Below are 55,625 nucleotides of genomic sequence, written 5' to 3'. Positions count from 1 at the left end.
GCCGCCGAGCCGGGCTCGGCCGCGAGGGCCTCCTGGAACCACGGGTGCTGGTCGGAGCAGTGGTTCGGGACCAGGTCGAGGAGCACCTTCAGGCCACGGGCATGGGCCGCCTCGAGGAACCGCTCGAAGGCCGGCAGGCCGCCGTACACGGGGTCGATGGTGAGGTAGTCGGCGACGTCGTAGCCGCCGTCGCGCTGGGGGGAGGGGTAGCACGGGTTGAACCAGACGCCGTCGACCCCGAGCCCGGCGATGTGGTCGAGCCGCTCGAGGACGCCGTCGAGGTCGCCGATTCCGTCACCGTCGGTGTCGAGGAACGACTTGAGGTAGAGCTGGTAGACGACCGCCGAGCGCCACCACGGCGCTGCCTGCGCGTCGTCGCTCACGCGCGGGCCGCCGTGACCACGGCGGGGAGCACGCCCGGGAGCGCCTGCTCGACCTCGTCGAGCCGCAGCAGCTGGTGGGCCTGCCCGCCGATCATCACGCGCTCGGTCAGTCCGGCCTCGCGCAGGATCTTGAAGTGGTGGCTCGCCGTGGACTTGTTGATCCCGTCGTAGAGCTGGCCGCAGGCCATCGGTGCACCCGAGTCGGCGAGTCGGCGGACCATCTCCAGCCGCACCGGGTCGGCGAGCGCGGCCAGCACCTGCTGCAGCGGCGCCACCGGCTGGACGGCCGGCAGCACGGGACTGTCGGCGGCGTCCTCGAGGGTGTCCGTGGTCGTGCCCATCGCTCCTCCAGCGGCGTACGAGTCGGAAATAGGTTTGATGTTCGTCGAACTACCGCCTAGTGTCGGTGTTCGACGTACATCGAACTTAGCAGATCCGCTGGAGGACATCATGCGCACACCCACGCTTTCCCGCTCGCTGCCGGACACCGCTCCGCAGCAGGGTGCCGGCGGGCGTCGGCCGCTGATCGCGCCGTACCCGCTGCTGATCGCGCTGCTGGCGGTGGCGCTCGGTGTGTCCGGCGCGCCCGCGCCGCTGTACGGCGTCTACCAGCGGGAGTGGCACCTGGCTCCGATCACCACGACCCTGGTGTTCGCGGTCTACGCCTTCGCCGCCCTGGGCGCGGTGCTGGTCGCGGGTCAGGTGTCCGACCGGTATGGCCGCAAGCCGCTGCTGGTCGGGGCAGCGGTCGCGATGGTGGTCGGCCTCGTGGTCTTCATGACCGCCCAGGGCGTGGCGGCGCTCTTCGTCGCCCGTGCGCTCCACGGAGCCGCGGTGGGCGCCACGGTGGTGGCGGGCAGTGCCGCGTTGCTGGACCTGCGGCCGCACGACGGCGCCCGCACCGGTCACCTGACCGGGATCATCTTCAACGTCGGCATGGCCGTGACCATCCTCGGCGCGTCGCTGCTGGCGCAGTTCGGTCCCGACCCGCTCGTGACGCCGTACGCCGTCGTCGGCCTCGTGGTGCTCCTGCTGCTGCTCAACCTGCTGCTCATGGGCGAGACCCACCAGGTGCGGCCGAGCACGCGCATCCGGCTGGCCCGTCCGCGGGTGCCGCGCGCGATCCGCCACGACTTCCGCTTCGCCGTGCTCGGCGTGATGGCGTCGTGGTCCGTGCTCGGGGTCTACCTCTCGCTGTTCCCGGCCTTCGCCGGCCAGTCGACCGGCATCCACAGCCTGGTCTTCGGCGGCGCGGTCGTCGCCGCGATGGCCAGCGCGGCTGCGGTGAGCCAGGCGTTCGGGGCCCGCTTCGACCCTCGCCCGGCCGCGATCGCGGGCGACTTCGGCACCGCGGTCGCCCTGGTGGTCAGCGTGCTCGCGCTCGACAGCCACCGGGCGTGGCTGGTGGCAGCGGCGGCCGTGTTCATGGGGCTGTCGTTCGGTCTCTCCTTCGGCGGCTCGCTGCGCCACCTGGGCCGGGTGGTGCCGGCCGACCACCGCGGCGAGGTGATGTCGGCGTACTACGTGCTCGCCTACAGCGCGATGGCCGTGCCCACGATCCTCGCCGGCTGGGCCGCCACGCAGTGGAGCCTCGCGGCGATCTTCCCGTGGTTCACCGCCGCCGTCGCCCTCGCCTGCCTGACGGCCGGCGTGCTCGGGCTGGCCGCACGACGCCCCGAGCCGCTTCTCGCCTGATCCGGCGCCCGACCCGGCGCAGCGTCCTTGCGGCCGGGTCGAAGATGGGGGCGTGAAGGTCGTCGTGCTCACCGGCGCCGGCATCTCCGCCGAGAGCGGGCTGCCGACGTTCCGCGACTCCGCGGGCCTCTGGGAGGGCCACCGACCCGAGGAGGTGGCCACCCCGGAGGCCTTCGCCGCCGACCCCGACCGGGTGCTCCGGTTCTACGACCTGCGCCGGCAGACGCTCGCCCGGGTGGAGCCGAACGCCGCGCACCACGCGCTCGCCCGGCTCGAGGAAGCACTCGGGCCCGACCTGTTCCTGGTGACCCAGAACGTCGACGACCTCCACGAGCGGGCCGGTTCCCGGCAGGTCCACCACCTGCACGGGCGGCTGTCCTCGGCGTGGTGCCGGGCCTGCGACGCGCGGATGTCGTGGACCGGAACGCTCGCCGACCGACCCCCGTGCCCGGCCTGCGGGCGCCCGGAGCTGCGGCCCGACATCGTGTGGTTCGGCGAGGCGCCGTACGAGGTGGACGCGGTGCACGCCGCCCTGCACGAGTGCGACCTGTTCGCGGCGATCGGCACCTCGGGCACCGTCTACCCGGCGGCCGCCTACGTGCACTACGCCCTGGCCGTCGGGGCGCGCACCGTGGACCTGAACCTCCGGCCGTCCGTGCCCAGTGACTTCGACGAGAGCCGGGTTGGTCCTGCCTCCGACGTGGTGCCGGCCTGGGTCGACGAGCTGCTCGGCGGGCCGTCGACGGGGCACGTGCGGTGATCCGCGTGCTCGCCGGCGTCCTCTGTCTCGGGATGCTGGCCGTCGGCTGCGGCGGAGACCCGCCCCTGCCCAGCCGGCTGCGCGGGCGAGCCGTCGCCGCGATGGCAGAGCGCCAGCTCGAGGCGCAGAACTCCGGGCTCGCACGGGGCACGCTCTCCTGCCCGGACGTCGCGCTGAAGGTGGGCGCGTCGGTGCGCTGCCTGCGCACGACCGAGCTCAGCGAGGGCCGACTCGTGAAGATCGGCGGCACGGTGTCGGTCACGTCGCTCGCCTCGGGCGGACGGCTGCACGTGGCGATGGACCGGCAGGCGCAGGAGTTCGGGCTGCTCGGGGAGCGGCTCGCGGCCGGCGTACGGGAGTGGTACGCGAAGCGCTACGGCGCGGCGCCCACGGGGCTCGCCTGCCCCTACCTGCGGGGCGAGGTGGGCAACCGGGTCGTGTGCCACGGAGCGGGCCGGCGCGACGTCGAGGTGGTCGTCACCGCCGTCGACCCGGCGAGCTACCGGGCCGTGTACGTCATCCGGGCGCACCGTCCACGGCCCACTCCTTGAGGGTCCACGAGTCGAGCAGACCCTCGAGGAAGAACGGATCGGAAGCGACCATCCGTTCGGCGTCCCGGACGTCGTCGGCCCGGAACGTGATCAGTCCGCCCGAGCGGTCCCCGAATGGACCTCCGAGGTAGTCGGCGAGAGCCAGCGTGCGCCAATGCTCCGCATGCGCACGGGCGCTGGATCGAATGCGCGCCGTGTCGGCCCCCATCAGGTAGAAGTAGGCGAATCGAGCGGTCATCCCCGGTGACCGGCGTGAGCGGCGTGGCCCGAGGAGTACAGGTCGAGTCGGAAGAGCATCACGACCACCATTGCTACGCACGCCAGGCCGCACACGGCGGGGAACAGTGCCGCCTCGGAGACCAGGCCGACCCAGAAGCCGACGATGAGCACGATGCCGGCCGCGACCGACGACCCTGCCATCTCCAGGGTCGGACGCCAGTCCATGCGTCGGAACCGCATCCAGAGGACCATCGCGGCTCCGAGGATGCACGAGACGATGAACGCCGAGAGCGCCGGAGATCCGGTCCTGAGATCGGAGAATCCGAGGAGTGCCGCGGCTCCGAAGAACAGCGCGATCAGCAGGCCGCCGCCGAGGCACATCACGGCACACATCTCCATGAAGTGGACGCCGAAGTGTCCGATCGGCTTCGCGATCTTGTCGGGACCCGACCGGCCGTGCGTGGAACCGCTCTCTGACGACCGGGTGTGGTGCAGTACCTGCATGAGATCCTCCAGGGGGGTGACTCGCTGTTGCTCGGCACCTGTGGGTCGCGCTGGAGGTCGGTGATCTGGCCCTGCGTGAAGAGCAGGCCCGAGGGGCTCCTACCCGGTCCACGATCCGCGTGCTCCCCGGGCCCCAGAAGGGTCGAAAGACCCTCGGTTCGGGCCGAACGGCAGGGGCGCCGGAGTCGGCACTCTGGTAGTGGAGAGGTCAGGCCGCGTTAGCGCACCCTTACCTTCGTTGCCCCCCGCGTTGCGGACGTGATGGATTGGGCGCATGACCACGGACGCCGAGCTGCCTCCCGACACCGAGATCGGGCCGCACGAGCACGAGCCGCACGGTGGCGGCACGAATGCACTGCTCAACTGGCTGCGCGCCGCCGTGCTCGGCGCCAACGACGGCATCGTGTCCACCGCCGGCCTGGTCATGGGTGTCGCCGGTGCGACCACCGACCGGCAGGCGATCTTCGTCGCGGGCCTCGCCGGCGTGATCGCGGGTGCGTTGAGCATGGCCGCTGGGGAGTACGTCTCCGTGAGCTCGCAGAAGGACACCGAGAAGGCCCTCCTGGCCAAGGAGATGCGCGAGCTGGAGGAGGAGCCCGAGGAGGAGCTCGCGGAGCTCGCCGGGATCTACCGCGGCAAGGGGCTCTCCGAGGCCACGGCTCGACAGGTCGCCCTCGAGCTCACCGCGCACGACGCCCTTGCCGCGCACGCTGAGGCCGAGCTCGGGCTCGACGCCTACGAGCGCACCAAGCCCTCCCACGCCGCGCTCGCGTCGATGACGGCCTTCACGATCGGCGCCCTGCTCCCGCTGCTCACCATCACTCTGCTGCCGCAGAGCGTGCGGATCTGGGCCACGGTCGTCTCCGTCGTGCTGGCGCTCGCGCTGACCGGGTTCGCCTCGGCCCGCTTCACCAACGCGATCGTGAGCCGCGCGATGGTGCGGACCGTCGGCGGCGGCCTGCTCGCGATGGGCGTGACCTACGCGGTGGGCAGCCTGGTCGGCGCGAACATCTGAGCCCTACTTCGTCGACGGCGCCGCGGTTGCGACAGCGGCCCCGCCGACGGACGTGTACGGCTCGACCTGGTTGCCCGGTTCGCTGAAGTAGACGGGCAGCTCCGGTCCCCACCAGGGCTGCGTCACGACGGCCACGAGCTGCTCGGTCGTGAGCACCGGCTCGTCGCGGGTGACCTGCTCGTCTCGCTCGGTGACGTCGAGGCCGTTCGAGGCGGACGCGACCACGCGCACGCCGTCCGTCCGGAAGAGGTCGGCGACGCGGCGAATGCCCCGCCCGCCGTGGTAGTCCGAGCGGTCGTCGTAGGTGATCAGCTTCGAGCCGTCGGGAAGCGTCGACGGCACGCAGTGCTCCATGAAGGAACTGCACCGGCCGAGCGTCGCCGCGAGGTCACCACCTGGCTTCGCGGCACCCCCGCCGAAGTGCTGCACGTTGACGCCGACCTCGCCGGCGCTCTGGCTTCCGTCGGGTGTGTAGCGGAAGACGGCATACGTGTTCGGACCTTCTCCGTCACCCTGGCCGCGGAAGTCGGCGGCCGTCCCACCAGTCTCTTGACCGACGGCGTACAGCAGGGCCGCGGCGGTCGACCGCCCGGTGATCGGGCTGGTCGTGCCGGTGTCGAGCGAGGAGACGGTCGGCTTGTCCACGGTCAGCGGCTGCGGCGCACGGGTGCGGTGGTCGCCCGCGACGAGGCTGGGCGCGAGGACCGCGACGGCCACGGCCGCGGCCACGCCCACGGCGCCCAGGGCCTGGCGGCGACGGCGGATGCCCAGGCCGCGGCGTCGGGCATCGGCGACGAGCCGGTCGGTGTCCGGGTGCGCGGTGGCGACCGCGTCGGCCATGGCGGAGCGGAGCTGGGTCTCGAGCGTCATCGGTCTTCCTCCAGGACGGGCAGGAGCGTGCGGATCCGGGCCAGGGCCCGGGAGGTGCGCTGGCGACAGGCGGCGTCGCTGATGCCGAGCAGCCGGGCGGCCTCGGGTGAGCCGAGGTCCTCCCAGAAGCGCAGCACCAGCACCGCGCGGTCGTCCGGCGAGAGCCGGCGCAGTGCGGTGAGCAGGTCGAGCCGGACGGCGGGGTCCTCGGGCGGGCCGGACGCGTCGGGCACCACGTCGACCGGGCGCTCGGAGGAGCGCCGCAGCCGGCGGTGGGAGAGGAACGTCCGCACCAGCATCGTCCGCGCATAGGCGACGGGGTCGTGCGCCGAGGCCACCCGACGCCACGAGGCGAACACCTTGGCGTACGTCGCCTGGGTGAGGTCCTCGGCGAGGTGGTGCTCGCCGCAGAGCAGCACGGCCGTGCGGTGCAGTCCTCCCGCGGTGGCGTGCACGAACGCCTCGAACGACTCGATCGGTGCGGAGTCGGCCACCGGACCGCCCACCTCCAAGCTCGGGATGCTCACACCTGGATGACGCTTCGAGGCGTCGGTGACGTGACTGCTCTGGATCGTTCCATCGGTGAGACGGTCGTCTCAATCCCCGAATACCACGCGCGTCGTGCAATAAGTTGCACGACGTGAAGATCGCAGTTGTGAGGGAGACCCGTGAGGGTGAGGCCCGCGTCGCGATGGTCCCGGAGCTGGTCGGCAAGCTGACCGGGCTCGGGTACGACGTGCTGGTCGAGCCGGGCGCCGGGGCGCAGGCGGAGTTCGCCGACGAGGAGTACACCGAGGCCGGTGCGTCGATCTCGGACTCCGCGCTGTCGGAGGCCGACCTGGTCGTCGCGGTCCAGCCGCTCGACACGTCGAAGGTCGGCCGGCTGCGCGAGGGCGCGGCGGTGATCTCGTTCCTCCCGGTGAACTCCGAGCAGGACCTCGTCGTCCGGCTCCGCGACGCCGGCGTCACCTCGTTCGCGATGGAGCTGGTGCCGCGGATCTCCCGGGCCCAGTCGATGGACGCGCTGTCCTCGCAGGCGCTCGTGGCCGGCTACCGCTGCGCGATCGTCGCGGCCGGGCTGCTGCGCCGCTTCTTCCCCCTGAACATGACCGCCGCGGGCACGGTGCAGCCCGCGCAGGTCGTCGTCCTCGGAGCCGGCGTCGCCGGACTCCAGGCGATCGCGACGGCGAAGCGCCTCGGTGCCGTCGTCCAGGCGTACGACGTCCGCGCGGCCGCGGCCGAGGAGATCCGCTCGATGGGCGCCAAGGCGATCGACCTGAAGCTGGAGACCCTCGAGGGCGCCGGCGGCTACGCCCGCGAGATGACCGAGGAGCGGGCGCAGCGGCAGATGGAGGCGCTCGCGCCGTACATCGCCCAGGCCGACGCGCTGATCACCACAGCCGCGGTCCCCGGTCGCCGGGCGCCGCTGCTGGTGACCTCCGCGATGGTCGAGGCGATGAAGCCCGGGTCGGTGGTCGTCGACCTGGCCGCGGAGACCGGCGGCAACGTCGAGGGATCGGTGGCCGGCAAGGTCGTGAAGATCGGGCACGCGCAGGTCTGGGGTGGTGCGAACGTCGCGTCGCAGATGCCCGGCCCCGCGTCGCGGCTCTACGCGCAGAACGTCGTGAACCTGCTGACCCTGATGACTGCGGCCGGTGAGAAGCAGGAGGACGGCAGCGTCTCGCCGGGCAGCTTCGCGCCCGACTTCGACGACGAGATCGTCGCCGGCAGCGCGGTCACCCACGCGGGCCGGATCGTGCACGAGCCGACCCGCGAGGCGATCGAGGGACCGGCCCCGGAGCCGGCCGAGCAGCCGNNTGCCGCGGAGGTCGAGCCTGCCGCGGAGGTCGAGCCTGCCGAGACCCCCGCCGCCACGGCGACGCAGGTGCTCGAACCGGTCGACCCGGCCGAACCCCAGCTCGATCTGCCCTACGACCAGGAGGCCGACCAGTGAGCGACGGAGTGATCTGGCTGACGTTCTTCACGCTGAGCGTGTTCGTCGGCATCGAGGTGATCTCGAAGGTCTCCTCGACCCTGCACACCCCGCTGATGTCGGGCGCGAACGCGATCCACGGCATCATCCTGCTCGGCGCGATCATCGTCACCGGCACGACCACCAACACCGTGGCCGTCATCGTCGGGTTCATCGCCATCGTGCTGGCCAGCGTGAACATGGTCGGCGGGTTCGTGGTCACCGACCGGATGCTGCAGATGTTCACGCAGAAGAAGAAGCCGGCCCCGAAGGCCGACGCCGCGAAGGGTGAGGGCGCCTGATGCCGACCTGGGTCCAGCTCGTCTACCTGCTCTGCGGCGTCTGCTTCATCCTGGCGCTCAAGGGGCTATCCGGTCCGAAGACCGCCCGCAACGGGAACCTGCTCGGCGCCGCGGCCGCGGTCGTCGGGTGCATCCTGCCGTTCCTCTACATCGACCACCTCAAGAACGTCCCGCTGATCCTGCTGGCGATCGTGATCGGCACCGTCGGCGGCGTGTACGGCGCCCGCACGGTGCAGATGACCCAGATGCCGCAGATGGTGGCGCTGTTCAACGGCGTCGGCGGTGGCGCCGCGGCCCTGGTCGCGCTGCTGGAGCTGCACGAGATCCTCGGACTCGCCGATGCCGGTGTCGATCCGGCGAAGTTCGCCCTCGCGGCGACAGCGTTCACCGTGGCCGTGGGCTCGGTGTCGTTCGCGGGCTCGATCATCACGTTCGCGAAGCTGCAGGAGCTGATGACCGGGCGGCCGGTGATCTTCCCCGGCCTGCCGATCCTTTTCGGGGGCTCGCTGCTGGCCGCGGTCGTGCTGGCGGTCCTGCTGGTCAGCGACGTCGCCCTGTGGATCGCGATCGTGCTCGCCCTGGTCGGCCTGCTGATCGGCGTGCTGCTGGTGCTGCCGGTGGGCGGGGCCGACGTACCGATCGTGATCTCGCTGCTCAACGCGTTCACCGGCCTCACCGTGGCTGCCGGCGGCTACGTGCTGTCGAACACCCTGCTGCTGATCGCCGGCACGCTGGTCGGTGCCTCCGGTACCTTCCTCACCCTGCTGATGGCCCGCGGCATGGGCCGCTCGGTCACCAACGTGCTCTTCGGTGCGCTCAAGGGCGGCTCGACGCTCGGTGGCGGCGAGGCCTCCGACCGGCCGGTGAAGTCGTCGAGCCCCGAGGACGTCGCGATCATGCTCAACTACGCCGAGCGGGTGATCATCGTCCCGGGCTACGGCCTCGCCGTGGCCCAGGCACAGCACTCCCTGCGCGAGCTCGTCGACCTGCTCGGTGAGCGCGGCGTGGACGTCGACTACGCGATCCATCCGGTGGCCGGCCGCATGCCCGGTCACATGAACGTGCTGCTCGCGGAGGCCCAGGTGCCCTACGAGCAGCTCAAGGAGATGGACGACATCAACGGCGAGTTCAAGGACGCCGACGTGGCGCTGGTCGTGGGCGCGAACGACGTCGTGAACCCGGCCGCGAAGACCACGCCCGGCGCCCCGATCTACGGCATGCCGATCCTCAACGCCGACGAGGCCAAGCAGGTCGTGTTCATGAAGCGCTCGATGCGCCCCGGCTTCGCCGGCATCGAGAACGAGCTGCTCTTCGAGCCCAACACCACGCTGCTCTTCGGCGACGCGAAGGACACGATGGGCAAGCTGCTCAACGCGGTGAAGGCGCTGTAGCTCCCTCGGCGCCGCAGAGGCGTACCGTGGAAGCCATGGCACGCACCGACGACTTCCGGATCGCACCGGGCGACGGGTTGAGGTACTACGCGCCGGAGTCCGATCGTGACCGGCACGACCGTGAGGGCGGGTACGTCATCCTCATGCTGCTCGTCGTGCTGGTCCTGCTCGCGATGGCGACCGGCCAGGTCACCGTCTTCTCGTACTGATGCCCGACCGGCGCAACCGGCTCCCGGGTGGCACCCGCGCCGCCTCGCAGCGCGCCGTGCAGAAGGTGTTCGAGAACGAGCATGCGCTCGGCTGAGCCGACGGTCCTACTGCGCCAGCCCGTAGAGCCGGTCGCCGGCGTCGCCGAGGCCCGGCACGATGTACCCCTTCTCGTTCAGGCGCTCGTCGAGCGCGGCGGTCACGACGGTGATCGGGATGTCCAGGCCGGCGACGCCCTCCTCGAGGTTCTTCACGCCCTCCGGAGCCGCGAGCAGGCAGACCGCCGTGATGTGGTCGGCTCCCCGGCTGGTCAGGAAGCCCAGGGCCGACGCCAGGGTGCCGCCGGTCGCGAGCATCGGGTCGAGCACGTAGCACTGCCGCCCGGACAGGTCGTAGGGCAGCCGCTCGGCGTACGTCGAGGCCTCGAGCGTCTCCTCGTTGCGCACCATGCCCAGGAAGCCGACCTCGGCGGTCGGCATCAGCCGCATCATCCCTTCGAGCATGCCGAGCCCGGCCCGCAGGATCGGGACGACCAGCGGCCGCGGCCGGCTCAGCGAGACACCCTCGGCCTCGGCGACCGGCGTCTGCACGGTCGTGGTCTCGACCCGCACGTCGCGCGTCGCCTCGTAAGCCAGCAGGGTCACGAGCTCCTCGGTGAGCCGGCGGAACTCCGGCGACGCCGTGCGCTCGTCGCGCAGCGCGGTGAGCTTGTGGGACACGAGCGGGTGGTCGACGACGAGCAGACGCATGGGGACAGGCTAGGGCCTGGGGGCGATCTGCCGACCAGGGGCCGGAAGGCACTTGGTCGGGCGACGCGGGTCTGCCACCATCAAGCTGTGGCAGAGGGTGGTGCGTGGTGACGGACATGACCGACGCCGAGGTCAACGCGGTTGACTTCGCGGTCGTCGCCTACCGCGACGAGGGCGACTGGAACGTCGCCCGGCTGCCGAGTCGCGCGCTCGACGACGTCGACACGATCGCCCGCGAGCTGCGCCGCTACCCGGGCGAGAGCGGCGCGCTCGCGATGATCTCGGTCGACGAGGACTTCGTGATCCTGGTGCGCGTGCAGGGCTCGCTGGTCCGGGTGCTGCTGTCCGACGCGACCGCTGCGCCCGACTGGACCCTCGCCCGCTCGGCCGTGGTCCACCTCGGCGTGCACGTCGGCGTCGACGACGACCAGGCGCCTGCCGGGGACCTCGGGATCGTCGCGGACATGGGGGTCAGCGCCGCCGACATGGGTGCCCTGCTGGACGACTTCGACCTCTACCCCGAAGAGGTGCTCAGCGAGATCGCTCGCGGGATCGGGTTCGGCGAGAAGTTCGACGAGCTCGTCGACCTGGCCGACTGACGTGCCGCTGACACCCTGGACGGCGCCGATGCGTCGCGCCCTCGGCCTCGCCGCCACGGCCCCCGGCACCGGTGACGTGCCGATCGGGGCCGTCGTGCTCGACCCGGACGGCCAGGTCATCGGCGAGGGCGTCAACGTGCGCGAGCGGGACGGCGACCCGAGCGGCCACGCGGAGATGGTCGCCCTGCGAGCGGCGGCCGACCACCTGGGTCAGTGGCGACTGACCGGCTGCACCCTGGTGGTCACCCTCGAGCCCTGCACGATGTGTGCCGGCGCGGCCGTGCTGGCCAGGGTCGACCGCGTCGTGTTCGGCGCGTACGACGAGAAGGCCGGTGCGGTCGGCAGCCTCTGGGACGTCGTACGGGACCGGCGGCTGAACCACCGCCCCGAGGTCGTCGCCGGCGTCCTGGCCGAGGACTCCGCCGCCCTGCTCGACGCGTTCTTCGCCCAGCAGCGGCAGGCCGGGTCGGGATAGTCCGGCACGTTCGGACGGTTCGATCCGGACAATTCGGCGTCCGAACGTCACGGACTATCCCCCTATCCGTCCACCCGGCCCGGCGCGTACGCCGCCAGCACCCGCAGCGCGCAGAGGGTGATCCAGCGGTGCGGGGTGCCGGGCAGCGGGTTCGGCAGGTGGGTCTCGCCCGGGTAGGCGCGGTTGACCGGCCAGCGTCCGTCGGGAGCCCGCCGGCTGAGCAGCACGTCGATCGCGTCGGACATCCGGTCGTCGTACGTGACGCCGGCGTCGGCGAGCGAGTCGAGGCAGCGCAGCAGGTCGTAGTACCACCGCGTCGGGTGGTGCAGCCGCACGAACTCGGGCCGGATCACGGCGCCCGTGTGCTCGCTGCGGAAGAGCCGGTGCCGCAGCAGGAATTCCACGCTCGACTCACGGGCAGCCAGGAGCTCGTCGAGGCGGTAGCGGTGTCCGGCGCGCTCGTAGCCGGTGATCCCCTCGACCACGGACAGCGTCGTGTGCATCGACGAGTGCCGGACCGGCACGCGATTGGCGCGGCAGTTGAAGCCGCCGTCCGCCACCCTTCCGGCGAGCAGGAAGTCCACCAGGCTGGCGAGCTCGTCCTCCGGCGCGCCGAAGTACGTCGCGTAGTTCAGCGCCATGCCGTTCACGCACGCGTCGCTGCCGCGGACGGTCACGGTCGGGTCGAGCCCACCGTCCTCGCGCTTCTCCGTGCGCAGGATCCGGCGCACCGTCTCGCCGGCGACGGCGTTGGCGGGGTCGAGCCCGAGGTTGCGGAGCTCGAGGAGCGTGTAGTGGCTCGAGGTCCACTTCGGCCGGTAGAAGCCGCGGCCCCAGTGCCCGTCGGCATGGTGCGCGGCGAGCAGCGTGGCACCGTCACCCTCGGTGGCGATCCGCGCCTGCAGGGCGTCTCCGTCCCCCTGGAGCAGGTCGCGGGTCGCCTGGAACTGCACGGCCACGTCGCCGTCCAGCAGCCAGTCGAGAACGGCGGTCGCGGCCATGCCTCATGGTGACAGGGCTTCGGCCTCCGCGTCGGTGAACAACCGGGAGCGGATCAGGAAGCGTACGCCGTGCGGCGCCTCGAGCGAGAAGCCCGCGCCCCGGCCCGCGACCACGTCGATGGTGAGGTGGGTGTGCGACCAGTAGCCGAACTGCGCGAGGGACATCCACACCGGTACGGGCCGCTCCAGGCCGATGTCGAGGTCTCCGAGGTGGACGTCGGCGTCACCGGTGAGGAACTCCCCGTCGGGGTAGCACATCGGCGCACTGCCGTCGCAGCAGCCGCCGGACTGGTGGAACATCAGCGGGCCGTGCGCCTCGGTGAGGCGGCGGAGGAGCTCCGCCGCCTCACCGGTGACGTCGACCCGGCGTACGTCGTCGGTCATGTCGGCTCAGAAGAAGCCGAGCGCGTCCGGCGAGTAGGACACCAGCAGGTTCTTGGTCTGCTGGTAGTGCTCGAGCATCATCTTGTGGGTCTCGCGGCCGATCCCGGACTGCTTGTAGCCGCCGAAGGCCGCGTGCGCCGGGTAGGCGTGGTAGGAGTTCGTCCAGACCCGGCCGGCCTGGATCTCGCGGCCGACGCGGAAGGCCTGCGACCCGTCGCGCGACCACACGCCGGCGCCGAGGCCGTACAGGGTGTCGTTGGCGATCTTCACCGCGTCCGCCTCGTCGTGGAACGAGGTCAGCGAGACCACGGGGCCGAAGATCTCCTCCTGGAAGATCCGCATCGAGTTGTTGCCCTCGAAGACGGTCGGGGCCACGTAGTAGCCCTCGGCGAGGTCGCCGCCGAGCACGTTGCGCTCGCCGCCGGTGAGCAGCTTGGCACCCTCGTCCTTGCCGATCTGGATGTAGCTCAGGATCTTCTCGAGCTGGTCGTTGGACGCCTGGGCGCCGAGCATCGTGGCGTCGTCGAGGGGGTTGCCCTGGATGATCTTGCCGACCCGGTCGAGCACGTCGCCGACGAAGTCGGAGTAGATCGACTCCTGCACCAGTGCCCGCGACGGGCAGGTGCAGACCTCGCCCTGGTTCAGCGCGAACAGCGTGAAGCCCTCGAGGGCCTTGTCGTAGAAGGAGTCGCGCTCGGAGGCGACGCTGTCGAAGAAGATGTTCGGCGACTTGCCGCCCAGCTCCAGCGTCACCGGGATGATGTTCTGGCTGGCGTACTGCATGATCAGCCGGCCCGTCGTGGTCTCGCCGGTGAAGGCGACCTTCGCGACCCGGGGGCTCGAGGCCAGCGGCTTGCCGGCCTCGACACCGAAGCCGTTGACGATGTTCAGCACGCCGCCCGGCAGCAGGTCACCGATCAGCTCGACGACCTTGAGGATCGACCACGGCGTCTGCTCCGCCGGCTTGAGCACGACACAGTTACCGGCCGCGATCGCTGGGGCGAGCTTCCAGACCGCCATCAGGATCGGGAAGTTCCACGGGATGATCTGCCCGACCACGCCCAGCGGCTCGTGGAAGTGGTAGGCCATCGTGTCGTGGTCGATTTCGGCGATGCTGCCCTCCTGGGCACGCAGGGCGCCGGCGAAGTAGCGGAAGTGGTCCACGGCCAGCGGCAGGTCGGCGGCCTTGGTCTCGCGGATCGGCTTGCCGTTGTCCCAGGTCTCTGCGACCGCCAGCGCCTCGAGGTTCTCCTCGAGCCGGTCGGCGATCTTGAGCAGGATGTTCGACCGCTCCGTGGTCGAGGTGCGCGCCCAGGCGGGGAACGCGGCGTGGGCTGCGTCGAGCGCGGCCTCGATGTCGCCCTCGGTGCCGCGGGCGATCTCGGTGAAGGGCTTGCCGTTCACGGGCGAGATGTTCTCGAAGTACTCGCCCTTGACGGGCGGGACCCACTCGCCACCGATGAAGTGGTCGTAGCGGGACTTCACGCTCACGAGTGAGTCGGCGGAACCGGGGGGTGAGTAGAGGGCCATGTCGGTACTCCCAAGGGTCTGGTGTGATCGGGCTCACACCGTAGGAAGCGCGAGGTTGCATCGACGTTGCGGGCTGAATTGCCCTCGCTTCGCTCGGGCGTGCTGCGCCGCCCTCCAGGCTGTTGGCCCTCACTTCGCTCGGGCGTGCTGCGCCGCCTCCTGGGGTTCGTCTTCCCTCCTCACGCGGCTCGCTGGCGCTCGCCGACGTTCGTCAGTCCAGACGAACCCGGCGGCGCAGTGCTGTTGGCCCTCGCTTCGCTCGGGCGTGCTGCGCCGCCTCCTGGGGTTCGTCTTCCCTCCTCGCTGGCTCGCTGCGCTCGCTTTGCTCGTCAGTCCAGACGAACCCGGCGGCGCAGCGCTGGATTGCAGCGCTCAGGCGAGGTCGTGGTCGAGGCGGGCGAGCTGGCCGTCGACCAGGGCGAGCATGGGGGAGGAGGCGCCGAGTGCGTCGCGCTGGGCGAGCCACATGTCGTAGTCGTCGGCTCCCCAGCTCGAGCGGGTCCAGGTCGACATGAGGTCGGCCTGGCGGCTGCGACGGACCGCCTCGCGCAGGCTCATGTGCAGCTGCTCCCGCAGGCGTACGACGCCCGGGGCGGTCGAGCGCGGCAGGATCGGGCCGCGGTAACCGCGCATCGCCGTACGCAGGTCGCCGGCCGCGAGCTGGGCCTCGAGGGCCAGCCAGTCGCCGGTGATCGACCCGCAGAGCCGGTAGGGCCGCGAGGCCAGCACGTCGTCGCCGAGCAGGCTGCGCAGCCGGTTGAGCTCGGCCCGCAGCGTCGAGGAGGCGCCGTCGTCCTCGTAGACGAGCACCGCCAGCTCGTCGCCGGAGAGCCCGCGCGGGGCGGACGCCAGCAGCAGCAGGATCTCGCTGTGCCGGGGGGAGAGCCGGAGCTGGTGGTGACGGCCGCGGCCGTCGCTGATCGAGAGCAGCGAGTCGTTGCGGCCGAGCGACTCGATCACGAGGTGGAGCGAGCCGGGCGTGGTCTCCGCGGGCTCGTTGCGGGAGAGCTTCTCGCGGGCCAGCTCGGACTCGGCCATCCGCGCGGCGGCGCGCACCATCGCGAGCGTCTGCGGTACGGCGATGTCGTCGTTGCCGGTGATGTCGAGGACGCCCAGGAGGCTGGTCGACCCGGGGTCGTGGATCGGGGTGGCCGCACAGCTCCACTGCTGGACGGAGTGCCGGAAGTGCTCGGCCCGGCGTACCTGTGTCGGCTGGTCCAGGCGCAGGGCGAGGCCGGGGGCGTTCGTGCCGGCCAGGCGCTCGTCCCAGTTGCTGCCCTCGACGAACCCGATCTTCTCGGCGCGCCGCAGCGTCGCCGGAGTACCGCACACCCAGAGCAGCTGACCCTCGGCGTCGGAGACCGCCATGATCGCGTCGCAGTCTCGGGCCGCCTGGCCGAGCACGTCGTCGAGGAGGGGGAACACCCGGGCCAGCGGGTGGGCCGAGCGGTAGCCGTGCAGGGCGTCCTCGGACAGGGTGATCGGCGCCTCGACGTCCTCCGCGGACACGCCGGCAGCGGCGGACAGGTGCCAGGAGTCGGCCACCTCCGCGCGCATCGAGGCGTTGTCGCCACCGCGTGTCATGAAGTCAGTAGACAGGGTCATGGGGTTGCAAACCAGAGGTCGAAGGTCCGTTGACCGAGGGTCCTTGTGGCAACGTTGCAACCACGTTGCACGCGCCCTGAAGCCGGTGGCGTGGCCGATTTCTGCCCCGCGCGCCGCCTCCGGTACCCTCGTCGGCGGTGGCGTGTCCGAGCGGCCTAAGGAGCACGCCTCGAAAGCGTGTGTGGGTGCAAGCCCACCGTGGGTTCAAATCCCACCGCCACCGCCACGTGATGTCGCAGGACGTCGCCGAGGCCCGGACCGTCCACGGTCCGGGCCTCGCTCGTTCCCGGGCACGGGTCAGGGCTGGTGCGCGCGTCCAGGCTGCCGTTGGTGCCGACCGAAGGGTGGGGGGTCAGCCGTCGAGGCCCGACGTGCCGCTCGGGTCGGCGCTGTCGTCCACGCCGGTGACGTGCTCGCCGGTGTCGGTGTCGGTCCCGTTGCCACCGTCGACGGTGTCGTCACCGGACTGGCCGTCCAGGACGTCGTTCCCGTCGTCACCGGCGAGGTCGTCGTTGCCGTCGCCGCCGAGCAGGTGGTCGTCTCCCGTCCCGCCGACCAGGTCGTCGTCGCCGGTGCCGCCGACCAGGTCGTCGTCACCCGCCCCGCCGACCAGCGTGTCGTTGCCGCTGCGGCCCTGGAGGGTGTCGTTCCCGCCACCGCCGACGATCTTGTCCTGGCCCGTGGACCCGCAGACCAGGTCGGCGCCGCCCAGGGCCTTGACGACGTGCCCCGGGTCGCGGACCACGATCACGTCGCGGTGGGAGGTCCCGTAGACGACGTGCGGCGAGCCCGCCGTCACGACGCGCGTGGCGGACTGCCCGGCACACGTGGCGCCGGCCGCGGTCGCCGGCGCGAGGCCGCTGAGCGCTATCACGGTGCTGGAGGCGGCGGTGAGGCCGAGGATCAGGGTCGGTGCGCGCACGGGCGGGCCTTTCTTGGGCGGGGAAGGGTGATACCCGTGAGGGTATGTCGCAATTGTCGGCTTCGGCAACGGCGGCCGTCGCATGGGGACCTTGGTCCTGCGGCCCACCCCAACGGGCTAGCCCAGTCCGCGAGCTCACTCGGCACGCCGCCCACGGCGACATAACGTGGGGGCATGACACCGGTTTCGGCATCGACGGAGACGACGCAGGACGCTTCCGGCACCCCCCTGCCGGCCGACCTGGTGCCGGTGATCACGCGTCACCTCGAGGAGGTCGGGGAGTACCGCCTCGTGGTCGACCCCCGCCAGGCGCAGCAGCTGGTGGACCTGCGCTGGGCAGCGCTCGGTGCGGCGCGCGCGCTGGGCCGCAAGGTCCACGTCGTCACCAGCCGCGCGGTCGAGACGCGCGAGGCGCCGATCGCGGTCGTGGTCAGGTTCGACGAGCACAGCCGCCCTGCCATCCCCGAGCAGCGCCAGAGCTAGACGGTCGCGCTCAGCCCACGTGGGCGGTGCGGCGGCCGGAGCGCACGTCGGCGACGAGGTCCGCGCGGGACAGGTTCCAGGGTCCGCAGTCGCACGAGCCTGGGAGGAACGCTTCCGCCTGCGGGTCGTCGAGCAGCTCGGCGTACACCTGCCCGTGCGTCGACCCGTGGTGAGCCACGTCCGCCCGGTCCTTGCGGCCGTGGGCGTGCGGTCCCGTGACGCTGCGGAAGACCAGGCCGGCGGGCGGCGCGCTCGTGGCGCGGGTCGGAGGTCCTGATGCTCATCGTTCCTCCTCCTCGTCGGCGTACCCGCCGTCGTAGAGCAGGTCCTCGGCGTCGACCTCCCACGGCCGCGGATCCAGTACGCCGGCCCGCTGGGTGCGCAGGCTCAGATCCTCGACTTCGACAACCACCCCGTCTGCCTCGGACCACGCCTCGACGAGAGCCTCCGCCTCGGCCTCGCTCTCGCACAGCTCACGCTGCGCGACGATGCCGTCCCGCAGGGCGCGGACCTCGAGGGTCGGGGCGGCGTGGTCTGCCTGGGCCTCGGACATCTGCCTCACCTGACTTCGTCTCGCGGCTGGATCATCTCCACTCTGGAACGGCCGAGCGGCGTTCGACCAGAGACTTCCGGCCCCCTCTCCGGACGGGGTGGTCGGTGGGGGTCGTCGGTACTAGTACCAAGGTCCGATGGTCGACGGCCCGTTCCCGCGGGGACGCTGGGGGCACCCGATGAAAGGACTCCCGATGTTGAAGTACCTCCTCGCCAGCGCGGCCCTCGTGGTCGCGGGCGTGCCCGCAGCGATCGGGCTCACCAGCAACGCCTCCTTCAGCCGCGACGTACCGGTGCGCGTCCCTGACCAGGCACAGACCGCAGCAGCCACGCCGAACGACGACGGCACCGCCGACCGCGGCCGCCAGGCCGTCGAGGCCGGTGACGACCGAGGCGGGGACGCACCTCGCGCCGCGCGCACCGAGAGTGCCGACGACCGCGGCAGTGACGACCCGGCCGAGGCGAACGACGACGACGGAGGCGTGGTGCCGCGCGAGGACGAGACCGAGGCGGCCGACGACCGGGACGGTCACGACGGGTCCGGCACCAGTGGCGACTCGAGCACCGGCTCCGACGACGGCACCTCGGACCAGGGCCCCTCGGACAGCAGCGGCACCTCGGACGGAGGGGACGACGGCGGTCACGGCGACGACAGTGGCTCCTCGGGCAGCGGCTCCGACGACGGTTCCGGCCACAACTAGCCCGCCGCGCACGAGAATGACCGGGTGAACGACGTGCCCCCCGCCACGAGCGCCGACCCCCGCGGCGCCGTGGACCAACGCTCCGCCTCGGCATCGTCCGAGGCGGAGCGGTGGGTCGTCGTCTCGCAGGAGCGTGCCCGCGACCTGCCGGAGGTCCGCCGCCCGGAGCGGCTCGTGGCGGTCATCGCCGTCGGAGCCGTGCTCGTGCTGGCACTCTCCGTGCTGGTCGGCGTGGTCGCCGCACGCAAGCTGGCCGAGCGCCAGGCCGTCAACGACGCGGCGAACACCGCAGACCTGCTGGCCGAGGCCGTCGTGCAACCGGTGCTCACGGACGCGATCGCCAGCGGCGACCCGGCGGCGGTGGCGGCGGTCGGCAGCGCCCTCGCCGACTACCTGGAGAACTCCAGCCTGGTGCGCGTCAAGGTGTGGACCAAGGACGGTCGGATCGTCTACTCCGACGAGCCCCGCCTCCTCGGGCAGCGCTACCAGCTCAGCGAGGACGCCCAGGACGTCTTCGCCCATCCCGCGACCCGAGCGGAGGTCTCCGACCTGAACAAGCCGGAGAACCAGTACGAGCGCGGGCAGGGCCGGCTCCTCGAGGCCTACCGCCCGATCTGGACGCCGTCCGGCACGCCGCTGCTCTTCGAGACCTACGCGCCGTACACCGAGGTCGACGGGCGAGCCGGTCAGCTCTGGCGGGGGTTCGCCGGGGTGACGGTGAGCACCCTGCTGCTGTTCGCCGCGCTCCTGATCCCGCTGGTGTGGCAGCTGCTCACCGGTCTCCGGTCGGCCCAGCGGCAGCGTGAGGCGCTCCTCGAGCGGGCGATCGAGGCCTCCGACGACGAGCGCCGGCGGATCGCCGGCACCCTGCACGACGGCGTCGTCCAGGAGCTCGCGGCCACGTCCTTCGCCGTCACGGCGGCAGCCGGTCGAGCGCAGGCGTCGGGCGACCCCGACCTGGCTCGTGACCTGACCGCCTCCGCCGCCACGCTGCGCGACAGCATGGGTGGCCTGCGCACGCTGCTCGTGGACCTCTACCCGCCGACGCTGGAGACCGCCGGCATCCAGGCGGCGCTGCGGGACCTGGGTGGGCGGCTGCGGGCGCGAGGCATCGAGGTCACTCTCGACCTGCCCGAGACCGATCCGGGACTGGGCCCCGAGCTCGATCGGCTGGTGTTCCGGGTCGCCCACGAGTGCCTGGAGAACGTACGCCGGCACGCGTCGGCCACACGCGCCACGATTCGCATGACCCGGATGGACGATGCCGTCGTGCTCGAGGTGACCGACGACGGCGTCGGGTTCGACGTCGAGGCGGTGCTCGCCCACCCGCCCGTCGGGCATCTCGGAGTCAGGCTGCTGGCTGACGCCGCGAGCCGCTCGGGCGCCGAGCTGGCGGTCTCGTCGTCGCCGGGGCACGGGTGTCGATGGCGGCTGACGGTGCCGGCGCCATGACCGCCGACCGGATCGGCGTACTCATCGTCGACGACCATCCGCTGGTCCGCGCCGGGATCGCGGGGCTGCTCGGCTCCACCGACGACCTTCGCGTCGTCGGGGAGGCCGCCGACGGCGAGGGGGCCCTCGCACGCGTCGCCGACCTGGAGCCCGACGTCGTCCTCATGGACATCTCGATGCCGGGCATGGACGGCATCGAGGCGACCAGGCGGCTCCTGGCTCACGGCCACGGGGCGGCCGTGGTGATGCTCACCTCGTTCTCCGACCGGGCGCGCGTCGATGACGCGCTCGCCGCAGGTGCGGTCGGTTACCTCCTCAAGGACAGCGAGCCGGACCAGGTGCTCGCCGCGGTGCGATCGGCGGCGGCCGGCCACGCCCCGCTCGACGCGCGGGTCGCCCGCGCTCTTCTGCCGACCCGTGCGGACGAGCCCGGCGCTGCCCTGAGCGTTCGTGAGCGCGAGGTCCTCCGGCTGGTCGCCGACGGCCTCGCGAACAAGCAGATCGCCACCCGGCTGGGGATCGCGGAGCGCACCGTGAAGGTGCACCTGGGCAACGTGTTCCGGGCGATCGGCGTGAGCGACCGCACCAGCGCCGCGCTCTGGGCCCGCGACCACCTCCCGCACACCTCGTGACGCCGTCGCCGGACGCGGCGCCTACGGCTCGAGCGCCGGTCGGCCCGCCGTGCGGTAACGGCGGCTGAGGCTTCCGGCGTAGATGCGCCGGCGGAACCCGAGCAGCACGGCGATGACGGCCACCTCGAGGACGAGCAGCACGAGCAGGCCCGTGAAGGGGAGCGTGAACACCCCGACCAGAGCGGCGGCCGCGACCAGGGCGATGCTGCCGAGCACGAGGAGCCCGCGCCGCTTCTGGGCGCTCACGCAGGCGCGCTGGTGCCGAGCGAGGCGGTTGGACAGGACGACGGCCTCGCCCATCGTCCGGTGGGAGACGAGTGACGTCGCGCGCCGAGCGGCGACGGCGTCGACCCGGTCTCGGTGGGATCGCCAGAGCTGGTCGGCGTCGCCCTGGGCCAGGTCGACCTCGCGCCCGCCCTCGGGCGCGTTCAGCATCAGCTGCTCCTGCCGCAGATCGCCGCGGCGGTAGAGACGCCCGTGCGCGCGCGGCGGCACCGGCGTGTGGTCCCACTGCCGCAGCGTCTCCACCACGGAGCCGTCGTGGAGGGCGGTCCGGAGACGTACCTCCGGCATGCCCCACCACCAGCTCACGGTGACCAAGGCGGTCGCGTCGGGTGACCGCAGCACGACGGGCGGCACGCTCAGGTGGGCGCAGAACTCGTCCCGGCGGCTGCGGGGGTACAGCGCTGCGGCCCGCCAGATCTCACCGGGGACCGGCCGACCCAGCCGTCCCAGCCGGACGAAGCCGAGCGCCTCGAACGACGCCACGACGTCCGGGAACTCGACGGTGGCGCTCGCCGAGTCCGACGCGTCCACGAAGGCGTCGTGTCCAGGGGTCATCGTGGAATCGTAGGAGTCGCGCCGCCGGCGGAGCGCGATTCTCGCGGGCCGTCGCCGGACCCGGCATGATCGGCCCGTGACCGAGCGACCCTGGCTGACCCGCAACCTCAAGGTCGTCTCGGCGGTCTCGTTCATGCAGGACGCCGCCTCCGAGCTGCTCTACCCGCTGATGCCGATCCTGCTGACCACCGTCCTGGGTGCGCCGGCCGCCGTCGTCGGGGTGGTCGAGGGGATCGCCGAGGGCGTCGCCGCGATCACCAAGGTGCTGGCCGGGCGGTTCTCCGACCGGTTCCGCAAGAAGCCCCTGGTGGCCCTCGGCTACGGCCTCGCCGCCGTCGGCAAGGTCCTCGTGGCCGCGGCAGGCGTCTGGCAGGTCGTGCTCGCCGGCCGGGCGGTCGACCGGCTCGGCAAGGGCATCCGTGGAGCGCCGCGGGACGCGCTGCTCGTGCAGGACATCCCCGTGCCGGCCCGCGGCCGCGCCTTCGGGTTCCACCGCGCCGCCGACACGGCGGGCGCGGTGGTCGGACCGCTGATCGCGCTCGCCGGCTACGAGCTGCTCCACCACCACCTGCGCCCACTGCTGTGGGTCGCGGTCGTGCCGGCGGCGCTGAGCGTGCTGCTGGTCTTCCTGCTGCGCGAAGAGCGCACTGCCCCCGCGCGATCCGACCAGGCGGCCCGGCCGGCGCCCGCAGCCGCGCCGCTGGGCGCGGCGTACTGGCGGGTGGTCGCGGTGCTGGGCCTCTTCTCCCTGGTCAACTTCCCCGACGCGCTGCTCCTGCTGCGGCTGCACGAGATCGGGTTCGGGGTGGTCGCCGTGATCCTGGCGTACGTCGGCTACAACCTCGTCTACACCGCGCTGAGCTTCCCCGCCGGCGTGGTCGCCGACCGGCTCACGCCGCGCTCGGTCGTCGCGATCGGCCTGCTGGTCTTCGCGGTCGCCTACGTCGGGCTCGGGCTCACCGAGGACCACCTGGCCGCCTGGCTCCTCATCGGCGGCTACGGCGCCTACACCGGGCTCACCGATGGCGTCGGCAAGGCGTGGGTCTCCGGTCTCCTCCCGGCGGGCAGCCAGGGCACGGGTCAGGGCATCTTCCAGGGCGTCCTCGGCGGCGGCGTGCTCGTCGCCGGGCTCTGGGCCGGGCTCGCCTGGCAGGTCGGGGGCCAGGGTTCGGGCCACGTGCCGCTGATCGTGTCCGGCGCGGTGGCGGGAGCGATCGGGCTGGTGCTGCTGGTGGCGCCGCGGCGGGTCGCGCCGGTCGGCGTACCGGCCTAGCGCCGGACCGTCACCCGGGTCGCGACCCGGTCGACCTGGGACGCGTCGCCCCTCGACACCGCCGCCATCGTGACGGTGCGCGTGTCACCGACCGTCGCTCGTCGTGTGGGCGTCAGGGTCACCTTGAGCGCGAAGACCTCGCCGGGCCGCACGGTGGGCGTGACGTAGGTTCCGCCCACGACGGCGCGCGTGACGTCGACGCCGTCGACCAGGTAGTGCACCCGCAGCACCCGGTTGCTCGCCACGGCCGCCAACCTGAAGCTGTCGGCACGTTCGCCGTCGTTCTGGACCTTCCAGAACGCCGTCGCCGAGTCGTGGCGGCGTACTCGCTGCCGCACCGTCTGGTGCGTGGCCGGGCCGTAGACGTCCCCGCCGCGCCACCACGTCGCGCCACCCTTCCGGATCCGTGCATCGGGCTGGCGGGCGCTGCGGACGACGTAGTGCCGGACGACCGTCGTGACGTTGCCGTTCCCGTCCGCGGCCTGCACCTGCCAGGAGTGCGAGCCGGTGGCACTCGTGTCGATGCGGCCCCCGATGAGACCCGTCACCGTGCAGGACTGCAGGTTGGAACCGCCGCGGTCGGCGCACCGGTACGCCGGCGGGGTGACCGTGTCGCCGAGGACGTAGACCGCGCCGTCCTCGGTGCCCGGGCTGACCGTGGGGGCGATCCGGTCCGGCAGCGCCGTGATCAGCGCAGCGCGGTAGGTCATGTACTTCTGCAGGCCCGGCCCGGAGGGGGCAGGCGCCGTGAGCTCCCAGACGGTGTCGCCGGCGGTGTCGACCTCGCTGGCCATCGCGTGCAGGTCGGCGGCCCAGCCGATCAGGGTGTCGCCGTTCGGCATCCTCCTGGCGGAGCCGGCGAAGAAGGCGTACCGGCTCGTGTCCGAGGGGTAGGTCCACACGAGGGTCGCCGTGTCGGCCACCGTGTCCAGGGCGTACTCCGTGACCCGGGTGAAACCGCGGGGCACGGTCGGACCGGTCCGGTTCAGGGGGTCGACGCAGAGGTTGGGGGCTCCAAAGGCCGCCGAGGTCCCGTTGTCGAAGAGCAGGATGTGGCCGTTCGAGAGCTCGGTGGCCGCGTGCTGGGCGCACGGACCTCCCAGGCTGTCGTTCGGGAAGGTGAACGTGCTGTCGCGTCCGCCGAGCTTCCAGATCACGTCACCCGGGTGGAAGCCGTCGTGGTCCGTGGTCGCGATCCGGAACACCGCGCTCAGGTGTCGGAAGGACGCGATCAGGTCACCGTTCCCGACGCTCACCACCGAGTTGATGTGGGCGTAGTCGAAGTACGGCGTGGGGTCCTGGACCGTCGGGGCCGGGGGTGTCGAGGTGGTCTCGGCGGCGTAGGGACCCGAGGTCCACTGGAAGGTCACGGTGCCGTCCGGGTCCTGCTTCTGGATGGTCGCGTCGGTGAGGTGCGTGGTGGGGTCCTTCTCGTAGCCGACGAGCACCGTGCTGCCGTCGGCCAGGCGGAGGCCGTCGTGGGGGTCGGTGTTGGTCAGCGGTGCGGCCACGAACCGGCGCTGGGAGTCGGCGAGCTGGTCGTCGAGCGTGACGAGGTCCTCTCCCGTGTGGCCGGCTGCGGTCGTGGCGCGGAACACCGTGATCTCGCCGTTCGGCTGCTGCTTGAGGTCGTAGTCGGCCATGCCGGCCCGGACGGCGTAGACCGGCACCCCGTTGCGGTCGACGATCGCGTTGAACGACGGCTGGGAGACGCCGAAGTTGAAGGCGTTCGGCGTCAGCGCGATCAGCCCGGGCTGCACCTGGTCAGGCACGTTCACCGTGGCCGTGAGTGCCGGGAAGTCGGCCGGCAGGTACATCACCGAGTACGCCGTCCGGCCGCCGGCGTCCTCGAAGATCACCGACACCTCGTCCCCGGCGGCGAGCCCGCCCAGCGTGGTGGGTCCGGTCTCCGGGTGGCCGTCGACGAGGACCATGCCCGCGGGGTCGGAGGTGCTCGCCGAGACGGTCAGGGAGCCGGCGGTCGCAGCGGTGGTCGTGGCGGCGTACCGGGTGATCTGCGGGTCGAAGGCCGGATACATCGTCACCTCCGTGCCGCTGACGGTGAGCGACCGGGACGGTGCCGGTGATGCCACGGCGCCGGGCACGAACCGGCTCAGGCTGCCGAGCAACAGGACCACCAGCACCAGAGCCAGCCGACGCATGTTCCCTCCCCAGGGAAGCGGGCCGCCCCGCGGCCGCGCCTCTTCCAGCCTATGGCGCAGGTCACGTCGCCGAGGGGGGAACAGCCGAACCTCCTGCACGGCATGATGGCCCGATGACCTGGTTCGACTCTGCGGCCGACGCCGGCAAGCGGCTGGCCGACGCGGGCTACCTCGCCGACCAGGCGACCGCCACCACGACGTTCCTGGCCGGGGCGCTGGAGAAGCCGTTGCTGGTCGAGGGTCCGGCGGGCGTCGGCAAGACCGAGCTGGCCAAGGCGATCGCGCGGGCGACCGGCGCCGAGCTGGTGCGGCTGCAGTGCTACGAGGGCCTCGACGAGGCCCGCGCGCTGTACGAGTGGAACTACAAGAAGCAGCTGCTCTTCATCCAGGCTGCAGAGGTGACATCCAAGGAGTCGGAGGAGCGAGCGGAACCACAGCGGGACTGGGCCACGGACATTTTCACCGAGGAGTTCCTGCTCACCCGGCCGCTGCTGACCGCGATCCGGCGCGCCGAGCCGACCGTGCTGCTGATCGACGAGGTCGACAAGACCGACGTCGAGGTCGAGGGCCTGCTGCTCGAGGTGCTCAGCGACTTCCAGGTGACCATCCCCGAGCTGGGCACGATGGCCGCCGTACGCCGCCCGCTCGTGGTCCTCACCTCGAACGCGACCCGCGAGCTCTCCGAGGCCGTGCGCCGGCGCTGCCTCTACCTGCACATCGACTACCCCGACGCCGACCGCGAGCACGCGATCGTGACCTCGCAGGTGCCCGATATCGAGGACACGCTCGTCCGGCAGATCGTGGAGACGGTGGCCCGGCTCCGCGCGCTCGAGCTGCGCAAGTCGCCGTCGATCGCGGAGTCCGTGGACTGGGCGCGCACGCTGGTCTCCCTGGGCACCGGCACGCTCGACGCGGCAACGATCGACGCCACCCTGGGCGTGGTGCTCAAGCACAGCAGTGACCTCGACCGCGCGGTCCGCGAGCTCCGGTTGCGCCAGGGCTGAGCGATGAGCCTGCTGGACCGGCACCTCGCGTTCGTCGAGGCCCTGCGCTCGGCAGGCCTGCCGGTCTCCCTGTCCGAGGGGCTCGACGCGGTGCACGCGATCACGGGGCTCGGGCTCGCCGACCGCGAGACGCTGCGGGCGGCGTACGCCGCAACGCTGGTCAAGCGCCAGCCGCACCGCACCGGCTTCGACCAGGTCTTCGACCTGTACTTCCCTGCGCTGATCGGCGACGGCGCGTCCTCGGACCAGCTGGTCGATCCTGCCGAGACCGCTGCGGAGGACTCGGCAGGCTCAACCACCGACTCGGGCGACGGACCGCAGGAGCTGGCCGACTTCCGTGACGCGCTCGTCGACGCGCTCGGCATGGGCGACCCGGACGCGCTGGCGCGGCTGGCACGCGACGCGGTGCAGCGGTTCGGGCTGATCCGCGGCCGGGGGCCGGGGGAGCAGCGGTGGTCGTCGTACAACGTGATGAACCGGGTCTCGCCGGGCGAGCTGGTGGCGCGGGTGCTGCGCGGGATGGGCCTCGAGCCCGACCAGGACCCCGCGACCCGGCGGCTCGTGGACGCGCAGGTCCGGGCGTTCGAGGGTCTGGTCGAGGCCGAGGTGCGCCGCCGGGCCGCGGAGGTCCGCGGGCCCGAGCACGTCGCCCGCTACACGGTGCGCAAGAGCATCGACCAGCTCGACTTCACCGCGGCCCGCAAGAGCGACCTCGAGGAGATGCGCCGCGAGCTCGGTCCGCTCGCGCGCCGGCTGGCCACGCGGATGAACCGCCACAAGGCCGCCCGTCGCCGCGGACCGGTGGACTTCCGGCACACCGTGCGGGCGTCGATGTCGTCGGGCGGCGTACCGCTGGAGATCCACCACCGGCCCCGCCGCCCGAGCCGGTCCGACCTGGTCGTGCTCTGCGACGTCAGTGGGTCGGTCGCGAACTTCGCGAGCTTCACGCTCATGCTCGTGTTCGCGCTGCGTGAGCAGTTCGACCGCGTGCGCGCGTTCACGTTCGTCGACGAGATCCACGAGGTCACCGACCGGTTCCGCCCGGGCCTGGACCCGGTCGAGACGATGGCCGCGCTCGCCACGAGCGCGCAGCACGCGACCCTGTGGGGCCGCACGAACTACGGCCGAGCCTTCACGCGCTTCGCCGAGCAGCACCCCGACGCGCTGACCCCGAAGACCAACCTGCTCGTGCTCGGGGACGCGCGGTCGAACTACTCCGACCTCGCGCTGCCGGTGGTCGCCGGGCTGGTGAAGAGCGCCCGCCACGCCTGGTGGCTCAACCCGGAGGCCCCGCGCCACTGGGGCACCGGCGACTCCGCCGCCCACGAGTACGCCGCGCTGCTGCCGATGGTCGAGTGCCGCAACCTCACCCAGCTCGGGCAGTTCGTGCACGACCTGGCGTGACCCGGAGCCACGACGGTGTGCGCGTTTCCGGGACTCGGCCACGGCCGCCCGCCCACGCCGGGTAGAGTGGTCGACTCCCCATTTGTCGTTCTCCCGAAGGAACGCTTGAGTTGAACGAAGACGTCGCGGCGCGCGAGATCGCTCGCGAGCAGGAGTTCGTCGACACCGTCTACCGCCAGCTGGAGGAGTCCACGCGCTCCGCCCAGGAGCTGGCGGCGGAGGGCCGCGCCCGCGGCCAGCTCGGCCACGAGGGTGGTCTCGTCGAGCGCGACGCGATGGTCTACCAGGCGGCGCGCCGGATGGCCACGCTCGACGCCGCGCACGAAGGGCTGGTGTTCGGCCGGCTCGACATGCGCGCCGAGATCGACGAGGACCCCCGGTACGTCGGCCGGATCGGCCTGCGCGACGGCAACCGCGACGTGCTGCTGATCGACTGGCGCGCCCCTGCGGCCGCGGTGTTCTACCAGGCCACGCACGCCGACCCGCACGGCGTGATCCGGCGCCGCATCCTGCGCTGCTCGGGCGAGACCGTCGTCGGGGTCGAGGACGACCTGCTCGACAGCGAGGCCGAGACCGACCTCCCCGTGGTCGGCGAGGGCGCGCTCATGGCGCAGCTCTCCCGGGCCCGCGACCGGTCGATGCACTCGATCGTCGCGACCATCCAGGCCGAGCAGGACCGCGCGATCCGCGCCCCCAACAAGGGCGTCGTGCTGATCAGCGGCGGCCCCGGCACCGGCAAGACGGTGGTCGCGCTGCACCGCGCGGCCTTCCTGCTGTACGCCGACCGCCGCCGCTACGAGACCGGCGGGGTGCTCGTCGTCGGCCCGTCCGGGGTGTTCATGCGCTACATCGAGCGGGTGCTGCCGTCGCTCGGCGAGACGGCGGTCGCGCTGCGCTCCCTCGGTGACGTCGTCGACGGCCTGCGCGCGACCCGGCGCGACGACCCGCGCGTGGCCGAGGTCAAGGGGTCCGCGGTGATGGCCGAGCTGCTGCGTCGTACGGCGCGGCAGCACGTGCCCGGCAGCCCGCGGGAGTTCCGGATCTTCTACCGCGACGACGTGATCGTGCTCGGAACCCGCGACCTCGCGCAGGCGCGCCGGCAGCTGCTCTCGATGGGCCCGCGCAACCGGTCGACCACGAGGGTGGCGAGCACGCTGATCGACCTGATGTGGCGCCAGGTCCGCTCCGAGCGGGCCCGCGAGCGCACCAAGGAGGACTTCGCCGAGGAGATGCGCACCAACGACGCGTTCCTCGACTTCGCGTCGTCGTGGTGGCCGGTGCTCGACGCGGCCACCGTGCTCGGCTGGTTGCGTGACACCGACCTGCTCGCCCGGGTGGCCGACGGCGTGCTCGACGACGAGGCGGTCCGCCTCCTCGCGAAGTCGTGGGGCGAGGACCTGTCGGTCGACGACGTCCCGCTGGTCGACGAGCTGCGTTACCTGCTCGGCGACCCGCCGCTGGTCAACGACGCGGACGAGGACCCGCTCGACCTCGCGGACTCCTCGTTGCAGGAGCTGACCACCGCCGCCGATCGCGAGTACGCCGGGCACCGCGCCTGGTCGCCGCCGACCAACCGGATCGAGGACGACGGCTACGCGCACGTGCTGATCGACGAGGCCCAGGACCTCACCCCGATGCAGTGGCGCATGGTCGGCCGTCGCGGCCGCACCGCCACGTGGACGATCGTCGGCGACCCGGCCCAGTCGTCCTGGCCGGTTCCGGCGGAGTCCGAGCGCGCTCGCGCCCAGGCGCTCGGCGACAAGCCGGTGCACTCCTTCCACCTCTCGACGAACTACCGCAACTCCGCGGAGATCTACCGGTTCGCCGCGGCGTACGCCGAGCGCGTCGGCCTGGACGCCGACCTGCCCAACGCCGTGCGCTCCACCGGGGTCGAGCCGCGCGAGGTGGTCGACCCCGACCTCGAAGCCGCGACGCGTCGGGCTCTCGGCGAGCTGGTCGGTGCCCTGGAGGGCACGGTCGGCATCGTGGTGCCGGTCGCCCGCCGCGCCGAGGCGAACCGCTGGCTGGCGAGCTGGCCGGAGTTCGCCGAGCTCGCCCGGGGCGACGACGCCCGTGTCGTCGTGCTCACCGGCCTGGACACCAAGGGCCTGGAGTTCGACGGCATCCTCGTGGTCGAGCCCGCCGAGATCGAGGCGGAGTCGCCGGCCGGTCGCGCGACCCTGTACGTCGTCTACACGCGCGCGACCCAGCAGATGGTGACGGTGTCCGCACACAGCTGACCCGTTGACCCCGGGGTGGAGCCGGGTCGACAGTCGGCTCATGGGTATCGCCGTGCTCGGCCCGCTCCAGGTCGACGGCCACGCCAACGGGCTCAGCCCGAGGGACCGCATCGTTCTGTCGGCACTGGTCGTGCGCGTCGGCGAGCCCACGACGGCGGAGGCTCTGGCGGACGCGTTGTGGGGTGAGCTGCTCCCCGCGTCGTGGCCGAAGGTGGTCCAGGGGTGCATCGTGCGACTGCGCAAGCGTCTCGGCGTCGGTGCCATCGAGTCCGGGCCGTGGGGCTACCGGCTGGCGTTGAGTGATGACGAGCTCGACGTCCGGCTGTTCGAGCGCTTGGTGCGACGCGGAAGGGCGGCCCTCGAGGAGGACGACCCGGCGCGTGCGTCGTACCTGGTCACCGAGGCACGCGGTCTGTGGCGCGGGCGTGCTCTCGCAGACCTGGACGAGTGGGAGCCTGCGCGCGCGGAGATCGGGCGGCTCGAAGAGCTTCGCCTGGACGCCGAGGAGATCCTGGTCCAGGCGGAGACCGCGGCGGGCCACGCCCAGGACGTCGTGGACCGGGCTCGGGCGCTGGTTGCCCAGGCGCCCTACCGGGAGCGTCGATGGGCACTCCTCGCGACGGCGCTCTATCAGGCGGGGCGGCAGGAGGAGGCACTCGGTGCCGTGAAGCAGGCGCGCGAGATGCTCATCGACGAGCTCGGCCTCGATCCGGGGCCCGAGCTCGCCGAGCTCGAGCACAGGTTGCTGCGCCAGGACCCGTCGTTGCTGCCTCCGGCGCGGCGCGAGGTCAGCACGGAGTGCCCCTACCGAGGACTGCTGCCGTACGGGGCAGAGGACTCGGACTCCTTCTTCGGTCGAGAGGCCGATGAGGCCGCGTGCCTCAGACGCCTGCGGGACGCGGGTGTGCTGGCCGTCGTCGGACCCTCGGGCATCGGGAAGTCGTCGCTGGTGAGGGCGGGCGTGGTCGCTTCCCTCGTCCGCCGCGGGACGCGAGTCCTGGTGACGACACCGGGAGCGCATCCGCTGGACTCACTGGCCGGTCTGGCACCAGGTCGCCAGACGCTCGTGGTGGACCAGGCGGAGGAAGCGGTCACGATGTGCACGGATTCCGTCGAGAGGTCCGGCTACTTCGCCGTACTGGCGACGCACGTCAACGCCGGTGGTGGGCTCGTGCTGTCCCTGCGAGCTGACCACCTGGGCGACCTGGCGCCGTACGCGGACGTGGCGCGCGTTCTCGAGGACGGCCTCTACCTCCTCGGCCCGATGAGCGAGCAGGACCTGCGCAACGCCATCGAGGGGCCGGCCGGTCGCGCCGGGCTGAGGCTCGAGCCCGGACTCGTCGACCTTCTGGTGCGAGACGTGGAAGGTGAGCCGGCGGCGCTGCCGATGCTCTCGCACGTCCTCCGGGAGATCTGGCAGCGACGCGAGGGCGCGACCTTGACCGTCGACGGGTACCGGGCGACCGGAGGCATCCGGTACGCCGTCGCCCGGTCGGCCGAGGCGCTGTACGAGGCGCTGGACGAGCCCCAGCGCAACCGGCTCCGTCATCTCCTCCTCCGTCTGGTCGTTCCGAACGAGGGCGGCGACCCGGTGCGCGCGCGGGTCCCACGCGCGAAGCTCGCCGCCGACCACGACCACGCAGTCCTGGTGGAGCGCCTCGTCGATGCACGCCTGCTCAGCATCGACGGTGACACCGTCCAGGTCGCCCATGAGGCCCTGGTCAAGGTCTGGCCACGCTTACGGGACTGGCTCGAGGACGACGTCGAGGGCCAGCATCTCCTGCGTCACCTCGCTGTGGCCGCCGACGCGTGGGACGGCATGGGTCGACCGGACAGCGAGCTCTACCGGGGTGCGCGTCTGAGTCGCGTCCTCGAGTGGCGCGACCGCGCCACGCCGGACCTCGACCAGACCGAGGCGGAGTTCCTGGCCGCCTCAGCCGCGCTGTCAGAGTCCGAGCTCCGCGCTGCCGAGACCAGGTTTGCTCAGCAACGCAGGGTCAATCGCAGGCTCCGGAGCGCACTCGGAGGGGTCGGCGTCGTGCTGGTGCTTGCCCTGGTCGCCGGAGTCCTCGCCGCCCGCAGCGCCGAACAGGCACGGCACCAGCGCGACCGTGCCGAGGCCGCCGCCGGCCTCGCTGACGCTCGGCGTGCCGGGGCCCAGGCGCTCACGAACGAGGACGCCTCCACCTCGTTGCTGGTCGGACTGGCGGCCCTCCAGGTGGACCGGTCTGCCGAGGAGTGGGAGAACCTCGCCGCCACCCTGACCCGGCTGGGTCCGCTCAAGCGCATCCGCCCGACCGGAGACTCGGCGGTGTCACTCTCCGTGGGCGGGAGCGGGTCCGTCGTCGCCGTGAGCCTCCTGGTCAAGGGCGTGCGGCTCTACGACGCCGACACGCTGACTCCGTCGCCGTTCGCGGACGACACACCGGCCGCGGCGGTCGCGTTCTCGCCGGACGGACACCTGATGGCAGCCGCGGTCAACCCGGTCGACCGGGCCGGGATACCCCGGACTGCTCGACCGCCCGTCCGCCTCTACGACGTCGGGACGGGAACACTGTCCTCCCGACAGCTCGGCGGCTGGCCGCGTGGCGCCAACGTCGAGTACGCGCTGGCCTTCAGCCGCGACGGTCGCCGCATCGTGGCCGGCGTCAACCGGTACGTCGCGACCCGCCAGATCCCCGGGGCCGTGATGGTGTGGGACCTGGCCCACCCGTCGAAGCCGATCTTCAACGTGCCCGCGCCGCACCTGCCCCTTGCGGCGTTGAGCCCCGACGGGCGCGTGGTCTACACGGCGACGACCGGCGAGCCGTCGCTCCGGGCCTACGACGTCGAGACCCGGCGGTTGCTCGGCTCGACGGGCACTGACCTGATCGGCGAATCCCGCAAGGGAGCCATCGAGGTGAGTCCGGACGGATCCACCCTCGCCGTGGCGGCGGGTGGTCGGATCCTTCGCTTCGACGCTCACTCCCTCAGGCGCGAGCCCGACCTCGTCGCGCACACCGCCGAGGTCATGGACCTCGAGTACTCCCACGACGGATCGATGCTGTTGTCGACCTCCGCCGACCGGACCGCGATCGTGTGGGACACCCGCACCGGCACACCCGTCCACCGGCTTGCGGCGCACAACGACCAGATCTGGGGCGGGGGCTTCGGCCCTGACGACCACACGGTCTACACGGCGTCGGGTGACGGCACCCTGATGGCCTGGGACCTGACCGGTCACGGTGACCTGTTGTCCCACGACGCGCACAACGCACCGGCACGGCAGGTCGGAGTGTCCCTGGCGGCACCGGACGGGCACACGGTCGCGCGGCTCGCCCAGGACCGACTCTGGTTCGTCGACACGAGCAGCGGCCGCACCACCACGAGGTCGACGGTGCGTCGACCGGTGTCCGCCCACGCGTGGTCGCCGGACTCACGCTGGCTGCTCACCACGGAGCCGGGACCGGGAGAGCTGACGGTCTGGGACGCCCGCACCGGAACGATGACCGGCCGGCGGGAGTACGCGCGGGGTGGGGTCGCGACCTTCAGCTCCGACGGCGCCGCGGTCTACGTCGATGACGGCTACGGGCACCTCCAGACCCTGGACCGGCAGTCCCTCCGCGTGGTTCGCAGCATGAACGTCGGCGCCAGCGTGCGGGCCCTGGTGACGGATCCGGCCGACGGGTCCGTGCTGGCCCTGAGCGACACCGGGGCCGTGATGCGCGTCGACCCCCGACGGGGTGAGGAGATCGCCGAGTCGTCCCGCGACCTGTTGTCGAGCGATGCGCAGGTGGCCGCGTTCTCCCCCGATGGCGGGCTTCTTGCCGCCGCCCATCCCGACGGATCGGTAAGACTCCTGGACACCGACACGCTGACGTGGGTCGGAGAGCCGTCGCGGTCCGAGTGGGGATACAACGTCGTGTTCGCGCCGGACGGCAGCCAGTTCGCCTCCGTGCAGCCGGACCGGGTGCGCCTGTGGGACGGCCGGACCGGTGCCTACCAGGGAAGCATCCCGCTCCCGGACCTCCCCGCCACAGGCCTGTACTCGACCGGGCACCCCGGACCCGGTGCCACGATCGCCTACGTGGCCGACAGCACCCGGCTGCTGGTGGCGGCAGCAGACGGGCGAACCTGGTCGGTCGACACGCGCAGGCGCACCTGGGCGCGTCGCGCCTGCGACATCGCGGGTCGCAACCTCTCTCGCGCGGAGTGGACGCAGTTCTTCCCCAGACGTGCCTACGAGGTCGTGTGTCCGCAGTGGCCGCCCGCGGTGTGAGGGCGGCTGGCCGCGGCGTTTCCGGGGACGACCACGCCGCCCGGAAGGCTGCTACCTGACTCCGATCGCTCCGAGATCGGGATACCAGTTCGACGCGGCAGTGTTGACGTAGCCCGTGACGGCGGAGCCATGGAGCAGGTAGAAGACCGGGATGCCCAACGGGATGTAGGCAACGTCGTCGGCCAGCACCTGGTCGGCCTGCTGCAGCACCGTCGTCGCCGCGTCCAGGTCCGGAGCGTTCTGGGCTTCGTCGACGAGAGCCTCGAAGCGGGCGCTGCGGTATCGGCCGAGGTCATCACCGTTGGAGGTCTCGGTCAGGTTGGGGCGGCTGTCGAAGAGTGGCGGGGTCACCGTGATCGCCGAGGGCCAGTCGGGGCCCCACCCCGTCCACAGGATGTCCGCCTTCTGGCTGGGCTGCCCGACGATTCCGTAGTACTCCTTCTCGGTGCGGCCATCGAGGCCGACCTTGAAGCCCGCCTTCTCCCAGCCTTGCTTGAGGGCCTCAGCCTGCGCGTCGGCGATCGGACCGTTGCTGATGTAGCTGAACGTGATCGGGTACGGCGTCTGGACCCCCGCGCTCTCGAGCAGCTGCCTGGCTCTTGCCGGGTTGCCCGAGCCGCCCGGGAACAGGCCCTTCTGGTATCCCCTCATCGCCGGGTGGACGATGTCCGTCGCCTCCTTCTCGGCCTTGTCACCTCCACCGGCCTCGACCCACGCGGTGACGTCGACCGACGCCGCGAGCGCCTGACGCACCTTCAGAACGGTCAGGCGCCTGAAGTTGGGCACGAGGAACCAGGTGTACGGCGAGGTCACCGCCACGGCACGCTCGGCGACTTCGCCGGTGATCCGGCTGAAGTACGTCCGTGGGATCGACTCACCACTCACGGCGGCCCGGTCTCGACCACGATCGGCGATCAGCCGGTCGGTGATCTGCTCGGGGTTCTTCCCGATGTCGAAGACGATCCTGTTCGGCAGCGCTCGGCGGCTGCGGGTGGTGTCGGTCGAGGGGTCGTAGCTCGGGTTGCGTACCAGGGTGCCACCCTCCTCCTCGTCCCAGGTGCCCTCGAGCTCGTACGGACCGTTGGAGAAGATCTGGAAGTCCGACCTGCGGCCCCGGTCCTTGTCGGCCCGGTACGGGTCCATCATGTGCAGCGAGGCGACGGCCAGCGGGAAGTCCGCCCACGGCTTCTTGAAGTGGTAGGTGATCGTCCTCCCGTTGCAGGTGATCGCCCGGTCGAAGGCAGCCCTCCCCGTGGCGGAGCTGTGGTACGGGCCGGTGTAGATCGGCAGGCCGGTCCTCTCGTCGAGCGGGATGTCGAGGTAGGTCAGCAGGTACTGCGGGCCACCGGTGATCACGTCGGTGGCGAACACCCGCGAGGCGCCGTACTTGAAGTCCGCACAGGCGATCGGCCTTCCGTCCTGCCAGGTCACCCCGTCCCGGAGGGTGAACGTCCAGGTCCTGGCGCCCTGCGAGGACGTGCCCGTGTCGGTCGCCAGATCGGGGACGTACGTCGTCGCCGTCTCGACGTCCGCGGACACCGGGAAGGTCACCCAGCTCCGGTAGACGGTCCGGGCCAGGTTCGAGATGTCCCGACCGTTGTACAGCCGCTGCGGATCGAGGTGCTCGACGAGGGGGAAGTGGCTGTAGTAGACCAGCGTCCCCCCGGCGGCGGCGCCCGCGCTCGGTGGGTCACCTGGCTCCTCGTGCAGCTGGGCGCTGCGCGACTGATGGCGTTGGTCGTCGTTGGTCCGGCAGCCCGCGAGCACGATCGACGCGATCGCTGCGACGGCCGCCAGCACGTTCGTGGTGCGGGTGGCCATGTGACCTCCCTCCAGGTGTCGTCGACGGCGACGGCGCGACGTTCACCCGAGGGGCACCGACGCCCACACGACTCCGGTTATCGAGATCGTTCCACGAGGAGGGTGCGCTGGAAAGGACTGCGGTCCGCTGCGTGAAGCAGCGGACCCGCCTCGCCGGGCGGCGCCGGCTCCGAGCGCGCCGGCCAGCGGGGACGAGTCGATGCCGTCGGAGGTGCCGCCGACGTCGGTGGCCGGTGTGGTCGCCGACGGCCCGTACCGTTCCTCCATCGAGTCGAAGATCGTGTGGTGCTCCCCGCTCAACCCGGGAAGAAGCGGGTCAGGAGGCATCCGCTACCTGACCCCGATCGCTCCCAGGTCCGGGAACGAGCTGGACGCGGCGGTGTTGAGGTAGCCGGCGACACGGGAGCCGTGCAGCAGGTAGAGCACCGCGACGCCGAGCGGGATGTAGGCCACGTCGTCTGCCAGCACCTGGTCGGCCTGCTGGAGCACCTTGGTCTCCGAGTCCAGGTCCGCGGCCTGTTGCGCCGCGTCGACGAGAGTCTCGAACTCCACGCTCCGGTACGCGCCGAAGTCCTGACCGTTGGAGGTCGTGGTCAGGTTCGGACGGCTGTCGAACAGCGGAGCGACCACGGTGATCGCCGACGGCCAGTCCGCACCCCAGGAGTCCCAGATCACGTCGGCCTGCAGGCCGGGGTCCTCGATCAGGTCGGAGTACTCGTCGGGGGCTCGAGCGTCGAGAGTGACCGCGAAGCCACCCTTCTCCCACCCTCGTTCCATCGCGGCCGCCTGCTTGTCGCCGGCCGGAGTGCTCACGTACATGTAGGTGATCGGGTACGGCGTCTGCACGCCGGCACTCTCGAGCAGGCGCCTGGCCTTCTCGGGGTCGCCGGAACCGCCCGGGAACAGACGCGGGTGGTAACCCCTCACCGCCGGGTGGAGCAGGTCGGTTGCCTCCCGGACGACCTTGGTCCCCCCGGAGGCCTCCACGTACGCCGCGACGTCCAGCGAGGCCGCCAGGGCCCGTCGGACCCTGAGGTTGGTCAGCCGCCTGAAGTTCGGCACCAGGTGGTCCACGAACGGCGCTTCCACCGTCACCGCACGGTCGGCGACCGGGCCGGTGATCCGCCCGTAGTACGCCGGTGGGATCCGCGTGTCCGTCACGGCAGTCCTGGCCTCACCACGGTCGGCGATGAGCAGGTCGTTGATCTCCTCGGCGGTCTTGCTGAAGTCGAAGACGATCCGGTCGGGCCGCGCCTTGCGGATCTCCGTCGAGTCCGTCGACGGGTCGTAGTACCCGTTGCGGACGAAGGTGCCGCCCGTGTCGTTGTCCCACGAGCCTTCGAGCCGGTAGGGGCCGTTGGAGAAGATCTGGAAGTCCGACTTCCCGCGCCGGTCCTTGTCTCGACGGTAGGGGTCCATCATGTGCAGCGCGGCGACGGCCAGCGGGAAGTCCGCCCACGGCTTCTTGAAGTGGTAGGTGATCGTCTTCCCGTTGCAGGTGATCGCCCGGTCGAAGGCAGCCCTGCCCTCGGCGGAGCTGTGGTACGGCCCGGTGTAGATCGGCAGGCCGGTCTGCGGGTCGGTCGGGATGTCGAGGTAGGTCAGCAGGTAGTTCGGACCACCGGTGATCACGTCGGTCGCGAACACCCGTGAGGCGCCGTACTTGAAGTCCGCGCAGGTGATCGGCCTGCCGTCCTCCCAGGTCACGCCGTCCTTGACCGTGAACGTCCAGCTCCGGGCACCGTGCGAGGAGGTGCCGGTGTCGGTGGCCAGGTCGGGCACCGGCGTGGTCGAGATCGCGGGGTCAGCCGAGACCGGGAAGGTCACCAGGCTCCGGTAGACCAGGCGGCTCCAGGTGCTGAGGTCGCGACCCAGGTACGCGCGCTGCGGGTCCGTCCCGTCGACGACGCGGGCGCTGAAGTAGGTCAGTGTGCCGCCCCCGGTGGTCTTCTCGCGCCGAGGGTCACCCGAGAGGCTGTCCTTGCTCCGGCACCCGGAGAGCGCGATCGTGACCACCGCTACGAGGGCGAGTGTCCTTGTTGCGCGGGTGGCCATCGGCCCTCCTCCAGGTGTCGCCGCCCCGCGACGGTGCGACCGACTTCGGCCCTGAGGAGACCGGCGCGCAAGGCGACTCTGGTTACCCGAGATCGTCGCACGAAGCCGCGGGCCGGGACATCCCCGACGGGCCGGAAGAACCGCGGACCGGCTGGCGCGTGAGTGCGGGCCCGGTCCTGAGCAACCGGGCCCGCACTCGGGTGGATCACGCGGGTCGATCACGCGGGGCGTGCCTGACGCCGGTGGATCTGCGTCGCGCCGAGGGCACCCGCTCCGACGAGCGCCATGCCGCCGCCGAGGGCAGCACCCAGCGTGGACCAGTCGATTCCGTCCGAGGTGGAGCCGACGTCGGTCGTCGGCGTGGTGGGCGCCGGCCCGCCACGGCCGTCGAGCGAGTCGAAGATCTTGTGGTGCTCGCCGCTGCCGGGGACCGGGTCCGGGACCGGCGGCTGCATGGCGAGCGCGGGTGCGGCGAGCACGCACGAGGTGGCGATGCCGGCGACGCAGGCACCGGCGTACTTGGCAAGGTCAGCGGTGAAGGTGTTCATGATGACTCCCTGGTCGGGTGGTGCGGGTGGATGGAGGTGTGTTGCGTCTCCGTTGTGCGGCCCGGCGGTATCGGACCGGTGTCAACGGGCGTGGTCCGCGGGGGCGAGAGGTCGAGATGACCGAAAGGGGTGGATTCCGTCGCGTCTAGCGGCACCTCGACCGCCGGAGACGGCGGGCACAATCACCCCATGACCGAGCGCACCCGGATCCGCCGCCTGCCGGAGAAGTCGGTCGAGGACGTCGGCGTGCTGCACGCGATCCTCGACGCCGCCCGGGTCGCGCACGTCGGGCTCGTCGACGGGGGCACCCCGGTGGTGGTGCCGGTGGGGTGCGCGCGTGACGGCGACCGGCTGCTGCTGCACGGCTCGACCGGCAGTCGCCTGTTCCGGGGCCTCGCCGACGGTGCGGAGGTGTGCGTGACGGTCACCCTGCTCGACGGCATGGTGCTGGCCAGGTCGGCGTTCGAGTCCTCGATGCACTACCGCTGCGCGATGCTCTTCGGCACCGCGACCGAGGTGCCCCGCGAGGAGAAGGCCGCCGCCCTGCGGGCTATGTCCGAGGCCTGGCTGCCGGGTCGGTGGGACACCCTGCGACCGCCCACCGCGAAGGAGCTGGCCGCCACGACGGTGCTCGCGCTGCCGCTGGCCGAGTGGTCGGTGAAGGTCAGCGACGGGCCGCCGGAGGACCCGCCCGAGGATCTCGACGCGCCCGTGTGGGCGGGCGTCCTGCCCATCGTCACGGCGTACGGCGACGCGGTGCCGGCACCGGACCTGCGGGGTGACCCGAAACCCTGGACGCCGCGTTTCTCCTAGCCCCGTCGGGAGGTCCCGTCCGGGTCTTCGTGGGACGACTCCGGTCCCCTGGCCTCGAGACCTCCGGGGGTGGGCGGGGTCCGGGCTGCGGGCGTCTCGCCGGGTTTCGAGGCGGTTGCTGCGCAACCGCACCTCAACCACCGGTGGGTCGTCCAGCCGTCTCGCAGGGGCAAAACCGGCTCAGCCGCGATCCGGCCGCGATGTAGCGTGCGTCCATGTCCGAGCACCCGCTGTCCGCAACCGCCGCCCTCGAGCAGGTGACGGGACAGCAGGCCTGGGCGGTCGTCCGGCTGCGCGACAGCGACACGGTCACCCTGGTCGGCGGCCCGCTGGTGGCCGCGGACCGGCTCGTCGACATCCCGCTCCCCGAGGGCGTCCCGGAGCCGGGCCGGCGGTTCGACACCCTGGTCGCGGTGCCCTTCCGGCAGATCGCCGAGCGCGGGTTCGAGGTGCACGACGACGGCACGCCGCTGGCCGTCGTACGGGTGGAGACCGAGGTCGAGGTGCCCCTCGACGAGCTCGTCGCAGCCCTGCCGCAGGACACCGTGGAGTTCACCGACCGGGGCGGGTTCGAGACCTCCGACGAGGCGTACGCCGAGACGGTGGCGCGGATCATCGCCGACGAGATCGGCAACGGCGAGGGCGCGAACCTCGTCATCGGCCGGCACTACCGGGCCCAGCTCGCCGACTGGGGCCCGCAGACGGGCGCCGCGAAGGCCCTGAGCGTGCTGCGCCGCCTGCTCGAGAACGAGCGCGGCGCCTACTGGACCTACTGCTTCTGGACCGGTGACCGGTTCCTCATCGGGGCCTCGCCCGAGCGGCACGTCAGCGTGCACGCCGGCGAGGTCCGGATGAACCCGATCTCCGGCACGTTCCGGGTTTCGGCAGGCTCAACCAGCGGAGGCCGCTCGACCACCGGAGGCCGCTCGACCACCGGGGCTGGCGAGGTCGAGCGCACCGAGACCGCCGAGCAGCGCAAGGCCCGCCTGCTGCGGTTCCTGGCCGACGAGAAGGAGATCTACGAGCTCTTCATGGTCGTCGATGAAGAGCTGAAGATGATGTGCGACATCTGCCACGAGGGCGGCCAGGTGCTCGGGCCGTTCCTCAAGCCGATGACCCATCTCGTGCACACGGAGTACCTCCTCGCCGGACGCACCCGCCTCGACGTGCGCGAGGTCCTGCGGACCAGCATGTTCGCCGCCACCGTGACCGGGGCGCCGGTCGAGAACGCCTGCCGGCTGATCAAGCAGTACGAGACCGAGGGCCGGGGCTACTACGCCGGCGCCCTCGCGCTGCTCGGGCGCGACGAGACCGGCGCACCGACCGCCGACTCCCCGATCGTGATCCGCACCGCCGAGGTCTCTGCCGGCGGTGCCCTCAAGGTCACGGCCGGCGCCACGCTCGTGCGCGACTCCGACCCGGCCTCCGAGGTCGCCGAGACCGCCGCGAAGGCGGGCGGGATCCTCAGCGCGTTCGGGCTGGTGCCGCCGGCGTCCGGCACGCCCGCGGAGATCGCCGACCTCGCCCGCGACGAGGACGTGCTGATCGCGCTCAACTCCCGCAACCAGCGGCTCTCGAAGTTCTGGCTGACCGACCAGTCCGGGGCGGCCCCGGCCGCCGACCTGACCGGCCGGTCCGTGGCGATCCTCCACGGCGAGGACGACTTCGCGAACATGCTCTGCCACGTCTTCGCCGTGCTCGGCATGAAGCCGAGCGTCATCCGGCACGAGGACTTCGTGCCCGGCGCCTTCGACGCCTTCGACCTCGCCGTCGTCGGTCCGGGGCCCGGAGACCCGCGCGACGGGTCCAGCCCGAAGATCGCGCGGTTCCGGGCCGCCGTCGAGGGCCTGCTGGAGTCCGGCAAGCCGTTCCTCGCCGTGTGCCTCGGCCACCAGGTGCTCTGCGACCGGCTCGGCATCCCGCTCGCCTACAAGGACATCGTCTTCCAGGGCACGCAGTCGACCGTCTCGATCGGCGGGTCCCCGCAGCCGGTCGGCTTCTACAACACCTTCGTCGGGCGGGTGGGTCCACAGGACGCGTTGCCCGCGGGCGTCTCCGTGGAGACCGATCCCGCGACCGGCGACATCCACCTCGTCGCCGGCCCGCACTTCCGGGGCGTGCAGTTCCACGCGGAGTCGATCCTCACCGAGAACGGCGTGGACATCCTGCGCGACCTCCTGCTGCAGCTGCTCGCCCCTGCCGGCGGCTGAGCTTGCGCGACCCGCGGGTGCTCGTGGTCGACCACCACGACTCCTACACCTGGAACCTCGTGCACCTCGTCGCGGCGGTCACCAGCCGGCTCCCCGACGTGGTGGAGCACGACGAGGCGGGCGTGCTCGACGCGGCGCGCGACTACACGCACCTGGTCCTCTCGCCCGGTCCCGGCCACCCGGCGAACCCCGCGGACTTCGCGCTCGGCCCCGACGTCTTCCGGCTCGGGCTACCCGTGCTGGGCGTGTGCCTGGGCATGCAGGCCCTCGTCACGGCGTACGGCGGGACGGTGGAGCGGGTCGAGCCGGCCCACGGTGAGGTCGCCGAGGTGGTCCACGACGGCAGCGGGGTCTTCCGCGACCTGCCCAGCCCGGTCGCGATGGTGCGCTACCACTCGCTCGCGGCGACCGCGGTGCCCGACGACCTGCGCGTGACCGCGCTCGCCGGCCCGGTGGTGATGGGCGTGGCGCACCGTGCCCTGCCGCTGCACGGCGTGCAGTTCCATCCCGAGTCGGTGCTCTCCGAGCACGGCGAGCAGCTGGTGCGGAACTTCCTGGAGATCACGTGAGCGCGCTCGAGGACTTCCGCCGGATCGCCGAGTCGCACGACCGGTGCTTCTGGCTGGACGGCGGTGGCTCGCAGCCGTGGTCGGGCCGCCGCTCGATCATGGGCTGGCTCGACGAGGACGACCTGTCGCTGACCTACGACGCGACCCGGCGGGTGGTGGTCGAGCACCCGTCCGGTCGCGTCGTCGGCGACGACGTCTTCGCGGTCCTCCAGCAGCACCAGGACGGCGACCCGGACACGCACTGGGTCGGCTACCTCGGCTACGCGGCCCGGCCGGACCTGCCGGCCCGGTCGATGCCCGGCGTACCCGACGCGGTGTGGATGCGCACCCGCTCGGTGCAGCTCACCGAGGAGCCGGGTCGAGTGCTGAGACGGTCGCCCGGGCAGCCACCTGAGCACTCGACCCCACCCTGGTACGCCGACGCCTTCGCCGCGGTGCAGGAGCAGCTCCACGGCGGCAACTCCTACGAGGTGAACCTCACCTACCGCACCCAGGAGGCGTCGGGCAGCGACCCGGTCGACGTCTACGGCCGGATGCGCAGCACCAACCCGGCGCCGTACGCCGGCGCGCTGCGGCACGGGGACACCTGGCTGCTCTCGGCGTCGCCGGAGCGGTTCGCGACGATCGACCGCCACCGCCGGGTCGAGACCCGGCCGATCAAGGGCACCACCCCGCGTGGCGCCACCGCCGAGGAGGACGAGGACCTGCGCCGCCGGCTGGCGACCGAGCCCAGGTTCCGCGCCGAGAACCTGATGATCACCGACCTGCTGCGCAACGACCTCTCGATGGTCTGCGAGCCCGGCACGGTGGCGGTGCCGCACCTGATGGAGGTCGAGTCCTACGCCACCGTGCACCAGCTGGTCACGACCGTGACCGGGCAGCTGCGCGCCGACGTCGGCACCGTCGAGGCGCTGCGCGCGCTCTTCCCGGCCGGTTCGATGACCGGGGCGCCCAAGCTGCGCACGATGCAGGTCATCGACGCGGTCGAGGACTCGCCCCGCGGGGTGTACGCCGGTGCGTTCGGCTGGATCTCCGGCGACGGCCGGGCCGACCTCGGCGTCGTGATCCGCTCGCTGTTCCGTGCCGGCGGAGGAGCATGGACGCTCGGCACCGGCGGCGGCATCACCGTGCACTCCGACGTCGACGAGGAGTGGGCCGAGACGCTGTGGAAGGCAGACCGCGTGCGCGCTGCCCTCGACGAGGATCACCAGAAGCCGTAGATCGGCCCCACGAAGAAGAACGCGACCAGCCCGAGCGTGTTGTTGAACCCGTGCGCGAGGACGGCGGCCCACAGCGAGCGGAAGCGCAGCTTCAGGACGCTGAACAGGACGGCGTCGAGGGCCACGACGAGCACGCCGATCAGCCCCTGCTCGCTGTGCAGGATGCCGAACAGCAGCGACGTGAACGCGACCGCGACCACGGTGCCGGCCCGCCCGGGGCCCACCACCTCGGCGATCCGGACCTGCAGGTAGCCACGGAAGACGGTCTCCTCGCCGAGCGCGGCCAGCGTCCAGGTGGCCAGCAGGTACGCCGCCAGCAGGCCGAGACTCCCCTGCAGGTCGGCGAAGCCGCTGAGATCCTGCTTCGTCCCGGTGACGTGGTTGAGGACCGGCATGAACACGCCGAGCTGCAGCACCGACCAGACCATCATCACCACGAGCACCTGACCGGCCATCCGCCACGGGTGCGGCACCCGCCGGAAGCCCAGGCTCGCCGGGCCGGGGCGACGGACGACCAGGGACAGGGCAGCCAGGCCGAGGACCAGGACCGTCGGGATGAACAGGTCCAGCACCACGATGAGCGTCGCGACGACCACCTCGATCGCGGCGATCACCACCCAGACGCGACGATGCCGGTCCCTCGTGCCGTTGCGGGGCGCCACGTCGGGTGCAGGGGCGAGCTTCACGTCCGCTGTCCTCGGACGAGCAGCCACGCCGTGGCTGCCTGGACGATGCCGAGCACCCCGATGACAGCGGCGACGACCGGGGACGCGTCGAGGTCGCGCGCGGCGCTGACGACCATCAGCGTGAGGATGCCGAGGCTGATCGAGGCCATCGCGGTCAGCACGATCGGGGCGAGGCGCGCGCCCCAGGCGCTCCCGCGCCGCAGCAGTACGCCGGCCAGCGCGCTCGCGGGCAGGAAGAACGCCAGGTCGAGCACGTGGACGGGGTTGGTCAGCAGCCCGGTGTCCTGCAGCTCCTGCGAGCGCGTGCCGTCGACCATCGCCGGGAGGTCCTGGGCCACCCACATCAGCGCGAACAGGGCGGCGGTGCCGAGCAGCAGCAGCGACGCGAACCGGGTCAGGCGCGAGCCGCTCGGCCGCACCGGCGTGGAGGCCTCGCTGGTCAGGAAGCCGCCGAGGGCCCAGACGGACGCACCGAGCACGGCGACGTACACCAGGAACAGCGGGCCGAAGTGCACGGCGAAGGCGTAGATCGCATAGGCGTACGCCGCGTAGACGACCGTCCCGGCCCAGGCGAGCGCGGCCGGCCGGGAGCCTCGCGCCGCGGCGTACGCGAGGACGAGCAGGACGGGCAGCACGACGAGGTTCGCGATGTCCTGACCCACGGCCTGCGCCTGCCAGTTGGGCGTCTCGTCGGCGTAGACCCGGTCCACCAGGATGCCCGCGAGACTCGCGGCGATGCCCAGGAACCCGATCGGCACGGACAGCCGGAGCCACCACGGTGGCCGGATCGCGGGGGACGGCGGTGCGGGGGACCGCAGTGCGGGTCGGGGACGGTCGAGCGTGGTCATGGTGGAACCCCTTTCGTCCCCACGCTGCCGCGCCGCGCGCCGCGACGACAGGTGCGAGCGTCACGCACCTGCGGGACGAACGTCCGGTCTGCTCGGACCAGGAATCCCGGCCTAGGAATAGCGCGCGACGAAGCCCGCGAGGATCTTCGGCGGCTCGGTGACCACGGCGCCGCGCACCCGGTCGATGATCTCGTCCATGGTCTCCGGCGGGTAGTAGCCGTAGTGCTGGTAGATCCGGATCCGGGCCACGATGCCCTCCACGTCCAGCTCGGGGTGGAACTGCGTGGCGTAGAGGTTGGTGCGGACGCGGAACATCTGCACGCGACAGGTCGGCGAGGACGCCAGCAGCACGGCCCCGGGGGGCACGTCGCGGCAGGCCTCCTTGTGGCCCACGAACGCGTCGAACGTGTCCGGCAGGTCGGCGAGCACCGGGTCGGCCCGGCCGTCGGCGGTCAGCGTGACCGGTACGGCGCCGATCGGCTCGCCGTACGTCCGGTCGACGACCGCACCCTGGTGCACGCCGAGCGTGCCGACGCCGTAGCAGGCGCCGAGGAACGGGAAGTCCCGCGCCACCAGCTCGTCGAGGAGCCCGCGCAGCTCGGCCTCGACGCGACGCTGGGTGGGCGACTTGGCGTCCTCGGGGTCACTGGAGTCGAACGGTCCGCCCCCGAGCACCACGCCGGCGTACCGGTCGAGGTCGAGCGCGGGCATCGGTGCGGCCTCGAGGCGCACTCGGTGCAGCTGCGGTTCGTCGAGGCCGCCGGCACGGAGCATCGCGGCGTACTCGTCGTCGGCAGCCTGGTCCTCGGCGCGGGTGGCGATCAGCAGGAACGGCTTCACGGGAGACATCGTCCCGTGCGCGTGGACCGAGCGGGCAGTCGCGTCCGTTCCGGGGTGGATGCGACCGCCCGCCCGGCAGCCGGGGGCGGCTCAGGAGGCCGACGTGGTGGCGTCCGAGCCGAGCGTGGCCGTCGTCGTCTGCGTCTTGCCGTCGCGCAGGTAGGTCAGCGTGACCTGGTCACCCGGCCGGTGGCCCCGGATGGTCGCGACCAAGGACTCGGAGCCGTCGATCACGTCGTCGTCGACCTTGGTGATCACGTCGCCCTTCTGCAGCCCGGCCTTGTCCGCGGCACCGCCGCTGTCGACGGTCTGCAGCTGTGCGCCCTGGGTGAGGGTGTTGCCCTGCACGTCGGAGACGCTCACCGCGAGGCGCGCGTGGGTCGGCTTCTGCCCGTCGATGATCTGGTTCACGATCGGCAGCACCTCGTCGATCGGGATCGCGAAGCCCAGGCCGATCGACCCGCCGCTGTCCGTCGAGCCGTCCGCGGTGCGGATCGAGGAGTTCACCCCGACGACCCGGCCGCTCATGTCGACCAGCGGGCCGCCGGAGTTGCCGGGGTTGATCGCGGCGTCGGTCTGGATCGCCGGGTAGGTGGTGCTGAGGTCGGCCTGGCCCTGCTGTTGCTGCTGGCCGAAGCCGGGGAACTGCGGCGCCTGCTCCTCGGCGGTGGACACCGAGACCGGGCGGTTGAGCGCGGAGACGATGCCGGTGGTGACCGTGGAGTTCAGCCCGTACGGCGAGCCGATCGCGACCACGGACTGCCCGACCCGGAGGTCGGAGGACTTGCCGATCGTCGCCGGCGTGAGGCCGGAGACGCCCTCGGCCTTGATCACCGCCATGTCGGTCACCTTGTCGGTGCCGACGACGGTGGCCTTCGCGGTCCTGCCGTCGTTGAAGTTCACGGTGATCGAGCCGCCGTCGGCGGCCAGCGACACGACGTGGTTGTTGGTGAGGATCGTGCCGTCGTCCTTGAGCACGATGCCGGACCCGGAGCCCGAGCCCGACGAGCCGCTGACGTTGATCTTGACCACGGAGGGCAGCACGGTCGCGGCTACCTTCTCCACGGACCCGGTCGGAGTGACGGCGGCGTTGGACGCCTTGACGGGTCCCGACGCCGACGAGGTGACCGTCGAGTCGTCGCCCTTCACCGCGTCGTACGCCGCCGCCCCGCCGACCCCGGCCGCCCCTCCCACCAGGAGGGCTCCCGCCAGCACGGCCGCCGTGAATCCTCCGGGTCGACGCGCGGTTGCGGCCGCGGTCTCGGAGGCGGGCTGTTGGAACGGCGGCAGGGGGCGGGTGTGGCCGAAATCCGGCGCGGCCGGGGTCGGGGACTCGGCGGACCAGGATCCTGCTGCGGCCTCGCTCGCGGCGCCCTGCGACGAGGCGCCGTGCTCGAGACCTTCGGACTGTCCAGCCGGGGGATTCTGGGAGTCGTGTGCGGGGTTGTTCTGGTCCGTCATGTCACCGATCGTGCCGAGCGATCCTGAGAAGTCCTTGTGACGCCGCTACGACCGCGCCAAGACTTGGCCGGCCTTCACGCGCCGGCCCGTCGGCTCATTCCGGCGCCCCCTCGGGCGGCGACGGCTGACCGGGGACGGTCAGCCAGAACGCGGCGCCCGCACCACCAGGAGCGGAGCCCGCCCGGACGTCGCCGCCGTGCCGCTCGGCGATCGACCGCACGATCGAGAGCCCCAGCCCCGAGCCCGGCATGCCCCGCGACTCGGCCGAGCGGTAGAACCGCTCGAACACGTGCGGGAGGTCTTCGGGCGAGATGCCCGGCCCCTCGTCGGCGACCATCAGCGTGCCGTGCTCGAGCGTCACCGTGACGACCCCGCCCTCGGGGCTCCACTTGGCCGCGTTGTCGAGCAGGTTCGTGATCGCCCGCTCGAGCGCGTCGGCGTCGCCGGTGACCCACCAGGGTGAGGTCTTCACCGCGAACTCGACGTCGGCGCGGCGGCGTACCCGGGCGACCGCCTGGCCCAGCACGGCGGTGAGCTCGACCGGCTCCACGGTCCGCGACACCGGCTCGTCGCGCGCCAGCTCGACCAGGTCGCCGACGAGCGTGGTCATCTCGTTGATCTGGGCGCGGACGTCGCCGAGCAGCTCGGCCCGGCTCTCCGCGGAGAGGCCCGACGAGGCGTCGGCCTGGACGAGCAGGTCGAGGTTCGTGCGCAGGGACGTGAGCGGTGTGCGGAGCTCGTGCCCGGCGTCGGCGACCAGCTGGCGCTGCCGGTGCTGGGAGGCGGAGAGGGTGTGCAGCATGCCGTTGAACGACTGCGCCAGGCGCGCGAGCTCGTCGCTGCCCTCGACCGGGATCGGGTCGAGCCGCTGGGTGCGCGCGATGTCCTCGACCGCTTCGGTGAGGCGGCGGACCGGCCGCAGGCCGTTGCGGGCCACCGCCCATCCGGCCAGGCCGGCCGTGATCATGCCGGCGGCGCCGAAGAGCAGCATCACCAGGCCGAGCCGGTCGAGCATGCGGTCGGTGGACTCCATCGACTGGGCGAGCACGAGCGCCTGGCCGTCCCCCGCGGGCACGGCGACGACGCGCCAGCGCTCGCCCTGGTTGTAGACCGTGCGGGCCGATCCGTCGGAGTCGCCCTGAGCGACGGCGATCTCGCGGCTGCCGACGGCGATGGCGTTCTCGCCGGCCTTGTAGACCCGCACCGGGTCGGAGCTGGCGTCGACGTAGGTCATCCGGACCAGCGACCAGGAGGGCACGCTCTGCTGGGCGAGGGCGTTGAGCGTGTTGGTCTTCGCGGCGGCGTACGCGCGCCCGCGCAGCGACTCGTCCAGCGCCCCCACCGCCTGCGCGCGCACGGTCGCGTACGCCGCGAAGGCGACCGCCGACACCGCGAACCCCACCGCGAGGGTGCTCAGCAGCGTGACCCGGCTGGCCAGGGAGCGCCGGTAGTGCAGGCCGCCGCCCAGGCCGTTGACCAGCCCGCTCGCGGGCCGGGGCGTGGGCCCGAGAGCGGGCTCCGTGCCGGCGGGGGGCTCGAGCGGGTCGGTCACGGGTTCTCGCGCAGGACGTAGCCGACGCCGCGCACGGTGTGGAGCAGTCGCGGCTCGCCCTCGGCCTCGGTCTTCCGGCGCAGGTACCCGACGTACACCTCGAGGCTGTTCGCGGTGGTCGGGAAGTCGAAGCCCCAGACCTCCTCGAGGATGAACGACCGCTCCAGGACCCGGCGCGGGCGCCGCAGGAACAGCTCGAGCAGCGCGAACTCCGTGCGGGTCAGGACGATCGGGCGGTCGCCGCGGCGCACCTCGCGCGAGGCGAGGTCCATGGTCAGGTCGGCGAACTCGAGCCGCTCGTCGGGCGACGTGCCGGACTCCGGCGCGGCACGCCGCAGCAGCGCACGCAACCGGGCCAGCAGCTCGTCGAGCGCGAACGGCTTGGTCAGGTAGTCGTCCGCGCCGGCGTCGAGGCCCTCGACCCGGTCGCCGACCGCGTCGCGGGCGGTGAGCACGAGGATCGGCACCTGGTTGCCCACCGAGCGCAGCGCCCGGGTGGTCTCGATGCCGTCCAGGCGCGGCATCATCACGTCCATCACGATCGCGTCCGGGTTCGTGGCGCTGATCCCGGCCAGGGCGGCGGCGCCGTCCTCGGCCAGAGACACGTCGTAGCCGTTGAACTCCAGGGAGCGACGCAGGGACTCGCGCACCGCCCGATCGTCGTCGACGACCAGCACGTGCGGCTTGGTCTCGGGCTGCGCGTTCACGGCCCAAGCCTGCCACCCGCGGCTGAGCCTTTGCTGAGACCCCGGGGACTGTCGCCGGTCGAGGTGCGGTTGCGCAGCAACCGCCTCGAGACCCGTCAGGCCAGCTTGCCGGCGGCCTCCGTCGCCAGCTGCCCGTAGCGGCCGCCGAACAGCGCCGCGTGCACGAGCAGCGGGAAGAGCTGGTGCAGCGGCTGGCGCTCCTGCCACCCGTCGGCCAGCGGGTGGACCTCGTGGTACGCCGCCTGCACGCGGGCCAGCTGGGGCAGACCGAAGAGCGCGAGCATGGCCAGGTCGGTCTCCCGGTGGCCGCCGTGCGCCGCGGGGTCGACCAGCACCGCGTGGCGCTCGGCCGTCCAGACGATGTTGCCCGCCCAGAGGTCCCCGTGGAGCCGGGCCGGCGGCTCCGGCGGACCGGCCAGGTCGACGATCCGGCGGACCACCGACTCGACCGCCGCGACGCCCGGGGGCTCGATCCGGCCGCGGTCGGCGGCGAGCTTGAGGTAGGGCAGGATCCGTCGTACGGCGAAGAACTCCGGCCAGGTGTCCGCCGGCCGGTTCGGGAGCGGCAGGGTGCCGATGAAGCCGTCGTGCTCGGCGCCGAACGTCTCCGCCCCGCTGGCGTGGAGCGGAGCGAGCATCCGGCCCAGCGCCACAGCCCCCTCGGGCGAGGGCCGGGTCGGCTCGATCCAGGCGAGCACGATGCAGTCCTCGGTCACGCCGAGCACCTCGGCCACCTCGGCGACGCCCGGCTCGGCCAGCCAGCGCAGACCGCGCGCCTCGGCCTCGAAGAAGCCCTCCGGGGCGTGCGGTCGGGTCTTGATCAGCGCGGAGCGGCCGTCGCTGAGCCGGAGCCGGGTGGCCGTGCAGACGTCGCCGCCCGCGACCGGCGTCGTGGAGACGACGGCCGCTCCGAGCAGCTGCTCCGCACGATCCGCGAGGGTCCGCATCCGGGCCATGCGTCCATCCTTCCGGTACGCCGGGTCACCTGACCAGTCCGAGCTCCTCGACGAGGTGGTGCGCGGTCCGCTCGACGATGGCGAGGACCTCGTCGAACCCCTCGGGGCCGCCGTAGAAGGGATCCGGGACGTCGGGGACGTCCTCGGGCCGCGACGCGGAGACCTCCGGGTCGTAGCTCCGGAACAGCCGCACCCGGTCGTGCCGGTCGGCGGGCAGCTCGGCCAGCACGTCGGTGAGGTTCGCGTGGTCCATCACCAGGATCAGGTCGTGGTCGTGCCAGTCGGGCCCGAAGTGGCGCGCCCGGTGCCGGCTGGCGTCGTAGCCCGAGGCGGTGAGCACCGCGGCCGCGCGCGCGTCCATCGGCTCACCGACGTGCCACGTGCCGGTGCCGCAGCTGGTGACCTCGACCTCCCGGGACAGGCCGGACTCGGCGAGGAGGCCGTTGACCACCACGTCGGCGATCGGGGAGCGGCAGATGTTGCCGAGGCAGACCACGGCGACCCGGTACATCGCGCCGCTCAGGACGCGTCGGGCAGGAGCGCCTCGACGACCATCGAGGAGATCGAGATGACGATCGCGCCGAAGACCGCGGTCCAGAAGCCGTCCACGTGGAAGCCCAGGCCGAAGGTGTCGGCCACCTTGCTCGTGAGCAGCAGCATGAGTGCGTTGATCACGAGCAGCATGAGGCCGAGGGTCAGGATGATCAGCGGCAGCGACAACAGGCTCACGATCGGGCGCACCACCGCGGTGATCACCCCGAAGATCGCGCCGACGACGAGCAGCGTGCCGATCCTGCCGCCGGTCGTGTCCGCGGTGAGCGTGATCCCGTCGAAGAGCCACACCGCGACACCGAGCGCAGCCGCGTTGACCACCAGCCAGAGCAGGAGCTTCATGGCGGCGACTCTATAGATCAGGTCCCGGACCTTGGGGCGACGCTCAGCGCGCGTCGATCGACTCCACCAGGGACCTCTCCGCGCCGGCGAGGTGGGCCTCGAGCTCGGCCTCCGCCTCGTCGAGGTGACCGCGCTCGAGCAGCCGGAGCAGGTCGCCGTGGGAGTGCGCCTGCTCGCGCACGTTGCCCCGGGCGCGATCGAGGCCGGCGAGCGCGAGCCGGATCTCGGCGTACAGGGTCTCGGCGGCGGCGATCAGCCGCGGCGACTCGGTGAGGCCGGTCAGGGCGCGGTGGATCTGCAGGTGCGCGGCGGTGAGCTCCTGCGGCGTGGCGGGAGTCTGGGCGAGCTGGTGGAACTCGGTGAGCGCGGACCGCAGGGCGTCGCGGGCCTGCTCGGAGGCGTCGTTCCAGCGGCGTACGCCGGCGGTCTCGAGCACCGCCCGGGCCCGGCAGACGTCGCGGATCTCCTCGGACGAGACGGCGTGCACCACGGTGCCCTTGTTCGGCACGCGGTCGGCCAGGCCCTCGGCGACCAGGTGGCCGAGCGCCTCGCGCACGGTGCTCCGGGCGACGCCGAGGGAGTCGGCGAGGGCCACCTCGCGCAGCGGCGTGCCGGGGTCCAGCTCGCCCTCGAAGAGGGCCCGGCGCAGCTCGTCGGCGACCCGGTCCACCACGCTGACCGGCTCGACGTGCAGGTGGGCGAACGCGTCCTTGGCTGCCATCTCGCGTCGATTGTCCGACAAAGGTTGCGCGCGGAGCGGGTGAGGCCGCACAATCTGAGATTGTCCGACAATCAGGCAATCATCGGGACGGGATGCGTGGAGACGAAGAGCAGGGTGCGGGCCGGGGAGCTCGCCTGGGGCGGGGAGTACCTGATGGTCGAGCCGGAGCACTTCCGGGTCGACTACGCGATCAACCCGTACATGGACCCGCGCGACCAGCCGGACCCGGCGGCCACGCGTGACCAGTGGAGCGCGATCGCCGAGGCGATCGGTGCGGCCGGCGGGCGCGTCGAGGTCCTCGGGCAGCGGCCCGACGCCCCGGACATGGTCTATGCGATGAACCTCGGGCTGCCCTTCATGGGCGGTCCGACCGGACGCCTCGCCGTGCTCTCGCACATGCGGTTCCCCGAGCGGCGGATGGAGACGGAGTCCGCGCACGCGTGGTTCGCCGACCGGGGCTACACCCTCCACCGGTTCGGCAGCGACGGCGTCGGCGCCCACTTCGAGGCCGGCGACGCCTTCGCCTGGCGCGGCGAGCTCGTCGTCGGGTACGGCCCCCGCACCGAGCGGCTCGCGCTCAAGCACCTGGCCCACGAGCTCGACATCACCGTGCGCGGCGTACGGATCACGCACCCGGGGATGTACCACCTCGACCTGGCGTTCTGCCCGCTCGACGAGACCCGCGCGATGGTCTGCCCGGACGCGTTCGACGCCGCCTCCGCCCGCACCCTGCTCGGGCTCGTGCCCGACCCGCTGGTGCTCACCGAGGCCGAGGCGATGACCTTCTGCGCGAACTCCGTCGTGGTCGGCCGCACCGTGATCATGCCGGCCTGCCCCGACCGGGTCCGCGGTCAGCTGGAGGACTGGGGGTTCGAGGTCGTGATCGTCGGCGTCTCGGAGTTCCTCAAGGGCGGCGGCGCGATCCGCTGCCTCACCAACCCCCTCGACGTCACCCTGGGCCGCGACCTCCGGACTCGTTGAGTTGGGGGTTCGTCCCCGTTGAGTTGGGCCTTGGTGCCCGTCGAGTGGGGAGTTGGTTCCGTGCTGTCGTCGTACGCCGGGCACGAACCCCCGACTCGATCGGCACGAACTCCCCACCCGACGGGAACGAACACCCAACTCGACGGGCGGGTCAGGTGAAGGTCGGGGGCTCGACGGCGAGGTGGTCGCGGCGGGCGGACTGGGCGAGCACGATGCCGGCGACCACGGCCACGCAGCCGAGGATCGCGACCGGCCCCAGCGACTCGTGGAACCACGCCCAGCCGAGCGCGGAGACGCCGATCGGCTCGAGCAGGGCGATCACCGTGACGGTGGTGGCCTTGACGAACGAGAGCGCGAACAGCTCGGCGAAGAACGGCACCAGCGTGCCGAGCACGACCACCCAGCCGAGCACCAGCCAGAGCGGGACGGTGTGGGCGTCGAGTGCGCCGCGGAGCGAGACGTGGCGGGCGAGCGGGCCGGCGTCGAAGCCGGTGATCGGCGTGATCACGTTGAGCGCGATCGTCGCGACCCCGAAGGACCAGAGGATCACCCGCAGCGGGTCGAGCGAGCCGACGCCGGCCTCGCCGATGAGGAAGTAGCCGGCGAAGCAGATCGCCGCGGCCAGGCCGGCGAGCACGCCGACGCTGTCGAACTTCGCGCCCTTCCAGACCTCGGTGGCTGCGGCGAGACCGACGACGGCCAGGACCAGCCCGAGCCACAGGCGCGGACGGACCTGCTCGTGCTGGCCGAACCGCGCCCACAGCGCGACCAGGACCGGCGCCTGGTACTCGAGCAGCAGCGCCATCCCGACCGGGAGCCGGTCGATCGCGACGAAGTAGGTCCACTGCAACGCAGCGACCCCGACGAGACCGTGGGTCACGACGAGCAGCAGGAGCCTGCCCGGTGGCGGTCGCAGCGCGCTGCGCCGGAAGCAGGCGGCGACGGCGAGCAGCACGAGGAACGTGCACGTCACCCGGATCGTGGTGAGCATCGCCGGCTCCACGCCCGATCTCAGCGCAACGCGCGAGACGCCCGCGTTGACCGTGAAGCAGGTCGCGCCCAGGACCACGAGCCCCACGCCGACGGCCGGGCTCCGCGTGCTCACCGCCGACACTCTAGGACGTCCACGGAGAGGCCCGGACGCCCCGCCCTGCTGCGCGCCGCGCGGTTCGTCCCGCCCTCTCCTAGTGTTTGGACCGTGAGCACACCCACTCCCCGCCCGCGGGCCACCGTCGCCACCATCCCGGCGTACGTGCCCGGCAGGCCACCTGCCGCCCGCGAGGGCATGACCACCTACAAGCTGTCGTCGAACGAGAACCCCTTCCCGCCGCTGCCCGGCGTGGTGGAGGCGGTCGCCCGGGCCGCCGAGCAGATGAACCGCTACCCCGACATGGGCTGCGTCGCCCTGTACGACGCCCTGGCCACCCGCCTCGACGTCGCGCCCCAGCAGCTGGCCGCCGGCACGGGCAGCGTCGCGGTGCTCTACCACCTGCTCCAGGCCTACTGCGACCCCGGCGACGAGGTGGTGTTCGCCTGGCGGTCGTTCGAGGCCTACCCGATCGCCGCCTCGGTCGGCGGCGCGGTCGCGGTGCAGGTGCCGGTGACCGCCGACGGACGCCACGACCTGGACGCGATGGCGACGGCGGTCGGTGAGCGCACCAAGGTGGTGCTGCTCTGCACGCCGAACAACCCGACGGGCCCGGCGCTGACCCACGGCGAGGTGGCGGGCTTCCTCGACCGCGTTCCCGGCCACGTGCTGGTCGTCCTGGACGAGGCGTACCGGGAGTTCGTGCGGATGGACGATCCGCTCGACGCCCTGGCGCTGACGAGGCAGCGGCCGAACGTGGTGGTGATGCGCACGTTCGCGAAGGCCTACGGGCTCGCCGGCCTGCGGGTCGGCTACCTGGTCGGCTCCGTGGAGGTGGCGACCGCCGTACGAGCCTGCTCGCTGCCGTTCGGGGTCTCCTCGATCGCCCAGGCGGCCGCCGTCGCGAGCCTGGCCGCCGAGGACGAGCTGCTCGAGCGCGTGGAGAAGATCGTCGCCGAGCGCTCCCGCGTCACCGCCGCCCTGGCCGAGCAGGGCTGGCAGCTGCCCGAGGCGCAGGGCAACTTCGTCTGGTTCCCGGTCGGGGACCGTGCCCTCGAGCTCGCCGCGGCGGCCGAGGAGGCCGGGATCGTGGTCCGGCCGTTCGCCGGTGACGGGGTGCGCGTCAGCATCGGCGAGCCCGAGGCGAATGACCGCCTGGTCGAGGTTGCCGGCCGTTCGGTCAATTGACGTCGTCGACCTCCCGCGGAGGTTGGGGGAGCGCCCGTTTCGATCCTGCTGGTCAGGGTTTGCACGCCTTTGCTGGGCCACCGCCGAGGCGCCGCGGTCTAGCCCGCGCGGCCGGTTCACCGAACGGGCTATTGCTGCGCGCCGTGACGCAGTCCTTTGCTGACCGGAGCGAATCCCCTTGGGGGCAAGGGGAAACGCGTCCTGGCCAGCGGTCCGCTGGCCAGGACGGAAATCCGATTCGGGGCCCGGACCACAGGCTCATACCCGGTCCGGGCCCGGTCGCCGTCGCCGATGGGGGCACCACAGATGAAGAAGCACAAGTCCGTTGCGGGA

General features: G+C 72.1%; 55 protein-coding genes and 1 tRNA gene (1 of these 56 running past the window's edge). 26 read left to right on the top strand and 30 right to left on the bottom strand.

The window, feature by feature from the left end; translation table 11 throughout:
- On the bottom strand, window positions 1-383 hold the 5' end (the start) of the coding sequence (locus EFL26_RS17475; protein ID WP_123224200.1) for a glycoside hydrolase family 13 protein. 1,234 nt of this gene lie to the left of the window's left edge; 383 of the gene's 1,617 nt are visible here — the first part of the coding sequence; it begins with the start codon at window positions 381-383; its stop codon lies off the left edge, out of view.
- On the bottom strand, window positions 380-724 hold the full coding sequence (locus tag EFL26_RS17470; protein ID WP_123224199.1) for an ArsR/SmtB family transcription factor: 345 nt from the start codon (window positions 722-724) through the stop codon (window positions 380-382). Before EFL26_RS17470 ends, EFL26_RS17475 begins: the two co-directional genes overlap by 4 nt.
- Before the next feature lie 109 nt (window positions 725-833).
- Here EFL26_RS17470 and EFL26_RS17465 point away from each other — a divergent pair, with 109 nt between their 5' ends.
- From EFL26_RS17465 to EFL26_RS17455, 3 genes are read left to right on the top strand one after another with little or no spacing between them, the layout of a single operon-like run.
- Window positions 834-2,078, top strand: a complete 1,245-nt coding sequence (locus EFL26_RS17465; protein WP_123224198.1) for an MFS transporter — start codon at window positions 834-836, stop codon at window positions 2,076-2,078.
- 52 nt (window positions 2,079-2,130) lie between these two features.
- Entirely contained in the window at window positions 2,131-2,838 is a 708-nt protein-coding gene (locus EFL26_RS17460; protein ID WP_123224197.1) for an NAD-dependent deacylase, read from the top strand.
- The gene (locus tag EFL26_RS17455; protein ID WP_123224196.1) at window positions 2,835-3,389 is read left to right on the top strand and encodes a hypothetical protein; all 555 of its coding nucleotides are present in this window, start codon (window positions 2,835-2,837) and stop codon (window positions 3,387-3,389) included. Before EFL26_RS17460 ends, EFL26_RS17455 begins: the two co-directional genes overlap by 4 nt.
- Here the strand turns inward: EFL26_RS17455 and EFL26_RS17450 are convergent.
- Window positions 3,355-3,627: a YciI family protein gene (locus tag EFL26_RS17450; protein ID WP_123224195.1), complete on the bottom strand. Its 273-nt coding sequence runs from the start codon at window positions 3,625-3,627 to the stop codon at window positions 3,355-3,357. The two genes, EFL26_RS17455 and EFL26_RS17450, sit on opposite strands and share 35 nt — an antisense overlap.
- The gene (locus tag EFL26_RS17445; protein ID WP_123224194.1) at window positions 3,624-4,112 is read right to left on the bottom strand and encodes a DUF1129 domain-containing protein; all 489 of its coding nucleotides are present in this window, start codon (window positions 4,110-4,112) and stop codon (window positions 3,624-3,626) included. Before EFL26_RS17445 ends, EFL26_RS17450 begins: the two co-directional genes overlap by 4 nt.
- Before the next feature lie 274 nt (window positions 4,113-4,386).
- On the opposite strand from EFL26_RS17445, the gene EFL26_RS17440 reads away from it, so the two are divergent.
- Window positions 4,387-5,127 carry a VIT1/CCC1 transporter family protein gene (locus EFL26_RS17440; protein WP_123224193.1) on the top strand — a complete coding sequence of 247 codons (741 nt, stop codon included), beginning with the start codon at window positions 4,387-4,389 and terminating at the stop codon, window positions 5,125-5,127.
- A gap of 3 nt (window positions 5,128-5,130) precedes the next feature.
- Here the strand turns inward: EFL26_RS17440 and EFL26_RS17435 are convergent, their stop codons facing one another.
- Together EFL26_RS17435 and EFL26_RS17430 are read right to left on the bottom strand one after the other, a co-directional pair.
- Entirely contained in the window at window positions 5,131-5,997 is an 867-nt protein-coding gene (locus EFL26_RS17435; RefSeq protein WP_123224192.1) for a hypothetical protein, read from the bottom strand.
- Window positions 5,994-6,491, bottom strand: a complete 498-nt coding sequence (locus EFL26_RS17430; RefSeq protein ID WP_246000250.1) for a SigE family RNA polymerase sigma factor — start codon at window positions 6,489-6,491, stop codon at window positions 5,994-5,996. Before EFL26_RS17430 ends, EFL26_RS17435 begins: the two co-directional genes overlap by 4 nt.
- 146 nt (window positions 6,492-6,637) lie before the next feature.
- Here EFL26_RS17430 and EFL26_RS17425 point away from each other — a divergent pair, with 146 nt between their 5' ends.
- From EFL26_RS17425 to EFL26_RS24325, 4 genes are read left to right on the top strand one after another with little or no spacing between them, the layout of a single operon-like run.
- A complete protein-coding gene (locus EFL26_RS17425; protein ID WP_123224191.1) occupies window positions 6,638-7,951 on the top strand; it encodes a Re/Si-specific NAD(P)(+) transhydrogenase subunit alpha in 1,314 nt (437 codons plus the stop codon).
- Window positions 7,948-8,271, top strand: a complete 324-nt coding sequence (locus tag EFL26_RS17420) for an NAD(P) transhydrogenase subunit alpha part 2 (protein WP_123224190.1) — start codon at window positions 7,948-7,950, stop codon at window positions 8,269-8,271. The genes EFL26_RS17425 and EFL26_RS17420 overlap by 4 nt, the downstream gene beginning before the upstream one ends.
- Complete coding sequence (locus EFL26_RS17415; RefSeq protein WP_123224189.1) at window positions 8,271-9,662, top strand: NAD(P)(+) transhydrogenase (Re/Si-specific) subunit beta; 1,392 nt, start codon at window positions 8,271-8,273, stop codon at window positions 9,660-9,662. Before EFL26_RS17420 ends, EFL26_RS17415 begins: the two co-directional genes overlap by 1 nt.
- A gap of 35 nt (window positions 9,663-9,697) precedes the next feature.
- Window positions 9,698-9,871 (top strand): hypothetical protein, encoded by a 174-nt coding sequence (locus EFL26_RS24325; RefSeq protein WP_183408241.1) that lies wholly within the window; start codon window positions 9,698-9,700, stop codon window positions 9,869-9,871.
- A gap of 105 nt (window positions 9,872-9,976) precedes the next feature.
- Here the strand turns inward: EFL26_RS24325 and upp are convergent, their stop codons facing one another.
- On the bottom strand, window positions 9,977-10,618 hold the full coding sequence (gene upp, locus EFL26_RS17410; RefSeq protein WP_123224188.1) for a uracil phosphoribosyltransferase: 642 nt from the start codon (window positions 10,616-10,618) through the stop codon (window positions 9,977-9,979).
- A 104-nt stretch (window positions 10,619-10,722) separates the two neighbouring features.
- Here upp and EFL26_RS17405 point away from each other — a divergent pair, with 104 nt between their 5' ends.
- Window positions 10,723-11,217, top strand: coding sequence for a tRNA adenosine deaminase-associated protein (locus EFL26_RS17405; protein WP_342773536.1), 495 nt, complete (start codon window positions 10,723-10,725; stop codon window positions 11,215-11,217).
- A gap of 28 nt (window positions 11,218-11,245) precedes the next feature.
- Entirely contained in the window at window positions 11,246-11,692 is a 447-nt protein-coding gene (tadA, locus tag EFL26_RS17400; protein ID WP_123224545.1) for a tRNA adenosine(34) deaminase TadA, read from the top strand.
- Between the two features lie 62 nt (window positions 11,693-11,754).
- On the opposite strand, the gene EFL26_RS17395 is transcribed toward tadA, so the two are convergent.
- The 4 genes from EFL26_RS17395 to EFL26_RS17380 form a co-directional block, all read right to left on the bottom strand.
- Window positions 11,755-12,693, bottom strand: coding sequence for a hypothetical protein (locus EFL26_RS17395; RefSeq protein ID WP_123224186.1), 939 nt, complete (start codon window positions 12,691-12,693; stop codon window positions 11,755-11,757).
- A 3-nt stretch (window positions 12,694-12,696) separates the two neighbouring features.
- Window positions 12,697-13,077: a DUF779 domain-containing protein gene (locus EFL26_RS17390; protein WP_123224185.1), complete on the bottom strand. Its 381-nt coding sequence runs from the start codon at window positions 13,075-13,077 to the stop codon at window positions 12,697-12,699.
- Between the two features lie 6 nt (window positions 13,078-13,083).
- On the bottom strand, window positions 13,084-14,607 hold the full coding sequence (gene adh / locus EFL26_RS17385; protein WP_123224184.1) for an aldehyde dehydrogenase: 1,524 nt from the start codon (window positions 14,605-14,607) through the stop codon (window positions 13,084-13,086).
- A 372-nt stretch (window positions 14,608-14,979) separates the two neighbouring features.
- Complete coding sequence (locus tag EFL26_RS17380; RefSeq protein ID WP_123224183.1) at window positions 14,980-16,191, bottom strand: helix-turn-helix domain-containing protein; 1,212 nt, start codon at window positions 16,189-16,191, stop codon at window positions 14,980-14,982.
- A gap of 157 nt (window positions 16,192-16,348) precedes the next feature.
- Here EFL26_RS17380 and EFL26_RS17375 point away from each other — a divergent pair.
- A tRNA-Ser gene (locus tag EFL26_RS17375) sits at window positions 16,349-16,438 on the top strand.
- Between the two features lie 126 nt (window positions 16,439-16,564).
- Here EFL26_RS17375 and EFL26_RS17370 read toward each other — a convergent pair.
- A complete protein-coding gene (locus EFL26_RS17370; RefSeq protein WP_221177021.1) occupies window positions 16,565-17,134 on the bottom strand; it encodes a calcium-binding protein in 570 nt (189 codons plus the stop codon).
- A gap of 174 nt (window positions 17,135-17,308) precedes the next feature.
- Here EFL26_RS17370 and EFL26_RS17365 point away from each other — a divergent pair, with 174 nt between their 5' ends.
- Window positions 17,309-17,617, top strand: coding sequence for a hypothetical protein (locus tag EFL26_RS17365; RefSeq protein WP_123224181.1), 309 nt, complete (start codon window positions 17,309-17,311; stop codon window positions 17,615-17,617).
- A gap of 10 nt (window positions 17,618-17,627) precedes the next feature.
- Here EFL26_RS17365 and EFL26_RS24320 read toward each other — a convergent pair whose 3' ends face one another.
- Together EFL26_RS24320 and EFL26_RS17360 are read right to left on the bottom strand one after the other, a co-directional pair.
- Window positions 17,628-17,795: a hypothetical protein gene (locus EFL26_RS24320; protein ID WP_183408240.1), complete on the bottom strand. Its 168-nt coding sequence runs from the start codon at window positions 17,793-17,795 to the stop codon at window positions 17,628-17,630.
- Window positions 17,796-17,897: 102 nt separating this feature from the next.
- Window positions 17,898-18,170, bottom strand: coding sequence for a hypothetical protein (locus EFL26_RS17360; protein WP_148046760.1), 273 nt, complete (start codon window positions 18,168-18,170; stop codon window positions 17,898-17,900).
- A 193-nt stretch (window positions 18,171-18,363) separates the two neighbouring features.
- Between EFL26_RS17360 and EFL26_RS17355 the strand changes: the two genes are divergently transcribed.
- The 3 genes from EFL26_RS17355 to EFL26_RS17345 are packed head-to-tail and all read left to right on the top strand — an operon-like array spanning window position 18,364 to window position 20,954.
- Window positions 18,364-18,870, top strand: coding sequence for a hypothetical protein (locus tag EFL26_RS17355; protein ID WP_123224179.1), 507 nt, complete (start codon window positions 18,364-18,366; stop codon window positions 18,868-18,870).
- A 24-nt stretch (window positions 18,871-18,894) separates the two neighbouring features.
- Window positions 18,895-20,322 (top strand): sensor histidine kinase, encoded by a 1,428-nt coding sequence (locus tag EFL26_RS17350; RefSeq protein WP_123224178.1) that lies wholly within the window; start codon window positions 18,895-18,897, stop codon window positions 20,320-20,322.
- Window positions 20,319-20,954, top strand: coding sequence for a response regulator (locus EFL26_RS17345; protein WP_123224544.1), 636 nt, complete (start codon window positions 20,319-20,321; stop codon window positions 20,952-20,954). Before EFL26_RS17350 ends, EFL26_RS17345 begins: the two co-directional genes overlap by 4 nt.
- A gap of 21 nt (window positions 20,955-20,975) precedes the next feature.
- Here the strand turns inward: EFL26_RS17345 and EFL26_RS17340 are convergent, their stop codons facing one another.
- Window positions 20,976-21,794, bottom strand: a complete 819-nt coding sequence (locus EFL26_RS17340) for a hypothetical protein (protein WP_123224177.1) — start codon at window positions 21,792-21,794, stop codon at window positions 20,976-20,978.
- A gap of 76 nt (window positions 21,795-21,870) precedes the next feature.
- Here EFL26_RS17340 and EFL26_RS17335 point away from each other — a divergent pair, with 76 nt between their 5' ends.
- Window positions 21,871-23,067: an MFS transporter gene (locus tag EFL26_RS17335; RefSeq protein ID WP_221177020.1), complete on the top strand. Its 1,197-nt coding sequence runs from the start codon at window positions 21,871-21,873 to the stop codon at window positions 23,065-23,067.
- Here EFL26_RS17335 and EFL26_RS17330 read toward each other — a convergent pair.
- Window positions 23,064-25,229, bottom strand: a complete 2,166-nt coding sequence (locus EFL26_RS17330) for an aryl-sulfate sulfotransferase (protein WP_123224176.1) — start codon at window positions 25,227-25,229, stop codon at window positions 23,064-23,066. The two genes, EFL26_RS17335 and EFL26_RS17330, sit on opposite strands and share 4 nt — an antisense overlap.
- Window positions 25,230-25,342: 113 nt before the next feature.
- Between EFL26_RS17330 and EFL26_RS17325 the strand changes: the two genes are divergently transcribed.
- From EFL26_RS17325 to EFL26_RS17310, 4 genes are all read left to right on the top strand, one after another.
- Window positions 25,343-26,233, top strand: a complete 891-nt coding sequence (locus tag EFL26_RS17325) for an AAA family ATPase (protein WP_123224175.1) — start codon at window positions 25,343-25,345, stop codon at window positions 26,231-26,233.
- A 3-nt stretch (window positions 26,234-26,236) separates the two neighbouring features.
- Window positions 26,237-27,637, top strand: a complete 1,401-nt coding sequence (locus EFL26_RS17320) for a vWA domain-containing protein (RefSeq protein ID WP_123224174.1) — start codon at window positions 26,237-26,239, stop codon at window positions 27,635-27,637.
- Window positions 27,638-27,747: 110 nt separating this feature from the next.
- Entirely contained in the window at window positions 27,748-29,877 is a 2,130-nt protein-coding gene (locus EFL26_RS17315) for a HelD family protein (RefSeq protein ID WP_123224173.1), read from the top strand.
- Window positions 29,878-29,917: 40 nt separating this feature from the next.
- Window positions 29,918-34,135, top strand: a complete 4,218-nt coding sequence (locus EFL26_RS17310; RefSeq protein WP_123224172.1) for an nSTAND1 domain-containing NTPase — start codon at window positions 29,918-29,920, stop codon at window positions 34,133-34,135.
- A gap of 51 nt (window positions 34,136-34,186) precedes the next feature.
- Here EFL26_RS17310 and EFL26_RS17305 read toward each other — a convergent pair whose 3' ends face one another.
- The 3 genes from EFL26_RS17305 to EFL26_RS17295 form a co-directional block, all read right to left on the bottom strand.
- Complete coding sequence (locus EFL26_RS17305) at window positions 34,187-35,956, bottom strand: ABC transporter substrate-binding protein (RefSeq protein WP_123224171.1); 1,770 nt, start codon at window positions 35,954-35,956, stop codon at window positions 34,187-34,189.
- Between the two features lie 330 nt (window positions 35,957-36,286).
- The gene (locus EFL26_RS17300) at window positions 36,287-38,011 is read right to left on the bottom strand and encodes an ABC transporter substrate-binding protein (RefSeq protein WP_123224170.1); all 1,725 of its coding nucleotides are present in this window, start codon (window positions 38,009-38,011) and stop codon (window positions 36,287-36,289) included.
- 218 nt (window positions 38,012-38,229) lie between these two features.
- The gene (locus tag EFL26_RS17295) at window positions 38,230-38,559 is read right to left on the bottom strand and encodes a hypothetical protein (RefSeq protein WP_123224169.1); all 330 of its coding nucleotides are present in this window, start codon (window positions 38,557-38,559) and stop codon (window positions 38,230-38,232) included.
- A gap of 189 nt (window positions 38,560-38,748) precedes the next feature.
- Between EFL26_RS17295 and EFL26_RS17290 the strand changes: the two genes are divergently transcribed.
- The 4 genes from EFL26_RS17290 (at window position 38,749) to EFL26_RS17275 (ending at window position 43,371) form a co-directional block, all read left to right on the top strand.
- Window positions 38,749-39,372: a pyridoxamine 5'-phosphate oxidase family protein gene (locus EFL26_RS17290; RefSeq protein WP_123224168.1), complete on the top strand. Its 624-nt coding sequence runs from the start codon at window positions 38,749-38,751 to the stop codon at window positions 39,370-39,372.
- A 215-nt stretch (window positions 39,373-39,587) separates the two neighbouring features.
- Window positions 39,588-41,582 (top strand): anthranilate synthase family protein, encoded by a 1,995-nt coding sequence (locus EFL26_RS17285; protein WP_123224167.1) that lies wholly within the window; start codon window positions 39,588-39,590, stop codon window positions 41,580-41,582.
- Window positions 41,583-41,584: 2 nt separating this feature from the next.
- The gene (locus EFL26_RS17280; protein ID WP_123224166.1) at window positions 41,585-42,151 is read left to right on the top strand and encodes an anthranilate synthase component II; all 567 of its coding nucleotides are present in this window, start codon (window positions 41,585-41,587) and stop codon (window positions 42,149-42,151) included.
- Window positions 42,148-43,371, top strand: coding sequence for an anthranilate synthase component I family protein (locus EFL26_RS17275; RefSeq protein WP_246000249.1), 1,224 nt, complete (start codon window positions 42,148-42,150; stop codon window positions 43,369-43,371). The genes EFL26_RS17280 and EFL26_RS17275 overlap by 4 nt, the downstream gene beginning before the upstream one ends.
- Here the strand turns inward: EFL26_RS17275 and EFL26_RS17270 are convergent.
- From EFL26_RS17270 to EFL26_RS17225, 10 genes are all read right to left on the bottom strand, one after another.
- Window positions 43,356-44,057: a CPBP family intramembrane glutamic endopeptidase gene (locus tag EFL26_RS17270; protein ID WP_123224165.1), complete on the bottom strand. Its 702-nt coding sequence runs from the start codon at window positions 44,055-44,057 to the stop codon at window positions 43,356-43,358. The two genes, EFL26_RS17275 and EFL26_RS17270, sit on opposite strands and share 16 nt — an antisense overlap.
- Complete coding sequence (locus EFL26_RS17265) at window positions 44,054-44,905, bottom strand: hypothetical protein (RefSeq protein WP_123224164.1); 852 nt, start codon at window positions 44,903-44,905, stop codon at window positions 44,054-44,056. Before EFL26_RS17265 ends, EFL26_RS17270 begins: the two co-directional genes overlap by 4 nt.
- A 111-nt stretch (window positions 44,906-45,016) precedes the next feature.
- Window positions 45,017-45,754 carry a glutamine amidotransferase gene (locus EFL26_RS17260; RefSeq protein ID WP_425464113.1) on the bottom strand — a complete coding sequence of 246 codons (738 nt, stop codon included), beginning with the start codon at window positions 45,752-45,754 and terminating at the stop codon, window positions 45,017-45,019.
- An 81-nt stretch (window positions 45,755-45,835) separates the two neighbouring features.
- Complete coding sequence (locus EFL26_RS17255) at window positions 45,836-47,206, bottom strand: S1C family serine protease (protein WP_123224162.1); 1,371 nt, start codon at window positions 47,204-47,206, stop codon at window positions 45,836-45,838.
- A gap of 94 nt (window positions 47,207-47,300) precedes the next feature.
- Window positions 47,301-48,758, bottom strand: coding sequence for a sensor histidine kinase (locus EFL26_RS17250; RefSeq protein WP_246000248.1), 1,458 nt, complete (start codon window positions 48,756-48,758; stop codon window positions 47,301-47,303).
- A complete protein-coding gene (locus EFL26_RS17245) occupies window positions 48,755-49,465 on the bottom strand; it encodes a response regulator transcription factor (protein WP_246000247.1) in 711 nt (236 codons plus the stop codon). The genes EFL26_RS17250 and EFL26_RS17245 overlap by 4 nt, the downstream gene beginning before the upstream one ends.
- 95 nt (window positions 49,466-49,560) lie before the next feature.
- The gene (locus EFL26_RS17240; protein WP_123224161.1) at window positions 49,561-50,421 is read right to left on the bottom strand and encodes a fructosamine kinase family protein; all 861 of its coding nucleotides are present in this window, start codon (window positions 50,419-50,421) and stop codon (window positions 49,561-49,563) included.
- Window positions 50,422-50,446: 25 nt separating this feature from the next.
- The gene (locus EFL26_RS17235; RefSeq protein ID WP_123224160.1) at window positions 50,447-50,932 is read right to left on the bottom strand and encodes a low molecular weight protein-tyrosine-phosphatase; all 486 of its coding nucleotides are present in this window, start codon (window positions 50,930-50,932) and stop codon (window positions 50,447-50,449) included.
- An 8-nt stretch (window positions 50,933-50,940) separates the two neighbouring features.
- On the bottom strand, window positions 50,941-51,315 hold the full coding sequence (locus tag EFL26_RS17230; protein ID WP_123224159.1) for a phage holin family protein: 375 nt from the start codon (window positions 51,313-51,315) through the stop codon (window positions 50,941-50,943).
- A gap of 43 nt (window positions 51,316-51,358) precedes the next feature.
- Window positions 51,359-52,036, bottom strand: coding sequence for a GntR family transcriptional regulator (locus tag EFL26_RS17225; RefSeq protein WP_123224158.1), 678 nt, complete (start codon window positions 52,034-52,036; stop codon window positions 51,359-51,361).
- Between the two features lie 60 nt (window positions 52,037-52,096).
- Here EFL26_RS17225 and EFL26_RS17220 point away from each other — a divergent pair, with 60 nt between their 5' ends.
- Window positions 52,097-53,017 (top strand): dimethylarginine dimethylaminohydrolase family protein, encoded by a 921-nt coding sequence (locus tag EFL26_RS17220; protein WP_246000246.1) that lies wholly within the window; start codon window positions 52,097-52,099, stop codon window positions 53,015-53,017.
- Window positions 53,018-53,168: 151 nt separating this feature from the next.
- Here EFL26_RS17220 and EFL26_RS17215 read toward each other — a convergent pair whose 3' ends face one another.
- Window positions 53,169-54,122, bottom strand: coding sequence for an EamA family transporter (locus tag EFL26_RS17215; RefSeq protein ID WP_183408239.1), 954 nt, complete (start codon window positions 54,120-54,122; stop codon window positions 53,169-53,171).
- A gap of 93 nt (window positions 54,123-54,215) precedes the next feature.
- Between EFL26_RS17215 and hisC the strand changes: the two genes are divergently transcribed.
- On the top strand, window positions 54,216-55,292 hold the full coding sequence (hisC, locus tag EFL26_RS17210; protein ID WP_123224156.1) for a histidinol-phosphate transaminase: 1,077 nt from the start codon (window positions 54,216-54,218) through the stop codon (window positions 55,290-55,292).
- Window positions 55,293-55,625: the final 333 nt, after the last annotated feature.

The sequence above is a fragment of the Nocardioides pocheonensis genome, assembly GCF_003725535.1.
Lineage (GTDB): Bacteria > Actinomycetota > Actinomycetes > Propionibacteriales > Nocardioidaceae > Marmoricola > Marmoricola pocheonensis.
Note: the sequence above shows the minus strand (reverse complement) of the source record. Positions and strands in the feature narration are given on the sequence as shown.

Excerpts from the sequence above, each read along its gene's own strand:
- upp (WP_123224188.1), bottom strand. The coding sequence starts at position 10,618 with ATGCGTCTGCTCGTCGTCGACCACCCGCTCGTGTCCCACAAGCTCACC.
- EFL26_RS17345 (WP_123224544.1), top strand. The coding sequence starts at position 20,319 with ATGACCGCCGACCGGATCGGCGTACTCATCGTCGACGACCATCCGCTG.
- EFL26_RS17225 (WP_123224158.1), bottom strand. The coding sequence starts at position 52,036 with ATGGCAGCCAAGGACGCGTTCGCCCACCTGCACGTCGAGCCGGTCAGC.
- EFL26_RS17435 (WP_123224192.1), bottom strand. The coding sequence starts at position 5,997 with ATGACGCTCGAGACCCAGCTCCGCTCCGCCATGGCCGACGCGGTCGCC.
- EFL26_RS17395 (WP_123224186.1), bottom strand. The coding sequence starts at position 12,693 with ATGGCCGCGACCGCCGTTCTCGACTGGCTGCTGGACGGCGACGTGGCC.
- EFL26_RS17450 (WP_123224195.1), bottom strand. The coding sequence starts at position 3,627 with ATGACCGCTCGATTCGCCTACTTCTACCTGATGGGGGCCGACACGGCG.
- EFL26_RS17290 (WP_123224168.1), top strand. The coding sequence starts at position 38,749 with ATGACCGAGCGCACCCGGATCCGCCGCCTGCCGGAGAAGTCGGTCGAG.
- adh (WP_123224184.1), bottom strand. The coding sequence starts at position 14,607 with ATGGCCCTCTACTCACCCCCCGGTTCCGCCGACTCACTCGTGAGCGTG.
- EFL26_RS17355 (WP_123224179.1), top strand. The coding sequence starts at position 18,364 with ATGTTGAAGTACCTCCTCGCCAGCGCGGCCCTCGTGGTCGCGGGCGTG.
- EFL26_RS17310 (WP_123224172.1), top strand. The coding sequence starts at position 29,918 with ATGGGTATCGCCGTGCTCGGCCCGCTCCAGGTCGACGGCCACGCCAAC.
- EFL26_RS17235 (WP_123224160.1), bottom strand. The coding sequence starts at position 50,932 with ATGTACCGGGTCGCCGTGGTCTGCCTCGGCAACATCTGCCGCTCCCCG.
- EFL26_RS17265 (WP_123224164.1), bottom strand. The coding sequence starts at position 44,905 with ATGACCACGCTCGACCGTCCCCGACCCGCACTGCGGTCCCCCGCACCG.
- EFL26_RS17445 (WP_123224194.1), bottom strand. The coding sequence starts at position 4,112 with ATGCAGGTACTGCACCACACCCGGTCGTCAGAGAGCGGTTCCACGCAC.
- EFL26_RS17465 (WP_123224198.1), top strand. The coding sequence starts at position 834 with ATGCGCACACCCACGCTTTCCCGCTCGCTGCCGGACACCGCTCCGCAG.
- EFL26_RS17255 (WP_123224162.1), bottom strand. The coding sequence starts at position 47,206 with ATGACGGACCAGAACAACCCCGCACACGACTCCCAGAATCCCCCGGCT.
- EFL26_RS17320 (WP_123224174.1), top strand. The coding sequence starts at position 26,237 with ATGAGCCTGCTGGACCGGCACCTCGCGTTCGTCGAGGCCCTGCGCTCG.
- EFL26_RS17340 (WP_123224177.1), bottom strand. The coding sequence starts at position 21,794 with ATGACCCCTGGACACGACGCCTTCGTGGACGCGTCGGACTCGGCGAGC.
- EFL26_RS17260 (WP_425464113.1), bottom strand. The coding sequence starts at position 45,754 with ATGTCTCCCGTGAAGCCGTTCCTGCTGATCGCCACCCGCGCCGAGGAC.
- EFL26_RS17295 (WP_123224169.1), bottom strand. The coding sequence starts at position 38,559 with ATGAACACCTTCACCGCTGACCTTGCCAAGTACGCCGGTGCCTGCGTC.
- EFL26_RS24325 (WP_183408241.1), top strand. The coding sequence starts at position 9,698 with ATGGCACGCACCGACGACTTCCGGATCGCACCGGGCGACGGGTTGAGG.
- EFL26_RS17360 (WP_148046760.1), bottom strand. The coding sequence starts at position 18,170 with ATGTCCGAGGCCCAGGCAGACCACGCCGCCCCGACCCTCGAGGTCCGC.
- EFL26_RS17390 (WP_123224185.1), bottom strand. The coding sequence starts at position 13,077 with ATGACCGACGACGTACGCCGGGTCGACGTCACCGGTGAGGCGGCGGAG.
- EFL26_RS17440 (WP_123224193.1), top strand. The coding sequence starts at position 4,387 with ATGACCACGGACGCCGAGCTGCCTCCCGACACCGAGATCGGGCCGCAC.
- EFL26_RS17305 (WP_123224171.1), bottom strand. The coding sequence starts at position 35,956 with ATGGCCACCCGCACCACGAACGTGCTGGCGGCCGTCGCAGCGATCGCG.
- EFL26_RS17415 (WP_123224189.1), top strand. The coding sequence starts at position 8,271 with ATGCCGACCTGGGTCCAGCTCGTCTACCTGCTCTGCGGCGTCTGCTTC.
- EFL26_RS17285 (WP_123224167.1), top strand. The coding sequence starts at position 39,588 with ATGTCCGAGCACCCGCTGTCCGCAACCGCCGCCCTCGAGCAGGTGACG.
- EFL26_RS17470 (WP_123224199.1), bottom strand. The coding sequence starts at position 724 with ATGGGCACGACCACGGACACCCTCGAGGACGCCGCCGACAGTCCCGTG.
- EFL26_RS17380 (WP_123224183.1), bottom strand. The coding sequence starts at position 16,191 with ATGACACGCGGTGGCGACAACGCCTCGATGCGCGCGGAGGTGGCCGAC.
- EFL26_RS17240 (WP_123224161.1), bottom strand. The coding sequence starts at position 50,421 with ATGGCCCGGATGCGGACCCTCGCGGATCGTGCGGAGCAGCTGCTCGGA.
- EFL26_RS17325 (WP_123224175.1), top strand. The coding sequence starts at position 25,343 with ATGACCTGGTTCGACTCTGCGGCCGACGCCGGCAAGCGGCTGGCCGAC.
- EFL26_RS17230 (WP_123224159.1), bottom strand. The coding sequence starts at position 51,315 with ATGAAGCTCCTGCTCTGGCTGGTGGTCAACGCGGCTGCGCTCGGTGTC.
- tadA (WP_123224545.1), top strand. The coding sequence starts at position 11,246 with ATGCGTCGCGCCCTCGGCCTCGCCGCCACGGCCCCCGGCACCGGTGAC.
- EFL26_RS17330 (WP_123224176.1), bottom strand. The coding sequence starts at position 25,229 with ATGCGTCGGCTGGCTCTGGTGCTGGTGGTCCTGTTGCTCGGCAGCCTG.
- EFL26_RS17365 (WP_123224181.1), top strand. The coding sequence starts at position 17,309 with ATGACACCGGTTTCGGCATCGACGGAGACGACGCAGGACGCTTCCGGC.
- EFL26_RS17300 (WP_123224170.1), bottom strand. The coding sequence starts at position 38,011 with ATGGCCACCCGCGCAACAAGGACACTCGCCCTCGTAGCGGTGGTCACG.